At 67.4% G+C, this 41,466-nt stretch carries 47 protein-coding genes; 29 read left to right on the top strand and 18 right to left on the bottom strand.

All coding sequences use genetic code 11. The features are described from left to right. Positions 1-133: 133 nt before the first annotated feature. The 3 genes from AC0IZJ_RS27070 to AC0IZJ_RS27060 form a co-directional block, all read right to left on the bottom strand. Entirely contained in the window at positions 134-2,401 is a 2,268-nt protein-coding gene (locus AC0IZJ_RS27070; protein WP_471855144.1) for a TonB-dependent receptor plug domain-containing protein, read from the bottom strand. A gap of 341 nt (positions 2,402-2,742) precedes the next feature. Beyond that, the gene (locus AC0IZJ_RS27065) at positions 2,743-3,180 is read right to left on the bottom strand and encodes a group I truncated hemoglobin (RefSeq protein WP_471855142.1); all 438 of its coding nucleotides are present in this window, start codon (positions 3,178-3,180) and stop codon (positions 2,743-2,745) included. Between the two features lie 10 nt (positions 3,181-3,190). After that, a complete protein-coding gene (locus AC0IZJ_RS27060; RefSeq protein WP_471855140.1) occupies positions 3,191-4,096 on the bottom strand; it encodes a DUF3034 family protein in 906 nt (301 codons plus the stop codon). A 108-nt stretch (positions 4,097-4,204) separates the two neighbouring features. Here AC0IZJ_RS27060 and apbC point away from each other — a divergent pair, with 108 nt between their 5' ends. The 8 genes from apbC to AC0IZJ_RS27020 all read left to right on the top strand — a co-directional run bounded on the left by apbC (position 4,205) and on the right by AC0IZJ_RS27020 (position 11,067). After that, positions 4,205-5,299 carry an iron-sulfur cluster carrier protein ApbC gene (gene apbC / locus AC0IZJ_RS27055; RefSeq protein WP_471855138.1) on the top strand — a complete coding sequence of 365 codons (1,095 nt, stop codon included), beginning with the start codon at positions 4,205-4,207 and terminating at the stop codon, positions 5,297-5,299. 9 nt (positions 5,300-5,308) lie between these two features. Continuing rightward, a complete protein-coding gene (locus AC0IZJ_RS27050; RefSeq protein WP_471855136.1) occupies positions 5,309-5,890 on the top strand; it encodes a nitroreductase family protein in 582 nt (193 codons plus the stop codon). A 106-nt stretch (positions 5,891-5,996) separates the two neighbouring features. Continuing rightward, positions 5,997-6,299, top strand: coding sequence for an urease subunit gamma (gene ureA / locus AC0IZJ_RS27045; RefSeq protein ID WP_471855133.1), 303 nt, complete (start codon positions 5,997-5,999; stop codon positions 6,297-6,299). 9 nt (positions 6,300-6,308) lie between these two features. Then, positions 6,309-6,470: a hypothetical protein gene (locus tag AC0IZJ_RS27040; RefSeq protein WP_471855131.1), complete on the top strand. Its 162-nt coding sequence runs from the start codon at positions 6,309-6,311 to the stop codon at positions 6,468-6,470. Then, a complete protein-coding gene (locus AC0IZJ_RS27035; protein ID WP_471855129.1) occupies positions 6,470-6,775 on the top strand; it encodes an urease subunit beta in 306 nt (101 codons plus the stop codon). Before AC0IZJ_RS27040 ends, AC0IZJ_RS27035 begins: the two co-directional genes overlap by 1 nt. Continuing rightward, positions 6,772-8,490: an urease subunit alpha gene (ureC, locus tag AC0IZJ_RS27030; RefSeq protein WP_471855128.1), complete on the top strand. Its 1,719-nt coding sequence runs from the start codon at positions 6,772-6,774 to the stop codon at positions 8,488-8,490. The genes AC0IZJ_RS27035 and ureC overlap by 4 nt, the downstream gene beginning before the upstream one ends. A gap of 108 nt (positions 8,491-8,598) precedes the next feature. Further along, the gene (locus AC0IZJ_RS27025; RefSeq protein ID WP_471855126.1) at positions 8,599-10,743 is read left to right on the top strand and encodes a KAP family P-loop NTPase fold protein; all 2,145 of its coding nucleotides are present in this window, start codon (positions 8,599-8,601) and stop codon (positions 10,741-10,743) included. A 171-nt stretch (positions 10,744-10,914) separates the two neighbouring features. Then, entirely contained in the window at positions 10,915-11,067 is a 153-nt protein-coding gene (locus AC0IZJ_RS27020) for a hypothetical protein (RefSeq protein ID WP_471855124.1), read from the top strand. Positions 11,068-11,121: 54 nt separating this feature from the next. On the opposite strand, the gene AC0IZJ_RS27015 is transcribed toward AC0IZJ_RS27020, so the two are convergent. The 5 genes from AC0IZJ_RS27015 to AC0IZJ_RS26995 all read right to left on the bottom strand — a co-directional run bounded on the left by AC0IZJ_RS27015 (position 11,122) and on the right by AC0IZJ_RS26995 (position 14,843). Next, complete coding sequence (locus AC0IZJ_RS27015) at positions 11,122-12,150, bottom strand: hypothetical protein (RefSeq protein ID WP_471855122.1); 1,029 nt, start codon at positions 12,148-12,150, stop codon at positions 11,122-11,124. A gap of 140 nt (positions 12,151-12,290) precedes the next feature. Continuing rightward, a complete protein-coding gene (locus AC0IZJ_RS27010) occupies positions 12,291-12,905 on the bottom strand; it encodes a glutathione S-transferase family protein (protein ID WP_471855120.1) in 615 nt (204 codons plus the stop codon). Between the two features lie 224 nt (positions 12,906-13,129). Beyond that, positions 13,130-13,675: a DUF1439 domain-containing protein gene (locus AC0IZJ_RS27005; protein ID WP_471855118.1), complete on the bottom strand. Its 546-nt coding sequence runs from the start codon at positions 13,673-13,675 to the stop codon at positions 13,130-13,132. Between the two features lie 101 nt (positions 13,676-13,776). Continuing rightward, entirely contained in the window at positions 13,777-14,208 is a 432-nt protein-coding gene (locus AC0IZJ_RS27000) for a DUF3597 domain-containing protein (RefSeq protein ID WP_471855116.1), read from the bottom strand. Between the two features lie 152 nt (positions 14,209-14,360). Next, positions 14,361-14,843: a GFA family protein gene (locus tag AC0IZJ_RS26995; protein WP_471855114.1), complete on the bottom strand. Its 483-nt coding sequence runs from the start codon at positions 14,841-14,843 to the stop codon at positions 14,361-14,363. Between the two features lie 188 nt (positions 14,844-15,031). Here AC0IZJ_RS26995 and AC0IZJ_RS26990 point away from each other — a divergent pair, with 188 nt between their 5' ends. Together AC0IZJ_RS26990 and AC0IZJ_RS26985 are read left to right on the top strand one after the other, a co-directional pair. Further along, complete coding sequence (locus AC0IZJ_RS26990; RefSeq protein WP_471855112.1) at positions 15,032-15,931, top strand: PEP-CTERM sorting domain-containing protein; 900 nt, start codon at positions 15,032-15,034, stop codon at positions 15,929-15,931. A 363-nt stretch (positions 15,932-16,294) separates the two neighbouring features. Next, complete coding sequence (locus AC0IZJ_RS26985) at positions 16,295-17,371, top strand: endo-1,4-beta-xylanase (RefSeq protein ID WP_471855111.1); 1,077 nt, start codon at positions 16,295-16,297, stop codon at positions 17,369-17,371. An 88-nt stretch (positions 17,372-17,459) separates the two neighbouring features. Here AC0IZJ_RS26985 and AC0IZJ_RS26980 read toward each other — a convergent pair whose 3' ends face one another. Both AC0IZJ_RS26980 and AC0IZJ_RS26975 read right to left on the bottom strand, forming a co-directional pair. After that, a complete protein-coding gene (locus tag AC0IZJ_RS26980) occupies positions 17,460-18,293 on the bottom strand; it encodes a spondin domain-containing protein (RefSeq protein WP_471855109.1) in 834 nt (277 codons plus the stop codon). A gap of 182 nt (positions 18,294-18,475) precedes the next feature. Next, positions 18,476-19,027, bottom strand: coding sequence for a histidine phosphatase family protein (locus tag AC0IZJ_RS26975; protein ID WP_471855107.1), 552 nt, complete (start codon positions 19,025-19,027; stop codon positions 18,476-18,478). Between the two features lie 157 nt (positions 19,028-19,184). Here AC0IZJ_RS26975 and AC0IZJ_RS26970 point away from each other — a divergent pair, with 157 nt between their 5' ends. Continuing rightward, positions 19,185-20,414, top strand: coding sequence for a CaiB/BaiF CoA transferase family protein (locus AC0IZJ_RS26970; RefSeq protein WP_471855105.1), 1,230 nt, complete (start codon positions 19,185-19,187; stop codon positions 20,412-20,414). A 12-nt stretch (positions 20,415-20,426) separates the two neighbouring features. On the opposite strand, the gene AC0IZJ_RS26965 is transcribed toward AC0IZJ_RS26970, so the two are convergent. Beyond that, positions 20,427-21,053, bottom strand: coding sequence for a LysE family translocator (locus tag AC0IZJ_RS26965; RefSeq protein WP_471855104.1), 627 nt, complete (start codon positions 21,051-21,053; stop codon positions 20,427-20,429). A 92-nt stretch (positions 21,054-21,145) separates the two neighbouring features. Between AC0IZJ_RS26965 and AC0IZJ_RS26960 the strand changes: the two genes are divergently transcribed. From AC0IZJ_RS26960 to AC0IZJ_RS26950, 3 genes are all read left to right on the top strand, one after another. Continuing rightward, positions 21,146-21,706 carry an alpha/beta hydrolase gene (locus AC0IZJ_RS26960; RefSeq protein WP_471855103.1) on the top strand — a complete coding sequence of 187 codons (561 nt, stop codon included), beginning with the start codon at positions 21,146-21,148 and terminating at the stop codon, positions 21,704-21,706. 112 nt (positions 21,707-21,818) lie between these two features. Continuing rightward, entirely contained in the window at positions 21,819-23,633 is a 1,815-nt protein-coding gene (locus AC0IZJ_RS26955) for a hypothetical protein (RefSeq protein ID WP_471855101.1), read from the top strand. Between the two features lie 78 nt (positions 23,634-23,711). Continuing rightward, complete coding sequence (locus tag AC0IZJ_RS26950) at positions 23,712-24,524, top strand: alpha/beta hydrolase (protein ID WP_471855099.1); 813 nt, start codon at positions 23,712-23,714, stop codon at positions 24,522-24,524. A gap of 14 nt (positions 24,525-24,538) precedes the next feature. Here AC0IZJ_RS26950 and AC0IZJ_RS26945 read toward each other — a convergent pair whose 3' ends face one another. After that, positions 24,539-25,378, bottom strand: a complete 840-nt coding sequence (locus AC0IZJ_RS26945) for a crotonase/enoyl-CoA hydratase family protein (protein ID WP_471855098.1) — start codon at positions 25,376-25,378, stop codon at positions 24,539-24,541. A gap of 60 nt (positions 25,379-25,438) precedes the next feature. Here AC0IZJ_RS26945 and ureE point away from each other — a divergent pair, with 60 nt between their 5' ends. The 5 genes from ureE (at position 25,439) to AC0IZJ_RS26920 (ending at position 28,563) form a co-directional block, all read left to right on the top strand. Next, on the top strand, positions 25,439-26,068 hold the full coding sequence (ureE, locus tag AC0IZJ_RS26940; protein WP_471855096.1) for an urease accessory protein UreE: 630 nt from the start codon (positions 25,439-25,441) through the stop codon (positions 26,066-26,068). Beyond that, a complete protein-coding gene (locus AC0IZJ_RS26935) occupies positions 26,052-26,735 on the top strand; it encodes an urease accessory protein UreF (protein ID WP_471855094.1) in 684 nt (227 codons plus the stop codon). Before ureE ends, AC0IZJ_RS26935 begins: the two co-directional genes overlap by 17 nt. Continuing rightward, positions 26,732-27,382, top strand: a complete 651-nt coding sequence (gene ureG / locus AC0IZJ_RS26930; protein ID WP_471855092.1) for an urease accessory protein UreG — start codon at positions 26,732-26,734, stop codon at positions 27,380-27,382. The genes AC0IZJ_RS26935 and ureG overlap by 4 nt, the downstream gene beginning before the upstream one ends. Beyond that, positions 27,375-28,214 carry an urease accessory protein UreD gene (locus AC0IZJ_RS26925; protein WP_471855090.1) on the top strand — a complete coding sequence of 280 codons (840 nt, stop codon included), beginning with the start codon at positions 27,375-27,377 and terminating at the stop codon, positions 28,212-28,214. Before ureG ends, AC0IZJ_RS26925 begins: the two co-directional genes overlap by 8 nt. Positions 28,215-28,344: 130 nt before the next feature. Beyond that, positions 28,345-28,563 carry a hypothetical protein gene (locus tag AC0IZJ_RS26920; RefSeq protein WP_471855089.1) on the top strand — a complete coding sequence of 73 codons (219 nt, stop codon included), beginning with the start codon at positions 28,345-28,347 and terminating at the stop codon, positions 28,561-28,563. Positions 28,564-28,615: 52 nt separating this feature from the next. Here the strand turns inward: AC0IZJ_RS26920 and AC0IZJ_RS26915 are convergent, their stop codons facing one another. The 3 genes from AC0IZJ_RS26915 to AC0IZJ_RS26905 all read right to left on the bottom strand — a co-directional run bounded on the left by AC0IZJ_RS26915 (position 28,616) and on the right by AC0IZJ_RS26905 (position 31,259). Further along, positions 28,616-29,383, bottom strand: coding sequence for a TerC family protein (locus tag AC0IZJ_RS26915; protein WP_471855088.1), 768 nt, complete (start codon positions 29,381-29,383; stop codon positions 28,616-28,618). 168 nt (positions 29,384-29,551) lie between these two features. After that, positions 29,552-30,565 carry a 2-dehydropantoate 2-reductase gene (locus AC0IZJ_RS26910; protein ID WP_471855086.1) on the bottom strand — a complete coding sequence of 338 codons (1,014 nt, stop codon included), beginning with the start codon at positions 30,563-30,565 and terminating at the stop codon, positions 29,552-29,554. Positions 30,566-30,722: 157 nt separating this feature from the next. Further along, complete coding sequence (locus AC0IZJ_RS26905; protein ID WP_471855085.1) at positions 30,723-31,259, bottom strand: Mpo1 family 2-hydroxy fatty acid dioxygenase; 537 nt, start codon at positions 31,257-31,259, stop codon at positions 30,723-30,725. Between the two features lie 474 nt (positions 31,260-31,733). On the opposite strand from AC0IZJ_RS26905, the gene AC0IZJ_RS26900 reads away from it, so the two are divergent. Beyond that, positions 31,734-31,961 (top strand): hypothetical protein, encoded by a 228-nt coding sequence (locus tag AC0IZJ_RS26900; RefSeq protein ID WP_471855083.1) that lies wholly within the window; start codon positions 31,734-31,736, stop codon positions 31,959-31,961. Here the strand turns inward: AC0IZJ_RS26900 and AC0IZJ_RS26895 are convergent. Genes AC0IZJ_RS26895 through moaA form a run of 3 tightly spaced genes read right to left on the bottom strand, consistent with a single transcriptional unit; the run spans position 31,952 to position 34,129 of the window. Then, entirely contained in the window at positions 31,952-32,476 is a 525-nt protein-coding gene (locus tag AC0IZJ_RS26895; protein WP_471855082.1) for a GNAT family N-acetyltransferase, read from the bottom strand. The genes AC0IZJ_RS26900 and AC0IZJ_RS26895 overlap by 10 nt on opposite strands. After that, entirely contained in the window at positions 32,476-33,033 is a 558-nt protein-coding gene (mobA, locus tag AC0IZJ_RS26890; RefSeq protein WP_471855080.1) for a molybdenum cofactor guanylyltransferase MobA, read from the bottom strand. Before mobA ends, AC0IZJ_RS26895 begins: the two co-directional genes overlap by 1 nt. Continuing rightward, positions 33,026-34,129, bottom strand: a complete 1,104-nt coding sequence (moaA, locus tag AC0IZJ_RS26885) for a GTP 3',8-cyclase MoaA (protein WP_471855078.1) — start codon at positions 34,127-34,129, stop codon at positions 33,026-33,028. Before moaA ends, mobA begins: the two co-directional genes overlap by 8 nt. A gap of 75 nt (positions 34,130-34,204) precedes the next feature. Between moaA and AC0IZJ_RS26880 the strand changes: the two genes are divergently transcribed. The 9 genes from AC0IZJ_RS26880 to paaE all read left to right on the top strand — a co-directional run bounded on the left by AC0IZJ_RS26880 (position 34,205) and on the right by paaE (position 41,364). Next, complete coding sequence (locus AC0IZJ_RS26880) at positions 34,205-35,149, top strand: PfkB family carbohydrate kinase (RefSeq protein WP_471855077.1); 945 nt, start codon at positions 34,205-34,207, stop codon at positions 35,147-35,149. A 98-nt stretch (positions 35,150-35,247) separates the two neighbouring features. Next, the gene (locus AC0IZJ_RS26875) at positions 35,248-36,051 is read left to right on the top strand and encodes an enoyl-CoA hydratase-related protein (protein ID WP_471855075.1); all 804 of its coding nucleotides are present in this window, start codon (positions 35,248-35,250) and stop codon (positions 36,049-36,051) included. Then, positions 36,051-36,476, top strand: coding sequence for a hydroxyphenylacetyl-CoA thioesterase PaaI (gene paaI, locus AC0IZJ_RS26870; RefSeq protein ID WP_471855074.1), 426 nt, complete (start codon positions 36,051-36,053; stop codon positions 36,474-36,476). Before AC0IZJ_RS26875 ends, paaI begins: the two co-directional genes overlap by 1 nt. Further along, the gene (gene paaK / locus AC0IZJ_RS26865) at positions 36,473-37,774 is read left to right on the top strand and encodes a phenylacetate--CoA ligase PaaK (RefSeq protein ID WP_471855073.1); all 1,302 of its coding nucleotides are present in this window, start codon (positions 36,473-36,475) and stop codon (positions 37,772-37,774) included. The genes paaI and paaK overlap by 4 nt, the downstream gene beginning before the upstream one ends. 1 nt (position 37,775) lies before the next feature. Next, positions 37,776-38,780, top strand: a complete 1,005-nt coding sequence (gene paaA, locus AC0IZJ_RS26860; protein ID WP_471855071.1) for a 1,2-phenylacetyl-CoA epoxidase subunit PaaA — start codon at positions 37,776-37,778, stop codon at positions 38,778-38,780. Beyond that, entirely contained in the window at positions 38,780-39,073 is a 294-nt protein-coding gene (paaB, locus tag AC0IZJ_RS26855) for a 1,2-phenylacetyl-CoA epoxidase subunit PaaB (protein ID WP_471855069.1), read from the top strand. Before paaA ends, paaB begins: the two co-directional genes overlap by 1 nt. Further along, positions 39,073-39,837, top strand: a complete 765-nt coding sequence (gene paaC / locus AC0IZJ_RS26850; protein WP_471855067.1) for a 1,2-phenylacetyl-CoA epoxidase subunit PaaC — start codon at positions 39,073-39,075, stop codon at positions 39,835-39,837. Before paaB ends, paaC begins: the two co-directional genes overlap by 1 nt. Then, positions 39,834-40,301: a 1,2-phenylacetyl-CoA epoxidase subunit PaaD gene (paaD, locus tag AC0IZJ_RS26845; RefSeq protein ID WP_471855065.1), complete on the top strand. Its 468-nt coding sequence runs from the start codon at positions 39,834-39,836 to the stop codon at positions 40,299-40,301. The genes paaC and paaD overlap by 4 nt, the downstream gene beginning before the upstream one ends. A 4-nt stretch (positions 40,302-40,305) precedes the next feature. Continuing rightward, positions 40,306-41,364, top strand: coding sequence for a 1,2-phenylacetyl-CoA epoxidase subunit PaaE (gene paaE / locus AC0IZJ_RS26840; RefSeq protein ID WP_471855063.1), 1,059 nt, complete (start codon positions 40,306-40,308; stop codon positions 41,362-41,364). Positions 41,365-41,466: the final 102 nt, after the last annotated feature.

Below are 41,466 nucleotides of genomic sequence, written 5' to 3'. Positions count from 1 at the left end.
TCTTTGGTGACTTTCTTCTGGCCCCGCAGAAGAAAGTTACCCCGCTGCCGGGCGGGACTCCCGGCAATGCACCGAGCAGACACGCCGTTCGCAAAAGCATCCGGACAACGAAAGATGAGGCCGCAGCCCTACCTCAAATCTTCATCTCCCACCTGACCTGCCACTGCGTATAACTCGGCCCGCCGCTACGCGTCGAGACGATCTGCGCATCCGTCGTGCTGACGCTGCCCGTGTAGTAGTCCAGCGGCGTCAGGTTGCTGGCTGACAGGCGCAGCGACTGCTCCGGTGTGACGCTCCACAGCACGAAGGCGTCGCTCACCAGCTTGCGGTTGCTGGTCACCTCGGTGAGTGCGGTCTGCTGGATGGTGGACGAAGGTGTCCAGTTCAGCGAGGCGCCGAGCGACAACGGCACGGAACGCAGCCGGTAGTCGAACCCCAGGTTCGCCGTCGCCTTGGGCTGGCCCTCGATGCGGTTGTTGGGGCCTGGCAGCCCGTCCACCTTGGACGTGAAGAAGCTCAGGTTGCTGCGGAGGTTGATCGGCAGCGCACTTTCGAAATACTCGTCCAGCCGGAACTTGGCCTCCAGCTCCAGGCCCATCGTGCTGGCCTTGCCCAGGTTGCGCGGCCGAGCGACCCAGCGCGGCGTGGCGCTCCAGGACACCGTCTCCAGCGCCGTCACGTTGCGCATCAGGTTGTTGATGCTCCGGGCGAAGAAGTTGGCGCTGAGCAGGCCGCCTTTGGTCAGGTACTTCTCGTAGCCGACCTCCAGGCCGGTCGCCAGTTCGGGCTTCAGATCGGGGTTGCCGGCGCGGTCGGGCGTCGTGATGTCGTGCGGCACGTTGCTGTTGATGCTGGGCCGCGCAATCAGGTCCTGCAGCTGCGGGCTGCGGTAGCTGCGCGTCAGGCTCATGCGGATGGCTTCCTTGCCGCCCGGGTCCAGCTTGTAGCGGGCGTGCGCCAGCGGCGTGAACACGCTGGAGCGGTTGCCAACCGCATAGTTGGCCGCGCTGCTTTCGGTCTTGATGCCTTCCCAACGCAGGCCGGCGTAGAAGTCCCATTGCTTGCCGACCGTCCACTCATCCTGCGCATAGGCCGCGAAGCGCGTGGTGGAGGCGTCCATGTTGTCGCCAAACTCGCCCAGGCCTTGCTGCGGAGCGCCGTTGACCAGCGTGATGCGGCTGGCGTCCCGGGTGTTGCCTTCGCCTTCGGCGCCGACGACGAGGTTGTGGTCGTTCTCCAAACTGCGCGAGTACTTGCCCGTGAGGCTCCAGTTGCGGTCGCGGCTGTCGGTGGTGTCCTGCTGCAGCCGCGTCGGCGCGCCCAGCAGCGTCTCCTGGCGCAGGCTGTGGCTGCCGCCGCTGGCGCCGCCCACGCCGCCGCGCAGCTCGATGCGCGTGTTGGCATCCGGGCGCATCTGCCACTGCATGTTCAAGCGCGCCATCGTGAAGCGGTTGTCGCCGTCGGTCTGCACGCGGTCGAAATCGCCGGGCAGTGGCGGCACCGGCGTCGGCGTGGTCGTGCGCGAGATGTCGGCGTGGCTGTCCGACTTGTTCACGACGATGAAGGGCTGGATGCTCAGGCTGTCCTGGCCGCCCAGCTTGAACTGCACGCGGCCATTCAGGTTCAGGGCCTGGCGCGTGTCCTCGTTGCGGCCGCGCGTGACCTGCAGCTGCTCGGCGCCCGTGGCGCGGTTGACGCGCAGCGTGTCGCTGATGACGTCGTCGGCGCGCTCGCCGCGCATTGCGTTCAGGCCGAAGGTGTAGGTGTGGCCTTCGCCAAAGCTGTCGTTGCGGCTCCAGCTGATGCCGGGGTTGACCTTGTCGCGCTCGATGCCCACACCGGCGCGGAACTCGTTGAGCTTCTTCTTCAGCGCTTCGCGCAGCACGACGTTGATGGTGCCGGCGATGGCGCGCGCGCCGTACTCTGCGGTCGGCGCGCGCAGCACCTCGATGCGCTCGACCTGCTCGGGCGGCAGCTCGCTCAGCGAAAAGCCGGGCGGCATGCGCTCGCCGTTGACGAGGATCTGCGTGAAGCCGCCACCCATGCCGCGCATGCGCACGTCGCCGCCGCGGCCCGGCCGGCCGCCGGTGGTCACGCCGGGCAGGCGCTTGAGCACCTCGCCCACCGTCGAGTCGCCGAACTTCTCGATCTCTTCGCGCGTGATGACGATCTTGCTGGCCGTCGAGGCGCGGCGCATGGAGTCGTCGCTGGCCGTGCCGCTGATCTCGACGCGCTTGAGCTGCTCGGCGGACTTGGCCTCGGCGGGCTGGGCGGCGGGGCGTTGCGGGGCCGAGGCCGCGTTGGTCGGCGGGGTGGGACTGGTCTGGGCAATGGCGGCGGAATAGCTGCCGCCAGCCACCAGCGCGGCAGCGGCGGTGATGCGAAGGCGAAGAAGTTGCATGGCCGTCAGCTTGCCACGCAGATCTGGGCGGCCTGTGGCGCGCCCGTTAACGAAAGAATTCTTTACGGACGCTGCTAGGGTCTGTTGGCGCCGCAGCAACAGGCCGCGTTGTGGCCAGAAAGGCCGCGAGCAAGGCGCAAACCGGAGCCGGGTTGGGTACCCGGCGAGGATTTGCAACGCCGCGCGCGGCCTTTCTGGCCACAACCCGAAGGGAAGGCCGGTAGCCAGGGGCCACTCGGCGTTGCATCACTTGCCCGCACGCGAGTGCGGGCGGCGCGCTGCGCCTTGATTGGCCCCTGGCTACCGGCCTTCGCGGCCTATTGATGCGGTGCCAACAGACCCTAATTGCTCACCGGCGTGACGATTTCGCGGTGCATGGGCGCCAGCCGCGCCAGCATGCCGTTCTGCGCCGCGAACGGGATGCCCTTCGCGTCCATCGCCTGCTGAAGAATCTCCACCAGCGCGTTGAAGTCGCGCCGGCCGATCTCCAGCTCCTCATGGGCCAGCTTCATCGGCACACCCTTGTAGACGCAGGGCCCGCCGGATTCCTGGCAGAGCTGATCGGTCAGCTGCGTCGCCAGGTTCTCGCGGTTGGCCTTCTTGAAGAAAGGCGCCGTGCGTGGGTCGGCAAACAGGCGGGGCACGAAGTCGTCCATGACCGCGCGGATGCCGGCCTTGCCGCCCCAGGCCTGGTAGACGCTGTCGTTGGCAGGCGGTGTCTGCGCCGTAGCAGCGCCACAAAGCAGCAAACAGGCAGTGGCAATAGCGACAAGACGCATGACTCTTCTCCTAGAAAGCGAACTGCGCCGACAGGTAGGCACCCGTCTGGCGCTTGGGCTGCACGGCCGGTGCGATGCGGCCGAGGTCCACCCAGGCCGCCGTGATGGACACCTGCTTGCTGGGCGCCCAGGCGATGAAGATGTCCTTCCAGTCGTCCTCCTTCAGCGCGCCGGAGCCCAGGACCGACTCGTGCAGGTTGTCGGGCTTGGCGCGGAACTCAACGCCGATGGCCAGGTTCTTCGTCAGCAGCTTGGCGATGGAGAACTCCGGCTGGATCTTGGTGCCGCCGCCCTGTGCGCCGCCAAAGCCGAGCAGGCCGTTCTGGTTGGCCTTGGTGGCGCGCAGCGTCAGGTTGACGAGCACGCCCTCGGCCAGAAAGAGCTTGGTGGCGCTGATGTAGAAATCGGTGCCAGATGACTTCGCCCCCAGCGGGCCGAACAGCGTCGGGCCCAGCGCGCCGACGTGGGCCTTCTTGTGCTCCAGGCCGATGGCGATCTGCGGCATCAGCGTGTCGCTGTCCAGCACCGCGTCCCCGGCAATGCGCAGCTTGGCGCCGAAGATGTCCTGCTTCAGGTGCAGGCCGTCCAGGCCCAGCGGGGCGAGGTTGCTCTGCGTGTCGAAATCCTGCCTGGCGAGGCTGACCTCGAAGCGGTCATGCACCGCCAGCGCCGCGCCATAGGCCCACAGCCCGTAGTTGCCCGTCTTGGCGCGGGTGACGAAGGCGGTGGCGCCCACCTCGCCCTCGGTGGCGTAGCTGCCGGTCACGGCCCAGGGCGTGAGGCCACCGCCGGCCGCGCCGTCGATGCTGGACACGCCGCCGGTCAGCAGCAGCTTGCCGCCGCCGCTGGATTCCGCGATAGCCAGGGGAGGGGCGCCGAGCAACGCGGCGGTGAGCATCAGGGTGGTGCGGCGCATGCGCGAATCTCCGGCTTCGGGACTGGATCAGCCCACTCTACGCACAACGCCGAGGGCTGGATGCAAACTAGACTGCTGGCCCCGCCTTCTCGTGAACTCTTGCCTGCCATGACCGCCATTTCCGAAGCCGCGCTTCAACCCCTGCTGCAAGCCGTGGCAGGCCCCGACGGTGGCCGCACGCTGGGCGAGGCCAAGGCCGTCAAGTCGGTCCAGGTCTCGGGCAGCGATGTGGCCATCGCCGTCGAACTGGCCTACCCGGCCGCCAGCCAGCACGCCGCGCTGACGGCTGCCCTGGTGGCCGCCGCCAAGGCGCTGCCCGGCGTCGGCAACGTCAGCGTCGCCATCAGCACCAACGTCGTCGCCCACGCCGTGCAGCGCGGCGTGCAACTGCTGCCGGGCGTCAAGAACATCATTGCCGTCGCCTCCGGCAAGGGCGGCGTCGGCAAGAGCACCACGGCCGCCAACCTGGCCCTGGCCCTGCATGCAGAAGGCGCCCGCGTGGGTGTGCTGGACGCCGACATCTACGGCCCCAGCCAGCCGCTGATGCTGGGCGCCAGCGGCCGGCCCGAGTCGGAGGACGGCAAGACCATGGAGCCGCATGTCGCTCACGGCCTGCAGCTCAATTCCATCGGCTTCCTCGTCGACGACGACCAAGCCATGATCTGGCGCGGCCCCATGGCCACGCAGGCGCTGGAGCAGCTGCTGCGCCAGACGAACTGGCGGGATCTCGACTACCTCGTCATCGACCTGCCGCCTGGCACCGGCGATATCCAGCTGACGCTCTCGCAGCGCGTGCCCGTGACCGGCGCCGTCATCGTCACCACGCCGCAGGACATCGCCCTCATCGACGCCAAGAAGGGCCTGAAGATGTTCGAGAAGGTGGGCATCCCCATCCTCGGCATCGTCGAGAACATGGCCGTGCACATCTGCTCCAACTGCGGCCACGCCGAGCACATCTTTGGGGCCGAGGGTGGCAGCAAGATGGCGGCCCAGTACGGCACCGAGCTGCTGGCCTCGCTGCCCCTGGCCATGAGCATCCGCGCCCAGGCCGACAGCGGCACGCCCACCGTGGCGGCCGAGCCGGATGGCGACGTCGCTGCGCTCTACAAGGCCCTGGCCCGCAAGGTGGCCGCCAAGGTCGCGGCGCAGAGCAAAGACTACTCAGCCAAGTTCCCGACGATTTCGATCTCCAAGAACAGCTGAGGCGGTGCCATGACGGCCGCCGCGCTGGACGCTCTGCTCGGCCGTTACTCGGTCGGCCCCAAGCACCTCGTCGAGCCCGGGCCGGACGACGCCCAGCTCGCCTTCATGGTGCAAGCCGCGCTGCGCGCACCGGACCATGCCGAACTGGTGCCTTTCCGCTTCAAGCTGGTGCGCGGCCCGGCGAAGCAAGCCATGGCCGATTTGTTCGCCGACGCCGCCCGCATGGCAGGCAAAGGCGAGGAGGGCGCTGCGCTGGACGCCGAGCGTGCGCTGCGGCCACCCATCACCATTGCCGTCGTCGCCCGCATCGACCTGGGTCACCCGCTGGTGCCGGCTCACGAGCAATGGGCGGCCATCGGTGGCGCGATCGCGAACTTCCTGTCTGCGGCCCACGCGCTGGGCTTCGGCGGCAAGATGCTCAGCGGCGCCAAGGTCCGCAACCCGGCCATCGCCGCCGCCTTCTGCGAACCCGGCGAGACGCTGGTGGGCTGGATCGCGCTGGGCACGCCAGCCCGCAAGCCAGCCGGCCCGGCGCGCAAGCCCGACCCCGGGCAGGTGCTGATCGACTGGCACCCGGCTTGCAAGCCATAGTCAAACCGAGCTGAACAACGAGCGAAGCAAAGATGGAACTCACTCCCAGGGCTCGACCGGCCTTTGTGGTCGCTCGGGCCAACTGAAAAGAATCGAGCAAAGCGAGATGGAACTAACTCCCCGAGAGAAGGACAAGCTCCTTCTGTTCACCGCAGCCTTGCTTGCCGAGCGCCGCAAAGCGCGTGGCCTGAAGCTCAACTATCCCGAGTCGGTCGCCCTCATCAGCGCCGCCATCCTCGAAGGCGCGCGCGACGGCAAGACCGTGGCCGAGCTGATGAGCGAAGGCCGCACGGTGCTGACCCGCGACGACGTCATGGACGGCATCGCCGAGATGATCCCGGAGATCCAGGTCGAAGCCACCTTCCCGGACGGCACCAAGCTCGTCACCGTCCACCAACCCATTGCCTGAGCCCCGACCATGCGCGCACTCGCACTCCTCCTGATCGCCGCTCCGGCGCTTGCCCACGACGGCCACGGCGCGCCGTCCGCTCACTTGCACGGTTCGGACGGCACCGGCCTGATGGCTCTCGTCGCTGCGGCCGGCGTGGCCATCTGGTGGTTGGCCAAGGGACGCAAGTGATGATCCCCGGCGAACTCATCACCGCCGAAGGCGAGCATGAACTCAACCCCGGCCGCCGCACGCTGACGCTCAAGGTGTCCAACACCGGCGAGCGGCCCATCCAGGTCGGTTCGCACTACCACTTCGCCGAGACCAACGCGGCCCTCGGCTTCGACCGCGAGGCCGCACGCGGCATGCGGCTCAACATCTGCAGCGGCACGGCCGTGCGCTTCGAGCCCGGGCAGTCGCGCACCGTCGAACTCGTTGACCTCGGCGGCGACCGCGCCGTCTGGGGCTTCCGCGGCCTGGTCCAGGGAAAACTATGAAGATCAGTCGACGCGCCTATGCCGAGATGCTCGGCCCCACCGTCGGCGACAAGCTGCGCCTGGCCGACACCGCCCTCATCATCGAGATCGAGCAAGACCTGACGCTGCGTGCCGGCGGCTACGGCGAGGAAGTGAAGTTCGGCGGCGGCAAGACCGTGCGCGACGGCATGGGCCAGTCCCAGCGCCCGAACGGCCCCGGCGCCGGTGACGCGGTCGACACCGTCATCACCAACGTCGTCATCGTCGACCACTGGGGCATCGTCAAGGCCGACATCGGCCTGCGCGGCTGCCGCATCGCGGCCATCGGCAAGGCCGGCAACCCCGACGTGCAACCCGGCGTGGACATCGTCATCGGCCCCGGCACCGAGATCATTGCGGGCGAGGGCTTCATCGTCACGCCCGGCGCCATCGACACCCACATCCACTTCATCTGCCCGCAGCAGATCGAAGAGGCGCTGATGAGCGGCGTGACCACCATGATCGGCGGCGGCACCGGCCCCGCCACCGGCACGCTGGCCACCACCTGCACGCCGGGCCCGCACCACATCGCCACGATGCTGAAGGCGGCCGAGGCCTTTCCGATGAACCTCGGCTTCATGGGCAAGGGCAACGCCAGCCGCCCCGAGGCGCTGATGCAGCAGATCGACGCCGGCGCCATCGGCCTGAAGCTGCACGAGGACTGGGGCACCACGCCCGCGGCCATCGACAACTGCCTGAACGTGGCCGAGCTGACCGACACGCAGGTCGCCATCCACACCGACACGCTCAACGAAAGCGGCTTTGTCGAAGACACGATTGCCGCCTTCAAGGGCCGCACCATCCACAGTTTCCACACCGAAGGCGCAGGCGGCGGCCATGCGCCGGACATCATGCGTGTGGTGGGCGAAGCCAACGTGCTGCCCAGCTCCACCAACCCGACGCGGCCGTTCACCGTCAACACGCTGGACGAGCACCTCGACATGCTGATGGTCTGCCATCACCTGGACGCCGGCATTGCCGAAGACCTGGCCTTTGCCGAAAGCCGCATCCGCCGCGAGACCATCGCCGCCGAAGACATCCTGCACGACCTCGGCGCCATCAGCATGTTCTCGTCCGACTCCCAGGCCATGGGCCGCGTGGGCGAGGTGAGTCTGCGCTGCTGGCAAACCGCTCACAAGATGAAGGTGCAGCGCGGCGCCTTGCCTGGAGACGGCGCCGGCAACGACAACGCCCGCGTGAAGCGCTACCTCGCCAAGCTCGCCATCAACCCCGCGCTGGCCCACGGCATCAGCCACGAAGTCGGTTCGATTGAAGTCGGCAAGTGGGCCGACCTCGTGCTGTGGAAGCCCGCCTTCTTCGGCGTCAAGCCGTCGCTGATCCTGAAAGGCGGCTTCATCGCCGCCGCCGCGATGGGCGACGCGAACGCGTCCATCCCCACGCCGCAGCCGGTGCACTACCGGCCGATGTTCGGTTCGTTCGGCGCGGCGTTGCAGCAGGGCTCTCTGACCTTCGTCAGCCAGGCCGGGCAGGGCAACGTCGAGAAGCTGGGCCTGGCCAAGACGCTCGTGCCGGTGAAGGGCTGCCGCTCGGTCAAGAAGGCCGACATGCTGCTCAACAACTACCTGCCGGTCATGGAGATCGACGCGCAGACGTACGAGGTGAGGGCGGACGGTGTGTTGCTGACCTGCGAGCCGGCGAAGGAGTTGCCGATGGCGCAGAGGTATTTCTTGTTCTGAGTCCATTGCCGGATCGACGAGGCGTCAGACGGCTGAGTGCGGTGGAAGCAGGGAATCGATGTATGGGCCACTGAGAGATAACCTTGCCACCCTCCCTTAGGTGTCGAAATGTCGCAATCTTCACTCAAGCTCAGCATAGATCGCGCCCTGACATCGGACTGCGCCATCGCAAAGGACAAGCTTGGGCGCATTGCATTTGCGCAGTTGGCTGTAAATGCCCTTCGCGTTGGCGAATGCGCGGGATTTGTCATTTCAATTGAAGGGCCCTGGGGAAGCGGTAAGAGTTCAACGTTCGCTCTGATCGAAGCTCTTATCCGCCAGGAAGATCCGAGGTCGGTCATCGTCCACTTCAACCCCTGGCAGATTGGTGAGCGAGACGCGTTGCTGCACGTGTTTCTCGCCAAGATGGCTGCACAGCTGGAACTGGCCGACAACGTTGGTGCCGCCCAGGCTGCGGCTCAACAGCTCAAGGCTTATACGAAGGTCTTCGATGTCCTGAAGCTGATTCCAGGAGCGGGTGAACTGGCCCAGGCTGTAGGTAGTGTTGTCGGAGGTGCCGGTGACGCCATAGAAGCAGCCGCCAAGGTCAAGGCTGCTGATCTTGAAGCGCGCAAGCGCGATGTGGAGATCGCACTTCGGGAGCTCGAACGGCCGATCGTCGTATTCATCGACGACATTGATCGGCTGTTTCCCCAGGAAGTATTCGAGATGGTTCGCATCGTGAAGGCCGTCGGTGACCTTCCAAATGTGCGATATGTACTCGCATGGGATCAGGAATACGTCGCAGAAGCCTTGCGGGCAGCATCCGTCCCGCGCTCCGAAAGCTACTTGGACAAGATCGTTCAGGTGCGTCTGCCTTTACCAGCAATTACGAAGAAGGCCAGAGTGGCGCTAATCGATGAGGCGATCGAGAGCCTGCCATCTGAAGCGCGGGGCCAGCACTTCCCGAAACAACAAGATCGGCTCTCCAGGATCTATTTTGGAGGCCTGCGGGAGATGCTTGAGCATCCCAGAGACTTCGAGCGTGTCTTCAACACGGTGGCTCTCATCGAGCCAGCTTTGCGAGGCGAAGTTGTCTTGGCCGACATCATTGGTCTGGCAACGCTAATGGTAAAAGGCGGTCCTGTTTACGAAATGCTCAAGCGCGAACCAAGCGCATTCATTGGCCGGGTGCCGACGGATGAGCTGCAAATGAAGAAGGCTACCGAAGTTGTCAAGCAGGCTGCTGAGCGACGCAGGCTTGCGACTGCCGCGTGTCCTCTACCAACAGCGATGGCGCGTTTGGTCCACACGCTGTTTCCGATGACAGCGGAAGCCGACGAGGCAGTGAACTACGGTCAAGTTTCCGACGTCGAGGGGCATATTGCTGCGCCGTCCCGGCTGGTGATTGCTTTGCAACTGCAGGTGAGCGGCAGCGACGTCAGCGTTGTGCTTGCGAAGCACTACATGCTGCAGAAAGACAAGCGCGAGGGTGTGGTCGCAGCGCTCAACGGCGAAAACTGCCTTGAGTTCATTGAAACCATAGGCGACATCGCTGCATCAACGGTTGTTCCTGCAGACGAGGTTGAGGAGCTTTGCGTCGACATTGCGAATCTGCTTGAACGTGAGCCGTTCCGTTCACGTGGGCGGGACATGGGTCGATTGTTCAGCGTCGCGCCGTCCACAGTGGCAGTGCGAGCAATTGAAAACATTGTCCAAAGCTCGAGTCCTACTTACACGGGAGATATTGCTCAGCGGCTGGTTGCTGACCCGAACGCGCTCACGGTGGCTGTCGATGTCTGCCTAAGTAGCTTCATGTACGAGCAGTCGAACGGAGACCGCGTGTTGGCGCCACAATCTTCAAAGGACGCAATGACCGGGATGTTGTCCGCCAACATTGTTGCCGCAGCGAAAACTGGCGCCATCTACGCGTTGTGCAATCCGGGACGGGTGTTGTGGAGCTTGTCTTTGTTTAAACCCGAAGCGGCTAGGGCTGCTTTCGAGGCGACAAAGGCAAAAGATCCCACGTTAGATAGTTTTGTGACGACGATCCTCGGACACACCACGGACTCGACGAATGGCCTTCGTTTCGAAATTCCAGAAGAGGCGAGTCGCATTGATGCGTATGTGGCTATGAGCGAATTGGAAGCCCACGCGACGACCAGACTGGCTGACCCCTCAGTGGATTTGCCGGCATCCGCAGCTTGGCGCGCTGTGATCGACAAAGCCGCCTATTACGCTGTGGACGGAAGCAAAGCTGACGCGCGCCGCTGATTGGGGCATGGATTGCCTGTAGGTTAGGCGGTGGCGAGGCAGCGGTGCCCTATCTCTTCCTTCAAGGCGAGCCGATCAGCGCAAGCCGCGCATCAAAGGGAGTGCGAGGGCTTCGGCAGCGGCGCTACTGGGAACAGCCTCATTCGCGACAACGCCGATTTCGAGCGGCTTGTGGACTACATCCATTTCAATCCGGTGAAGCACGGCTGGGCCCAACAGGCTGCCCACTGGCCGCACCTTAGCGTTCATCGTTTCATCCGGGAAGGCGTTGTCGATGCTTTCTGGGCAAGCGTCGGTCACACGGAGATCGACGCGGGCGAATGAAGCGTTGGGGTTCGCTTTGCTCACTCCAACCTACCGCGCTGCCGCCGCTTCGCTTCATCGCCGCCTTTGCCGCCGCCCCGTCAGGCAGGCCGCGGAGGCGGCCAGCAGCAATGCGGCGAGCCCGCTGGGCTCGCGCACGGTGGCGGCGGTGTCGCTGATTTCCCCGCGGACGACGAAGGCCATGACGTCGCCCGGGGTCAGCGAAAACGACACGGTGCTCAGAAGCGCGGTGCAGCCGCCACTGTCGGCGCAGGAAAAGCTGGTGGAGACGGTCTCTTCGTCGATGAGATCGATGACCGTGCTCATGTCGGCGATGGGATCGCCGCCAATTTCATGGCGTTGGACAAATGCCGCGGCGTCGTTGACGCCGTCCATCTCTACTCGCAGCGCCGAGCGCTGCGTCAGGCAAACCGGCTTCACCGAGCAGTCGAAGAGCTGGCTGTCGCTGGCCAGCACGCCGGCCAGCGGGCCGGGGCCGACGTCACTGGCATTCACGTCGTACAAGTCCAGCGTGCCGCCGCTGCGCACGTAACCGAACCTCGACAGCGTCTCGCCCGCCGGCGGGCCGAGCGCCACCCCATCAATGCCGCCGTCGGCGCCGGTGCCGGCCACCGCTCCCTGAGACAGGACGCGCCCGGTGTTGGGCAGGGGCGTGTCGTTGGTGACGAAATACGAAACCGGGCCGCTCAAAAAGTTTTTGACGGTGAAGCCCGACACCTGAACCGCACCCGCATCGCCCGGTGCGCCGGCAAGCGTCGTCAAAGCGCCCGCGCCCCCCATGGCCGCCGGCCCGTTGCCGGTGACGAGGCTGAACTCCGCCAGATGGCCGGACACTGCCAACGGGGCCACCGCGGCGCCGTCGCGAGCGCCGTCGGCCAAGCTGCCCGCCATGCTCAGTTTGAAGTCGTAATTGCCCGTTCCGACGAAGGCCTGGGAAAAGAGGAACGTGAAGGTGATGGGGGTACTGAAGTTGTTCTGAACCCAGACCGCTTGCGTCGTGACGACGGGCGCCGCCGTCAGCGCTCCGGCCGATGCGCACAGTGCAGAAACGACCAGCCAGCGAACGAATCGGTTGCAGCGCATGGGGAGCCTCCTGGGCCTGAGTGGCAAGGATGCTCCGGCCAAGCGATATCGGTGGCAACCCCCCAGATCCCGCCGGCGGGTTCTCGGATTGGCAGCTCGTCGGCGGGGCTGGGGTGCGGTGCCCGGCCTGAGCCGCGACTTCACAAGCCCGCGAACGGGTCCCGCCAGGCCGGAAGTTCGTTGAGCTGCGCGGCCAGGCGGGCAATCTGCGGGTGGCCGGACAGGTCCAGGTCGATGGCCTCGGCATAGGGCAGCAAAGCGCCGACGCGGAAGTCGGCATACGTGAGTGCCTCGCCCAGCATCCAGCGGCGCCCCGACAGGTGGGCATCAAGGATGGCGGCCAGCCGCTTGAACTCCGACAGGTGGTGGGCCATCTCACGCTCGCCGAGCGGCGGCAGGCCGTATCGCGCTACCAGCAGGCGCTGGTAGTACAGCCCCGAGCCGGCAAGGCCCCAGTGCATGGCCGTCCAGCTCAGCCAGCGCAGCATCTCGGGCAACTGCGCGCCGTCCGGAAAGAACTCGGGCTGGCCGGACAAGCGGGCCAGTTCGCAGGCAATGGCGTCCGTCTCCCACAACGTGGTGCCATCGTCACGGGCCAGCACCGGTACGCGCAGGTTGGGATTGAGATGGGCGAACTCCGCCGCCTTGGGGCCGAGCGGCTCGGCGGCCTGGTAGCGCACCGGGGCGTTCAGGTGGCGCGCCGTGGCCAGGCACAGGCGGGGGTTGAGGTTGGGGGAGTAGTAGAGGATGGGCATGGGCACACCGGTAGTGGTAACTGACGACGAACCAGCCCCCGCGGTTTCGACAAGTCAGTCAACGCTCTGGCAACTGAAGCTTTCGCAGAAATGCCCGGCGGGGTCGTCGTGATGGGTCACGTGCCCCGTTACCGGCGACAGCCGCAGGTTCGGGTGAGCCTGCGAACCCCCACGTTTGACCGCCATAGTTCGTTGGGTTGGCTGCGCTCACCCCACGTACCACTCTAGGTAAAGCTCACCCGCAGCTTGCCGCCAACCACCTTCACATCCCGCACCGCCAGCCTGGCCAGCGCGCCCTTGGCGGTGCTCGTGTCCACCGTGTAGACGGGACGGCGTTGCAGCGCGTCCTTGGCGAGTTGCGGGGCGTAGAGCTTCACCACCTCGGCGTACTCGGCGGGCAGGCCGCTGAGCTCCAGCGTCGTGACCTGCAGGTCTTCCAGGAAGAGCTGGCCCTCCGCCGGCACGTAGCGAGGCCGGGCCGACAGGCCGACCCGACCGCTGCGTTCACGCGTGCCCAGCGTCACCTTGGCATCGGCCGTGATGCCGATGCGGTCGTCGCCGTCGGTCAGCACCACGACCGGGTTGGACAGGTCCACGCAGGCGATGAGCAGCTTGCAATGGTGGGTCGGAAAGCGCGGCGCGATGCGCGCCTGCAACTCGGCTTGTTCGATGTCGAGATGGCCGGTGGCCAAACTGCTGACGACGGCGCAGGTGGCGAGGGCCACGCTGGCCATGAGCGCTGCGGTGACCAGGGCGAGGCGGCGGTGCATGCGAGGAGGCTACACGAGTGCCACCGCACATCACCTTGGTCACGCCCGCACGCGCCGCATTGGCGAACTCGGCTCGCTCAAGCCTGCAAGGCGGGGCAGGGTCAGTCGAGCAGCGACTGGGGCACCTTGCCGCCGTTCACCGCGATCTTGGCAAGCACCATCTTGTGCAGCCAGACGTTCATCTTGGCCGAGTCCTGCATCAGTTCGGGAGGACAACGCAGTTCGACCGCCAGTTCCTTGCGAGCGTCCAAGCTGGAGTCGATGTCGAGTAGCTTCAGCAGGTCAACGATCGAAGTTCGCCAGTTGAGCTTCTGGGCGTTGTTGGCGGCGCGTTGTTCGAGCTGCGCTTCGACGTCCACGATGCCGATCGGCGCTGGCGTGCCGTCGGGCATCAGGCCCGGTTGCTGAGGCGCGACGGCGCTCGCGCTGGGAGCCGGAGATGCAGCGGTGGACGCGCTGGTCGGCGCCGGGGCGGCGGCTTCCTCGCGTTTTTCAATGCCCAGTTTCTCGAGGATTTTGGAGAAGAAGCTCATGTTGGGTTCCTTGACGTCGATGGAACGCAAACGGTAGTGGATTGCTTGGTGGCACAGGTCAGCGTTTGGCGCGCTCTGGGGTAGGCGGGGGCGCACAACGTTGAAGGCGAGGCCGATGGAGAGGCAAGCGCCGTGTTGACGGTTGCGCCGCGTCAGTCGCCCGGCAGAAACGGATTCTCTGCCTCGTATTCCGCTCGCGTCTTGCGGCGGTGGTCGCCCAACAGACGGATGGCTTTGAAGGCGCGATCAACATAGATTTCCGACCGAAGCGGCCAATCACGGGCGGCGTCAAAAAGCCCCGGCATCAGTTCGTAGCTCTTCGGTTGGCCGTCGGCGTCGACGTCGTTGAACCACAGGTGCGAACCACAGCCCGGGCAGAAGGCCCGCTCCGCGAAGCTGGAGGAGCGGTAGCGGGTCACCTCGCCCGTGATGGTGACGGCGGATGCGTCGGCCGTGAAGCACAGGAACAACCCGCCCGACCACCGCTGGCACATTCGGCAGTGGCAGGCACCGATCCGCGGATCGCGTTGCGCCACGGTGATCGTGACGGCGCCGCACAGGCAGCGGCCGGTGATGGGTGAGGTGGCTGATGCGCTGTGGGTGGGGTCATCGGCTTGCGTGGATGTTTCTTTCATGTGACGGCTCTTTGGTGGAAGAGCCGATGAGGGCAAACGACGGGCCGGCAGGCGGCTCTGCGGCCCCCCGGAACGCGACACCTGCGGCGTACAGACGTATTCCAGGCGCGCCAGGGATCAGCCGTCGTTAGGGGCTGACTGCGTCTGAATGGAAGCCTAGCCTTCGGTCACCAAACAAGGAGACCGACATGCGCAACTGCTTCAAAGTGCTGCCCTTCGCCCTGGCCAGCCTGCCCACTTTTGCGGCCGAAATGAGCCAGCAGGACCTCGGCGCCACGGGCGCTCTGGTGTCGAGCTGTGCGGGCATGGCCAGCGGCTCCTTCCCCATCGAAGGCGGCCTGTTCGACTGGCAGCCGGGCCTGTCCAACTGCAATGCCCAGTCCACCACCACGCCGGGGCAGTTGTTGACGGCCGCCGGCGCCTACAACCAGGCGACGCCGTCGGTTCAGGCCGACTCGTACGGCAGCGCGAAGTACGGCTCGGTCGGGATGTACGCCCACTTCCGCGCCAATGCCAGCGCCGGTTTTGCAGCCGCCGAAAGCACGGCGGGCTGGACGGACACGTGGACGCTGATGCCGGCCAACCCGGCGCAGATCGGCCAGAACGCGGTGGTGAGCTTCAGCGTCCATCTCGACGGCGTGCTCGATGGCCTGCCCACGGGCAACAGCTACACCCGCATCGGGAGCCAGGTCTGGCTCAACAACGCGCCGGTGGGCGCGCAGAACTTTCGCGCGCAGGGGCAGGGGCAGGGCGGCTTTCCGTTTCATCAGGTGATCAACCAGGACGTGAACTTCGCCGTCACCGTCGTGCTGGGTACCCCGTTCGAACTGGGCATCTTCTCGCGGGCGTCCGCTGGCACGGCGGGCGCCGGGCCGAACTGGTTCAGCGAGGCCAGTAGCGACTTTGCAAGCACGCTGACCTGGCAGGGCATCAGCGGCGTGACCGTCGGCGGCAATGCGATCGGCTACTCGCTGAGCAGCCAGAGCGGCGTCGACTGGACCGTGGCCGCCGCGCCGGTGCCCGAGCCCTCGGTGGCTTTGCTGCTGAGCGGCGGCCTGCTGGCGCTGGTGCTGCGTCGGCGTGGCTGAATTGGTGTGCCCAGGTGCGGCTTCTGCAGTTGGGCACCTGCCGAAAGACGGCAAGGTCGAGCTCACTGCCGCGGGCCGCGTCTAGATTTACCTGACTGACGCAGGCGCGGAGGGCTGCGGAAAATCCTGCAAACGCCGGGATTGCACCCTGGCCGCCTAACGCGCCAACCGCTACAACGGCGCTCTCACGACAACGGCTGCCCGCACAGGCAGCCTTTTATATGTCGGCATTGACAGCGTTGTCGCGCCGGTGCGAAGGAGAACGGAATGGACAGACGTAGCTTGGTGCAAGGCACCCTGGCGTTGGCTTTGACGGGCTGTGGAGGCGGTGGCAGAGTGCTTGCGCCTGCTCCCGCGCCGCCGGTGCAAACGCAGCCGCCGCCGCCGCCTGTACCCGCGCCGGTGCCGACGCCCATTCCCCCGCCGGCCGTGGTGCCCGCGCTGAAGGACCTGGCCGAGTTCCCCATCGGCGTGGAAGTCAGCGCCGCGAAGGAGGCGCGCAGCATCTTCACGCTGCCCGAGCAACTGCCCACCATCAACAAGCACTTCAACAGCCTCGTGGCGGGCGTGATCATGAAGATGCGCTACCTGCACCCCGGCGAGAAGGAGTTCTTCTTTGCCGATGCCGACCAGCTTGCCAGTTATGCCGAAGCCCACGGTATGCGCCTGCACGGCCACACGCTGATCTGGCACTGGGACTCTGAAATCCCCGACTGGATGAAGGCCTACAGCGGCGATTGGGCGGCCATGCTGGACGATCACGTCACGCAGATCTGCCGCCACTTCGGCACGCGCACCCAGAGCTGGGACGTCGTCAACGAAGCCCTGGACGAGAGTGCCGCCTCGGGCTTTCGCAACAGCATCTTCTTGCAGAAGGTAGGCAAGAAGTACATCGAGAACGCCTTCATCGCCGCCCGGGCCGCAGCGCCCGGCGTTGACCTGTACTACAACGACTTCGCCATCGAGGGCGGCGGCAAGAAGCTCGACACCATGCTCGCCATGCTGGACGATTTCGAGGCGCGCGGCATCCCTGTCGACGGCGTCGGGTTCCAGATGCACACCGGCCTCGGCACTGCCGTCTCTGCGACCCAGGGCGATCCGAGCAACGAGCGCATCCAGCAGTCCTTCAAGGCCGTGGCGGACCGGGGCTACAAGGTGCGCATCTCAGAGATGGACGTCTTCGACAACATCTATGGCGTACCGGCCCTGACCGACGAGATCGCTCAGGCGCAGAAGGCCCGCTGCAAGGCCATCGTGAAGGCCTACCTGGACGCTGTGCCCAAGGCTCAGCGTGCCGGCATCACCTTCTGGGGCCTGGTGGATGGCGAAACCTGGATGAACTATGTCTATCCGTTCAAGGTGTGGCCGCTGCTCTTCAATGACGACTACACGCCCAAGCCTGCTTTCTGGGGCGTGGTCGAGGCGCTCCAGGGCACCTGAGGCGCCCCTCCCGTAGTGCACGTCAGTGGGTGAACGGGCAGCTGAGGAGACAGGGCCTTGCAGCCCTGCTCAGGCGTTCTCAGGCCTCTCAGACCTTGTGCGTGGACCCGGCGCCTGCACGCCTGCGCAGCAGGTGCAGCAACGGCAGCCCGCCCGCCAGCATCAGGGCCCAGCTGCCCGGCTCGGGCACAGCGGTGATGGTCAGGCTGGCGGCGGGGCCGGGCAGCCAGTTCCATGCCGCTGGCGCGTTCGCGTCGCCGCGGATGCCCAGGTGGCTGGTGATCAAGCCGCCTTCGGCATCGCGCGCGTTGCCCAGCCCGAGTGCGCCGAGAAAGCCGTTGGCCTCGCTGTTCTTCTCCGAGCCCGCGTCGTAGCCGTACAGGTTGATCGTGACGGTGCCGGTGATGGCGGAAAGGTCCAGGCCGCTGACGCCGACGAAGCCGTCGTTCGTCCAACCGAGCATGCTGGTGAACGAGAGCAGGTGGTGGGACGCATCGGCATTCACCATCACCGTCACCGAGTCTTGCTGAGGCAGGGGCGCGGACAACGGCGCCGCGACGCTGCGCACGCTCGTGCCGACCAGGGCGTTCACTTCGTTGAGCAGGAAGCTGCGGTCGCCGCCTTCTGCAATGCGCCAGATCGTCTCCGGTGCAGCCTGGCCGACGGTGAAGGCCGTGTAGGCGTCGCTGTGTGTGATGAACACCGGCGGCGACAGCCGCTGGCCGGTCTGTGCTGTCGCCGCCCCCGTGGCGGCGGCATTGCTGGTGAGGTTCTTGAACGTGATCTGGTAGGCCGGCGCTTGCGCGGTGGCCGGTTGAGGAAGCGAGAGGGCAGCAGCAAGCACCACCCCGAGAGCGGCCAGCTGATGGCGCTTGATGGCTGTGCGGTGAGGGGCAGAGGCGGCGTGATGGTCGGTGTTCATTCGGGAGATCTCCTGTTGATTGGCTCGCAGGGCAATACCCCGCGTGCTGCTGTCGCCGCCGGGCCGCAGGCATTACTCCCTAGGTTCGTATGAGCCATTCGGATGGGGGGAGGCCTGTAAGGAGCAGGGCTGAAGGTCGACCAAGGCGCCGTCCCTGGCTTGGCCGACCGGGAGCCGAGTCGCTATGGCTTGGGCGGGTCAAGCCGCCCAAGCACCTCGCTCCTGCCGGATCGCCAGCGCATGGCGACACCCTCGCCGGACGAGGGATAGACGCTGCTGAGCCCGGTCACCGTCACCTGGTGCGTGACCACCACCAGCACGCCGGGGCCGCGCCAGCCGGCGAGCAGGGCGCGAGCCTGCTGGAGCATCTCCGTTTCGCGGCCGGGCTCGGCGAAGAAGGAGCCGAAGGCTGGCTGCGCCTTGAGCGGCACGCCGCGGAAGGCGAGCTGCGCGGTCTCCATCGTTCGGCACCAGGGGGAGGCCCAGACAGCGGTGACCGGCAGGGCGCCGAGGCGCTTGCGCAGCGACTCGCCCATGCGCCGGGCCTGCGCGCGGCCCTCGTCGCTGAGGTTGCGCTGGGTGCTGCAATCGCCCAGCGTCATGCCCGGCGGGTCGCCGCCGCCCGGCGCGAGGGCATGGCGGTAGAGCACCACGTCGCCATCGCGAAGCTCCAACGCCGAGGCCGAGGCCGGCAGCGAAGCAAGGGCCAGCAGTGCAAGGGTGACGGCTTTCATGCGTTGATTCTGCGGTGCCACGCGGGGGAGCGGCAGCCCAGTTCCACGCAGACCCTACTGCACACCGGGTCCCGGCCGCCGGTCTTCGCCACCCGCCAAGCCCGCGCGGGCCAGATGCGGATGCTCCCCGGTTCTCAGGCCCCGGACACTCCCCTGCATGACTGCCGCCGCCTTGACTCTCCCAACCACCCCCACCGCGCTGGCCGGCCTCAAGGTCGTCGAACTGGGCCAGTTGATCGCCGGGCCGTTCGCCGCCAGGACGCTGGCGGATTTCGGCGCCGAGGTCATCAAGATCGAGCCGCCCGCCGCCGGCGATCCGCTGCGCAAGTGGCGGCTGCTGCTGGACGGCACGTCGGTGTGGTGGCAGGTGCAGTCGCGCAACAAGCGCTCGCTGGCGCTGGACCTGCGTACGCCGGAGGGGCAGGACATCGTGCGCCGGCTTGCCGCCGAGGCCGATGTGCTGATCGAGAACTTCCGCCCCGGTGCGATGGAAGGCTGGGGCCTGGGCCCCGACGAGCTGCTCGCCGCAAACCCGCGGCTCATCGTGCTGCGCGTCAGCGGTTATGGGCAGACCGGCCCCTACCGAAACCGGCCGGGCTTCGCCGCCGTGGCCGAGGCCATGGGCGGCTTGCGACACCTGACCGCCGAGCCCGGCCGCGTGCCGGTGCGTGTGGGCGTGAGCATCGGCGACACGCTGGCCGCGCTGCACGGTGTCATCGGCATCCTGCTGGCGTTGCAGCACCGCCATGCCACTGGCCAGGGCCAGGTCATCGACGTGGCGCTGTACGAGGCCGTCTTCAACTGCATGGAGAGCCTGCTGCCGGAGTACAGCGCCTTTGGTGTGGTGCGCGAGCCGGCCGGCAGCGCCATGCCGGGCATTGCGCCTTCCAATGCCTACCGCTGCGCCGATGGCAGCTATGCGCTGATTGCCGGCAACGGTGACAGCATCTTTCGCCGGCTGATGACGCTGATCGGTCGCGACGATTTGGGCCGCGACCCGGCGCTGGCCGACAATGCCGGCCGGGTGGCCCGCGTGGCCGAGATCGACGCGGCCATCGGCGACTGGGCCGCGCAGCGGCCGGTGGACGAGGTGCTGCAGGCGCTTGAGGGCGCCGAGGTGCCGGCCGGGCGCATTTACACGGTGGCCGACATCGCCGCCGACCCGCACTACCGCGCACGCGGCATGCTTCAGCAGGTCCAGTTGCCTGGAATGCCTGATGGCAAAGCGCTGGACGTGCCCGGCGTCTGCCCCAAGCTGTCGGCCACGCCCGGTGGACACCGCCGCAATGCACCGGCTCTGGGCCAGGACTCGGACGCGGTGTTGACGGAACTGGGGCTGACGGCCGAACAGATCGCGCTGCTGCGGGAGCGCGGCATCGTCAAGTGAGGCGCCAGGCGCTCAGCGCGCCGCGATCATCCGCACACCCAGGCCGATGAACACCGTGCCCGCCAGCCGATCCAGCCACCGGCCCGCGTTCGGCCGGCGGTTCAGCCAGGCGCCGATGCCGCCGGAGAAGTAGCCCAGCAGACCGAACAGCACGGCCGCCTGCGCGGTGAACAGCAGGCCCAGCAGCCCGAGCTGCCACTCCACCTGACCCTGCGACGCGACGACGAACTGCGGCAGGAAGGACAGGAAGAACAGCACGACCTTGGGGTTAATGGCATTGGCGACCAGGCCCTTCACGAACAGCTCGCGCAGCGGTGTCTCGCTCATCGCCTCGCCGCCCAAGCGCACGGCGCCTGCGTGCCGCCAGGCTTGCACGCCCATCCACAACAGATAGGCGCCACCGGCCAGCTTCAGCGCTTTGAACGCGACCGGTGAGGCGGCCACCAGCGCGCTGATGCCGACGACGGCGAGCAGCGTGTGGCTCAGGCAGCCCAGGGCGCAGCCGAGTCCGAAGGCGATGCCCGCGCGGCGGCCTCGCGAGATGCCCATGCTGAGCACCATCAGGTTGTCCGGGCCGGGCGTCGCGGTCAGGACGAGGGCGGTCGCCAAAAAGGCGAGGACTTGGGAGGCGACGAGCATGGACGGATGCTAAGACACGCGCAGGCACGGCCGTTGCCAGGCACCGCTTGCGGTGTGCCAGTCGGCGTTGCAAAGCCGCAGGAGCAGGCGCCATGACGCACAAGAAACAGGTTCTCTTCATCCAGGGCGGCGGCGAGGGCGCACACGCGGCCGATGCGCCCCTGGCGGCTTCGCTCGGGCGGGAACTGGGCGCGGCGTACGAGGTGCACTACCCGCGCATGCGCGGCGAAGACGAGCCGAGCCTGGAGCGGTGGAAGCGGCAGATCGGCGCCGAGCTGTCCAAGCTCAAAGGCACGGTGACGCTGCTGGGACATTCCCTGGGCGGCGCCATGTTGCTGAACTACCTGGCGGAGCAGGCGCCGCCGATTGATGTCAACGCACTGGTTCTGCTGGCCGCACCGGCGTGGGACGGCGAGCGCTGGGCCTTCGACGAACTCGTGTTGCCGGCCGACCTCGCAGAAAAGCTGGCCGCCATTCCGCAGCTGCTGATCTATCACTGCCGCGATGACGAGACGGTGCCGTTCGCTCATCTGGCCCTGCATGCCGCGAGGCTGCCGCAGGCAATCGCGGTGACGCTGGCGCAAGGCGGGCACCAGTTTGGCAACGACCTGAAGGCTGTTGCCGCGGACATTCGCGCGCTGCGTGCCGGCTAGCGAGGGCGCGCACAAGCTGGGTGCAGGCGGGTGCGGGCGCTGCGCCGTGCACTTACGATCAAGGCCCGGACGCGCGGCGTGCCGACCATCCGCACATCGAAAAGGAAGTTTCATGCGCAACCGACCCTGGGCGAGCGCCTTCGCCGCTGCCCTCTGTCTGCTGTCGGCCTGCCCTGCCAGCGCCCAGCAATCCGGCCCGGTGAATGTCGAACCACGCGTGACGGTGGCCGGCAAGAAGGCGGAGGTCTCGCAGTGGTTCCGCGCCGAGAGCCAGCACTTCGTCGTGTACTCCGATGCCGGCGAAGACGATGTCAGCCTGCTGCTGGGCAACCTGGAAAAGCTCGACCACCTGCTGCGCATCTACACCCTGCCTGACCGACCTGTGCAGCGGCAGGAGCCTAAGCTGACCCTGTACTTTCACAACAGCCCCTCGGACCTGCGTGAGATCGACGGCAGCACGCCGGCGGATGCGGTCGGCCTGTACAGCAGCTGCGCGTCCGGCGTCCAGGGTTTCGGGGTGCATCTGGACCGCATCGCCAGCCTCGGCGATGAGCAGCTCGACAAGGCGCCGTTGAACGAAACGCTGTCCTATGTTTTCGAAGCATATGCGCGCCACTTCCTGTACCGCCACACGGACATCCGCATGCCCGCGTCGTTCATCGACGGGTTCGCGCAGTACTTCTCCAGCGTGCGTTTTTCAGACACGCAGATGGTGGTGGGCCGGGTGCCCAAGGGCCTCGGCGCGTACCTGAAATTCCTCGGTGAGGGTCGGCAGTACAGCCTGGAGTACGACGACGTCCTGCAGGACAACCTCACCCATGCGCGCAATTTCGCCGGTGCCGCCGGCGTGCGCCTTGAGTTCGAGGCCAAGTCCTGGCTGTTGACGCACTACATGCTGTCGTCTGACGAGAACCGAAAGCGGCTGAACCGGTATCTGCTGCTCGTCGAGCGCGGCGTGGCGCCGACGATGGCATTCGAGCGCGCCTTTGGCCTGAAGAAGGCCAACATCAGCGAGGCGATGTGGCGGTATGGGCTCAAGGGCATGACGGCGCTGCGGGTGGCGCCGCCGTCCTTTCCCGCCACGCGGATGAGCTTTCGCAGCCTGCCGCGGCCAGCGGGTGAGTTCGTGCTGGCGAACGCCGCTTTGAAGGCCTGCCCGAGCCGGGAGGTCGGTGAGTCGCTGCTGAAGAAGCTTGTGGTTCTGGCGCCCAGGTTCCCTAACGACGACCTTGCGCGCATCACCTTGAGCAGGGCGCAGATCGACTGGGGCAATCCGCAAGATGCCCTGCCTCAGCTGGGTGCCGTGCTGCAGACGGATGAAGCCAATTTCGAGGCCCGCTATCTGCTCGGCATGGCGAACCTGCGTCTTGCCGAGCGCAGCGAGGGCGACGCCCGACGCGCCCATGTGCTGTCGGCGCAGCGCCATCTTCAACGTGCCCGCGAGCTGAGCCCGCTGTCGCCGGAAGCTGCTTTCGCGGTCTTCAAGGCTGAAGTGGCGGCGACGGACGAACCGGCCAAGGCCGCGCTGGAGGGCGTCGTCTCGGCATGGCAGGGCGCGCGCGAGGTTGACGCGCTGGGCCGGTCTGCGGCGCTGGCCTATGCCTTCGCGGGCAAGGCGGACGAGGCCCACCGGACGCTGGTTTCGCTGGCGCAGAACGTGCGCGACGTGCCCGCGGCTGATTGGGCGAGGCAGTGGCGCAGCCGGCTCGAGGCGGGCGTGAGCCGCGGCGACATCCTGGCCGAGATGCGCCGCGATGCCGCTCACGAGGCGCCGTTCAAGGAATGGACCATCGACAAGGAGCGCGTGATGCAGAACGTGGAGCGCGCCTCCGGTCTTGCGGCCGCAGAGTCGGTCATCAAGGAAGCGATGCGCCAGAACGATGCCGCGACAGGCGACAACGGCGCAGCCAGCGCGCAGCGGCGATAGCCGGGCTGTTGCGCATGACCTGTGCCGTATGCCTGGGCCAGTGAGTTGGACAGCGGCCTCGAGAACCCAAGGGATCCCATGTTCAAACACTTGCCGCTGCTGCTGAGCCTTGGCTCCCTGCTTGGCGCCTGCGGTGGCGGCGGCAGCAGCTCGACCGAGACGACCCCGCCGCTCGTTCAGACTGCCGCGTCGGCACCTGCTTATGTCTACGCCGGCACGGTCGAGCGCGGCAAGTCCATCCCGTCGAAGATCACGGGCATCACCTACCCGTATCACGTCTACCTGCCGGAGAACTACGCGACCTCGGGCAAGAGCTACCCGGTGATGTATGCGACGGACGGCCAGTGGACCTTCCCGGCGTTCTCGCGAATGCTGGACCAGCGCCGCAAGGCCATGATCCTGGTGAACATCGAGCAGGGGCCGCCCGACCGCCGGGCCATCGACTACACGGTGAACGGCGCGCCGGCCTATGGCCGCTTCCTGAAGGAGGAACTGGCGCCGCTGATCGAGGCCGGCTACCGCACGACGGGCGTGCGCAGCTACGCCGGGACTTCCTATGGCGGGCTGCTGGGCTCCATCCTGCTGAGCAACGAAGACGTGGCCGCGCCCTTCTTCAGGAACTACCTGCTGTTCGACGGCTCCTTCTGGGCGCTGACGGCCAGCAACATCCTGGACGAACAGGCCCGCTTCGCGGCGAGCCCCCGCCTGCCCGTGCGCCTGATCCTGACGAGTGCCAATGCGCCCGGCAATGTCAACGACGTGCTCGCCTACGAGGCGCGCTACAGGAGCCGGGCCTATCTGGAGCTGCTGGTCCAGCGCAAGGACTTCAACATCGCACACAACGACGTGGGCGATCCGTCGTTCGACTGGGCCATCGATCTGATCGACTAGGCCATCGGAGCCGTTCAGCCCCGGAAGCTCGGCGTGCCCTTGCCGGCCATCATGGCCTTCGTGAGGTCCTCGCTCATCAGCATGGCGGCGTTCCAGGTGGCGATGTAGTTGAGGCCGTCGGCCACCGAATGGTCGCGCGCGTAGTTCAGCTGTTCCTTGGTGCCGCGGATGGACAGCGGCGACTTGGCGGCAATGCTCGCGGCGATCTCCCGCACACCGGCACCAAGCGCCTCGCGGCTGTCAAACACCCGGTTGACCAAGCCGATCTCGCGCGCCTCGGCCGCCTCCACGCGCCGCCCCGTGTAGGCCAGTTCGCGCACCAGGCCTTGCGAGCCGATGAGCTTGGGCAGGCGCTGCAGCGTGCCCACGTCGGCCACCATGCCGATGTCGATCTCCTTGATGGAGAAGTAGGCGTCGGCCGAGCAGTAGCGCATGTCGGCCGCGCAGATCAGGTCGATGCCACCGCCCACGCAGGCGCCGTGGATGGCCGCCAGCACGGGCTTGCGGCAACGCTCCAGGCTGGTGAGCGTGTCCTGCATGTCGAGGATGACGCGGCGCAGGCTCTCGCGGGTGCGGCCGTCGCAGGGGTCGGCGATCTGCGGGGCGATGCCCATCATCATGGCGAGGTCGATGCCCGCGGTGAAGTGCTTGCCTTCGCCCTCCAGCACGGCAACCCGCGCCTCGGCCTGGCCGTCGATCCAGTCAAAGGCGCGCCGGATGTCCTGCCACATCGTCGCGTTCATCGCGTTGGCCTTGTCGGGCCGGTTCAGGCGGACCGTGGCGATGTGGTCCTGGATGGAGAGGGTGAGGGTGTCGAGTTGCATGACGAGGCCGCTGCGGATTGAAGCTGTCATGATGCCCGGCAAACACCTCGGCGCGTTGTCGCCATCGAGCCAGCGCCGATACTTGAGCCCATGATCCACGCCTCCAAACGCATTGCCGGCGGTGCCGGCCTCGCCGCCGTGCTCGTCAAGCGCGCGGCTACCCTCGACCTCGACTGGGACGCCCGCAGCAAGAGCCGCTTCTCGGCCACCGATTCCACCGGCCGCGAGATCGGCGTCGTGCTGCCGCGCGGCACGACGCTGCGTGGCGGCGACGTGCTGGTGGCCGAAGACGGCTCGCTGCTGCGCGTCATCGCCTCGCCCCAACCCGTGCTGCAGGTGCGGCACTGCGCCGACCACGGCTCGCCCTTCGACCTGCTGCGCGCCGCCTATCACCTCGGCAACCGCCATGTGCCGCTGGAGCTGCAGCCTGACCTGCTGCAGTTCGAGCCCGACCCCGTGCTGGCCGACATGCTGCGCCGCCAGCATCTCATCGTGACCGAGGCGCACGCGGCCTTCGAGCCCGAAGGCGGGGCCTATGGCGAGGGCGCCGGCCACGGGCATCACCACCATGGGCATGACCACGGCCACGAGCATCACGAGCACGCCGCCGCGCCGGCGCCCGTGCGCAAGCCGCTGGCCATCCCCGTCAAGGCGCACGACGAAGGCCATGTGCACGGCCCGGGCTGCGGTCACGACCACGGCCATGACCACAAGCACTGAGGCCTCGCTGCTGCACCTGCTCTGGCTGGCCTCGCCGGCGCTGCCGGTGGGCGGCTTCAGCTATTCGGAAGGCCTGGAGGCGGCCGTCGATGCCTGCATCGTGCACGACGAGACCAGCGCCGGTGATTGGCTGCTGAACCAGCTCGAACTCGTGCAGGCGCGCGCCGAGCTGCCCGTGGCCGCCGCCGCGCATGCCGCCACGCTGGCGCTCGACGGCGAGCGCCTCGCCGAACTCAACGCCTGGACTTTGCAGACGCGCGAGACCAGCGAGAGCCTGCAGCAAGCCCAGCAGATGGGCCGCAGCCTGGTCGTGTGGATGCAAGGCCTGATCCCGGACGCCGCGGTGCTGCCGCTGCTGCAGGCGCTCAGGCCCGCGCCGACCTGGCCGGTCGTCATGGGCGCCGTGGCCGCGTCGCGTGGCGCGGCTCTGCAGCCGGCGCTCCAGGCCATCGCCTTCGGCTGGGCCGAGAACCTGATGCAGGCCGCCGTGCGCAGCGTGCCGCTCGGGCAGACGGCCGGGCAGCGCCTGCTGGCACGCCTCGTGCACGCCATCCCGACAGCCGTTGAGACCGCGCTGGCCGCGCCCGAGCCCACGGCTTTTGCACCACTGCTCGGCATCCACGGCGCCCGCCACGAAACCCAATATTCGAGACTGTTCCGCTCATGACTTCAGCACCTTTGCATGCCATCCCGAACCGCACCAAGAAGCTGCCACCGCTGCGAGTGGGCGTGGGCGGCCCCGTGGGCTCGGGCAAGACCACGCTGGTGGAAATGCTCTGCAAGACCATGCGTGACCGCTGGGATCTGGTCGTCGTCACCAACGACATCTACACCAAGGAAGACCAGCGCCTGCTGACCGTGGCCGGCGCACTGGCGCCCGAACGCATCATGGGCGTGGAGACCGGCGGCTGCCCGCACACCGCCATCCGCGAGGACTGCTCCATCAACCTCGAAGCGGTGGACCGCATGCTGGACAAGTTCCCGGACGCGGACATCGTCTTCGTCGAGAGCGGCGGCGACAACCTGGCGGCCACCTTCAGCCCCGAGCTGAGCGACCTGACCATCTACGTCATCGACGTGGCGGCCGGCGAGAAGATCCCGCGCAAGGGCGGCCCCGGCATTACCAAGAGCGACCTCTTTGTCATCAACAAGACCGACCTCGCGCCGCATGTGGGCGCCGACCTGGACGTGATGCGCAGCGACACCGCGCGCATGCGGCCGATGAAGCCCTGGGTCATGACCAATCTCAAGACCCGTGACGGCCTGGCTGAGGTGGTTGCCTTCATCGAGAAGAAGGGCCTTCTCGTTGGTTGATCCCATCCGTTGGCCCGCGCGGCTGACGCTGAATGCCGCGCGTGATGGCTCGGGCGCGACCCGCGTGCATGCCCGCCACGACGGCCCGCTGCGCCTGCTGAAGACGCTCTACCCGGAATCCACGCGCATCGCCCACGCGGTGCTGGTGCACCCGCCCGGCGGCCTGGTGGGTGGCGACCGGCTCGACATCCAGATCGAGGTGCAGGCCGGCGCGCACCTGCTCGTCACCACGCCGGCCGCCACGCGTTTCTACCGCTCCAACGCGGGCGAGGCGGCGCAGGTCGTGCACGCCACCGTGGGCGAAGGCGCGCGCTTGGAATGGTTGCCGCAGGAGACGCTGGCCTATCCGAACTGCATTGCGCGCAACGAGGTCCGGCTCGGGCTGGCGCCCGGCGCGAGCCTGTTCGCGACCGAGGTGCTGGGGCTGGGCCTGCCGGCCGCAGGCCAGCCCTTTGACGCCGGCAAGCTGCTGCAGCACCTGGAGATCACCGGCCAGTGGCTGGACCGCGGCTGGCTGGATGCGGCCGACAAGGCCCTGCTGGACGGCCCCTGCGGCCTGGCCGGCCACCGCGTGCTGGGCACGCTGGTGTATGCGCAGACGAGTGCGCTGGACGGCGCAGAAGCACTGCTGGCCGACAGCCGCGCGCTGCTGGCCGGCGTGCCGCTCAGTGGCATCACCCATCTCGCCGGCCCGCGTGGCGCGGTGCTGCTGATGCGCGTCATCGGCGACGAGGTCGAGGACGTCACGCTGGCACTGCGGCGCGTGCGGGCGCTGTGGCGCGAGCGGCTGTGGGGCTTGGCCGGCGGCGACCCGCGCATCTGGGCGACCTGACACCGCCGCTCGCAAGCGCCGGCAACCGACGTGCCTGCCTCTCGCTGTCCTACAGGGCGCGTAGGGCGGCGGCGGTGTACTCCAGCCACGGCGGCACGACCGCCGGGTCCAACAATCTCTGGAGGTTTGTATGAACGGTTTGCGTGCAATCGCTATCGCCCTGATCGTCGGCGGCGTACTGGCCCTGGCTTACGGCGGCTTCTCTTACACGGATGAGAAGACTGCAGCCAAGATCGGCCCTCTGGAGCTCAACGTCAAGGAGACGAAATCCGTCAACATCCCCATCTGGCTGGGCATTGCCGGCATTGTTGGCGGCGTGCTGGTACTGGTGGGGGCGGGCAAGCGCTGAAGCAGCTCGCCACCGCTTCGCCGCCAGCGCTCATGCGCGGCGGCGGGCCGGGTCACTCGTCGTCGCCACCCGGCATCTGCTGGCGCAGCTTGACCTTGGTGGCCGCCTTCTTGCGCATCTTGATGTTGATCATCTCAACGCCCAGCGAGAACGCCATGGCGAAGTAGATGTAGCCCTTGGGCACGTGGTGGCCGAAGCCTTCGGCGACGAGGACGACACCGACCACGACCAGGAAGCTCAGCGCCAGCATCTTGATGGTGGGATGGTCGGACACGAAGCGGCCGATGGGGCCAGCAAAGAGCATCATCAGCGCAACCGAGCAGACGACGGCGGCGATCATGATGCGCACATCGTCCACCATGCCGACGGCGGTGATGATGGAATCGAGAGAGAAGACCAGGTCGATGACCATGATCTGCAAAATGATGGATGCGAAGGCCGCCTTGGCCTTGGCACCGGTGCTGTGATCCTCGTCTTCGCCCTCGAGCGAGCCATGGATCTCGCCGGTGCTCTTCCAGATCAGGAACAGGCCACCGCCGATGAGGATAAGGTCCCGGCCGGAGATGGGCTGATCGAACACGGGCAGCGTGAATAGCGGCTCCACCATGCCGACGATCCAGGCCAGCATCATCAGCAGGCCGATGCGCATGAACATGGCGCCGAACAGACCCATGCGCCGCGCCAGCTCCTGCTTGGCCTTGGGCAGCTTGTCCACCAGGATGCTGATGAAGATGATGTTGTCGATGCCGAGCACCAGCTCCAGCGCGGTCAGCGTGGCCAGGGCGATCCAGGTCTGCGGGTTGGACAGGAGTTCGAGCATGGCGAAGTGGCGACCGTGGAAAGTCGAGCATTCTCGCAACTCACTCGACAGGTTGGGGCTGAATGTTGCTTCGCTTTTCCTGGGGGTATCGCTGCGGCGCGAGCCGCGCCCCTGAGGCCCCGGTGCAAGCAACGCCCGCCACGAGCTAGCGGACCGAGACCGATCAAATCAGGACAGGCCCAGAGCCCCCAGCAACTCGCTTGGCGAATAAGCACGGCGGCGCTTGGGGCTGGCTTCGACGAGAGTCTGCATGCGCGCATTCAGCGGCGCGCTGCGATGCAGGCTCTGGGCCAGGCGAACGACCTCGCCGCACAGCGCGTCGATCTCGGTCACGCGCCCGGCGCTGAGGTCGTCGGCCATGCTCGAGCGTGCCTGGGCGTCGATGCGCAGCATGCGCGCGGCGGCAATGCGGAACAGCGGCGTGGGCAGGCGCAACAGCATGAGCAGCCGGCGCGGTGGCAAAGGCGTGAGCTGGGCGACCGGGCGCTGCGCGGCGTCCAGCAGGTCCAGCGCCTCCTGCTGCAGCGCGGCCAGCACGCGCCGGTAGCCGCGTTCCAGCAGCTCGTCACGCAGCGGCCGGCCGGAGAGGGCGTTGACCGGGTTGTTCAGGTTCAGCAGCAACTTGCCCCATTGCACGGGCGCCAGGTCGGCGTGCAGCTTCAGCGCCATGCCGACGCGGGCCAGCGCGGTCTGCCAGGCGGCCAGGGCGACATCGGCTGCGCCTCCCTCGGCCGCCAGCGCGCCGGCGGTGCCGCGGTGGTAGTGGCCGGCGCTGAGTTCAGCGATGTTGAAGGGCACCATGCCCGCGTGCCAGCGCAACTGCGGCGCGACGGCACGGGCCTGGGCCGCGTTGGCAATGCCGTTCTGCAGGCTGACGACCCTGCTGCGTTCGGGCAAGGTCAGGGCAAGGGCGGTCGCGGCTTCGGCGGTGGCGCCGGACTTCACGCACAGCAGCGCCAGGTCCGGCTTGAGACCGGCGGGCGGCTCCTCATACAGGCGGAGTTGCAGCGGCGGGATGCGTCGGTCCAGGCCGTCCTGGTCCGTCAGGCGCAGGCCGTGCTTGCGAAGGCCGGCCAGCACGCGCGGGCGGCCGACAAAGTGGACGGGCACGCCGGCCAGTTGCGTCAGGCCGCCGATGAAGCAGCCTACGGAGCCGGCGCCCATGACGAGAACGCCGGTCATGGCGGCGGTGCCTCCGTCGCGGGCGTCGTGCGTGTTGCGGGCTGAGCGCCGGGCCGCTCCCAAGCCGGCGCGCGCTGGCGATGTGCGAGCGGCTCGAAGCCGTGAGCATCGCCGTCCCCTCGGGGGACCGGCCAAGGTACCCCTTGGACGAGGGGCTTCAAGGATGAGCCAGGTCGCGCAGGTGCGTGGGCCCGACGCGGCGTTCGATCTCGGCCAGCAGCGGGCGGCCCCAGCCAAGCATGAACATGGCCTCGCCGACGACGAACATCGGGCCGACGAGGAGGCCGACGAGGTCGTCCACGAAGGCGGGCTTCTTGCCTTCGTAGTAATGGCCGACGAACTGGAACACCCAGCCGACGACGAAGCTGCCCACGCCGATGGCCAGCCAGCTCGTCAACGAGCCCTGCGCCGCGATCATGGCCAGGGCGGTCAGCACACCGTTGACGGCAGCCGTGGCGGCGCCCAGCACAAGGTTGCCGCGCGTCAGGTACCAGAGCGCCGACAGTGCCCACAGCACGATGGCGGCGTTCATCGGCGTGTTGCCGATGTCGAACTCGGCGCGGGCGAGCAGGGCGCTGATCGCGAACACGATGAGCGGGATGCCGATGAAGTGGGTCGTGATGTTGCGACGGTCGCGGTGGTAGGCCGCGTACTGCGTCATCAGTTCAAGGGCGGGGCGAAACAGACTGGCCATGTTGGGGCTCCGACGAGGAGATGGTGGCTATGCTAGTCCAGCCCGGTGCGAGAACGTCGCGCTTTGGTGCCCAAAACCTCCGCAGATTCCCCAGTTGAGCCCACAAATGACAGGCCGCCGACCGCTGTTGATCGCCCTGGCAACGCTGGCCGGTTGTGCCGGCGTCGCCCCGGTGACACCGCCGCCGGCCGACGGCGACAACGAGCTGCGGGTGCTGGTCTACCGCGGCGGCACGGCTGCGCGGCTGGGCCACAACCATGTGCTGCGCGCCGCCGATCTGCGTGTAGACTGGCCGGCCGCCGGGCCGGTCTTGCGCTTCCGCCTGGACTCGTTGGCCATTGACCCGCCAGACTTGCGTGCCCGCCTGGGCGAGGCCTTTGCCAGCGCGGTGGACGACGAGGCCCGCGCCGGCACGCGGGTCAACCTGCTGAAGGCGCTGGATGCTGCGGCCCACCCGGAGGTGGTCGTGCGCACGTGTTGCAGCAGTGGGGCGAGGGTGGTCGGCGCGCGGTGGAGGCCGACATCAGCCTGCACGGCATCACGCGGCGCCAGTGGTTCGTGGCCGAGGTGGAGGGACGGCGCGCGCGCGGCGAACTCGTCATCCGGCAGAGCGATTTCGGCATCCAGCCGTTCACGGTGCTGGGCGGGCTGCTGGCGGTGCAGGATGCGCTGATCGTGCAGTTCCAGTTGCTTCAGCCGTGAAGGCGTAACAGCATCAGGTCCTTGTCCAGCCTGCGGCCATCCGGCAGGCGTATCGCGTCCGGCAAGCGCCCGTAGCGCGTGAAGCCGACGCTCTCGTACAGGCCCACGGCGGCGCGGTTGCTGCTCGTCACGCTGAGCGTGACCTGGGCCAGCCCTGCGGTGGCCTGAAGGCGGGCGATGGTGGCGCCCAGCAGCGCCCGGCCAGTGCCCCGGCCGCGGTGGGTGTCGGCCACCATCATGCCGACGAGGTGGGCGATGTGATTCACCTTGCGGCGCGGTTCACGTTCGCAGGTCAGCCCGCCGATGACGCGCGTGCCGTCCAGGGCCAGCATCGTGAACAGCGTAGCGCCGCCCATGCCACCGGCCAGGCGGCTGCGGTAGCTGGCCAGGTCGCGATAGCACTCGGTCTCGGCGTCGGACGTGAAGGCCTCGGGATGGCCGGTCAGCATGGCGTCTCGCAGCGCCTTGTAGGCGAGCAGGTCGGGCTCCAGCATGGGGCGGATGGCGATGTCCATCAGGCCAGGTCCGACAGGCGGTTGAGGTTGGCGAAGGCCGCCTCGTCGTCGAAGTGCGCGACGCCGTGAGGTTGGGCCAGCATCCAGCGCAGCACGGCGCGGCCGCCGCCTTGCAGGTGCGCGGCGAGCGGTACACGCAGGCGGGCGTGCAGCAGCGCATGCGTCGGGTGTTCGCGGTCCGCCTGGGCGAAGGCCAGGCCATGGGCCTCGGCCTGTGCCAGCAGTCGTGCGGCCAGGTCCGGCGGTGGGTGAGGGGAGTCGCAGGGTGCGGTCAGCAGCCAGGCGTCGTCGGGAATGGCGTTCAGGCCGGCCAGCATGCCGGCAAGCGGGCCGGCGAATTCGAGGCCCGGCGGGTCGGGCAGCACTTCATGCCCGAGGGCCGCATAGGCATCGAGATTGCGGTTGGCGCTGATGATCAGCTTGCTGGCCTGCGGGGCCAGGCGCTCGATGACATGCGACACCAGCGACCGGTCGTCCAGCAGTTGCAAGCCCTTGTCCACGCCGCCCATGCGTGTGCCGCGACCGCCGGCAAGGACGAGCGCGTAAAGCTCAGCCACCGATGTAGTGCATCTCGACGCGCGGTTCGGCGATGGCGGCCGCCGTGCCGCGCAACTGCGAATAGCGGTCGTCGCGGCCGGTCCACACGCCGGCGATGGCGCTGGCCAGTTGCCCGTCGCTGACCGGCTCCGCTCCGCGCAGCAGCCCGCGCAAGTCATGCCCGCGTGTGGCGAACAGGCAGGTGTAGAGCCGCCCCTCGGTCGACAGCCGGGCGCGGTTGCAATCGCCGCAGAAGGCCTGGGTCACGCTGGAGATGAAGCCCACCTCACCGCTGCCGTCCGCATAGGCCCAGCGCTCCGCCGTCTCGCCCGGCGCGCTGTGCGACAGCGGCGTCAGCGGGAATTCGGCCGCGATGCGACGCTGCACTTCGGCCGAAGGCAAGACCTGGTCCATGCGCCAGCCGTTGGTGGCGCCCACGTCCATGTATTCGATGAAGCGCAGCACGACGCCGCTGCCCTTGAAGTGGCGCGCCATCGGCAGGATCTGATCGTCGTTGACGCCGCGCTGCACGACCATGTTGACCTTGATCGGCCCCAGGCCTGCGTTCTGCGCGGCGCTGATGCCCGCCAGCACGTCGGCGACAGGGAAGCCGACATCGTTCATGCGCTGGAAGACGGCGTCGTCCAGCCCGTCCAGACTGACCGTCAGGCGGTTCAGGCCGGCCGCCTTCAACGTGGCGGCTTTCTTGACCAGTGTGGAGCCGTTGGTCGTCAGCGTCAGGTCCAGCGCCTTGCCTGTGGACGTGCGCAGTTCGGCCAGCATGGCGATCAGCGATTCCAGGCCGCGCCGCAGCGTCGGCTCGCCGCCGGTGATGCGCAGTTTTTCGACGCCCAGGCCCGTGAACGTGCGCGCCAGCCGCGTGATCTCCTCAAAACTGAGGAGGTCGGCATGGGGCAGAAACTCGTGATGCTTGTCGAACACCTGCTTGGGCATGCAGTAGCTGCAGCGGAAATTGCAGCGGTCCGTGACCGAGATGCGCAGGTCACGCAGCGGCCGGCCGAGTGAATCAGCCAGCGACTGGCCCGGCGGGGCGACATGCGTCGGCAGCGTGCGCAAAGAGCGGGCATCGTGCAGGGGAATCACGCGGGCGGGCATAGCGGCCAATTGTGTCAGCCGGCAGAACCCCGAGGGGCTTGCGGTGGCATCGCGGGCGGGTTTGAATGGACGGCAATGACTCAGATCCTGCATCCCGACCTCCCGCATTTCATTTCCTTCGGCGAGGCATTGACGGATCTTGTCCGCACGGGGCCGGACCGATGGCGCAGCGCCAGTGGCGGTTCGCCGTGGAACGTGGCGGTGGCGATGTCGACGCTGGGCCAGTTGAGCGCCTTTGCCGGCGCCATCAGCCGCGACCCCTTCGGCGCCGAGATCTGGCAGGCCAGCCAGGAAGCCCACCTCGACATGCGCTTCATCCAGCAGTTGCCACGGCCACCGTTGCTGTCGGTGCAGCATGAGCTGGACCCGCCGCGCCACTTCCTCATCGGCCAGGACAGCGCCGACCTGCATTTCCGCCCTGAGGGCCTGCCCGCCGGCTGGTCGCGCCTGCTGCGCTGGGCGCACTTCGGCAGCCTGGGCCTCGTGCGCGAGCCGCTGGCCGGGCGGCTGCGGGCACTGGCCGAGGCCTTGAAGGGCGAGGGCCGGCTCATCAGCTATGCCCCCAACTTTTGCTCGCCGCCGATGGACGCAAGCTACGACGACACGCTGGAGCAGATGTGCCGCCTTGCCGACGTCATCCAGGTATCGGACGAAGACTTGCGCTGCCTCTTCCGCCTGCCCGACTACCGCTCCGGCCTGGCCCAGATCGCAGCGTGGAACCCGAGCGCCTGGCTGCTGCTGACGCGTGTTGAACGGGGCCTGCCCGTCGGCGCGACGCTGTACCACGGCGTCGAGGAATGCAGTGGCCTGCCGCCGCGCGTGGACGTGGTGGACTGCGCGGGTGCCCGCGACGCGGTCGTGGCCGGCCTGCTGGACAGCCTGATGCGCGATGCCGGCGCGCCGGTGGAACAGCACCTGCGCTGGGCGCTGGCGGCGGGCGCTGCGGCCTGCACGGCGCCCGGCTTTGCGCCGCCTCGAGCGGGGCTGGTGGCGGCGCTGGCCGACGCTGTCGAAATCTAGGCGGCTGTCGGACGGTTTCCTAGGGTCTTCCCTTGGTTGCCTTGAACCGGATCGGATCGGCCTCTACGATTAACCGACCGGTCGGTAGGGAAACGTCAATGTCCGAAATCTTGATCCAGCACGAGCAGCACGGCGGCGTGCGCCTGCTGCGCTTGAACCGCCCCGAAGCACTGAATGCCTTCACGGCCACCATGCTGGTGCAGTTGCGCCAGGCGCTGGAGGCTGCCGCCGAGGATGCGGCGACGCGCTGCGTGCTGATCACCGGCGCGGGCCGCGCCTTCAGCGCCGGGCAGGATCTGGCCGACCCGCATGTGGCCCCCAGCCGCGAGCCGGATGCCGCGCCCAAGGACATCGGCCACATGCTGGAGCACTACTACATCCCGCTGGCGCTGCGGCTGCGCAGCCTGCCGGTGCCGGTGGTCGCTGCGGTCAACGGCGTGGCGGCGGGCGCGGGCGCTAACCTGGCGCTGAGTTGCGATGTCGTGCTGGCAGGTGAGAGCGCGAGCTTCATCCAGGCTTTTTCCAAGATCGGTCTCATTCCCGACTGTGGCGGCACCTGGCTGCTGCCCCGGCTGGCGGGTCGTGCCAAGGCGCTGGAGCTGGCGCTGCTGGGCGACAAGCTGAAGGCCGCAGAAGCGCAAGCTCTGGGCCTGATCTCTCGCGTGTTGCCCGATGCCGAGCTGCAGGACGCCGCCATGGTGCTGGCGCAGAGACTGGCCGGCATGCCGACCCGCGCGCTCGTCGAGACGCGCCGCGCGCTGGACGACGCGATGAAGCTGGACTTTGAGCCGGCTTTGAAACGCGAGGCGGTGCTGCAAAGCCGGCTGGGCTTCGCGCACGACTACCTGGAAGGCGTGGCGGCCTTCATGGACAAGCGCAAGCCCGAGTTCAAGGATCGGTGATGGATGCACAGGCCGTTGCCGAAAAGGTCCGCGACGTGATGTTCGCGGACGATGCCGCAACCAGGATGCTGGGCATGCACGTCGCCGACGTCGGCCCCGGCCACGCCGTGGTCACGATGACCGTGCGTGCCGACATGCTGAACGGCTTCGCCATCTGCCATGGCGGCCTGATCGCGACGTTGGCGGATTCGGCCTTCGCCTTCGCCTGCAACGCCCGCAACGCGCTGACGGTGGCGTCCGGGTTTGGCATCGACATCCTCAAGAGCGCCAAGCTCGGCGACCTGCTGACGGCGACGGCGGAGGAAACCTCGCTGGCCGGCCGCACGGGGCTGTATGACATTGCGGTACGGAACCAGCACGGCGATCTGATTGCGATGTTCCGCGGCCGCTCCTACCGCCTCGGCGAACGAAAGGTCTTTGAATGAGAACCCCGCGCCCCGGTGAGCTGGACCCCATCGAGACCGCCAGCCGCGACGAGCTGCAGGCGCTGCAGCTCGAACGCCTGCGCTGGAGCCTGCAGCACGCCTACGACAAGGTGCCGCACTACAAGGCGAAGTTCGACGAAGCCGGCGTGCACCCGTCCGACCTGAAGACGCTGGCTGATCTCGCGAAGTTCCCGTTCACGACCAAGCAGGACCTGCGCGCCAACTATCCCTTCGGCATGTTTGCCCTGCCGCGCCAGCAGCTGGCGCGCATCCACGCGTCCTCAGGCACGACGGGCAAGCCCACGGTCGTCGGCTACACGCTGCAAGACATCGACCACTGGGCCAACCTTGTCGCGCGCTCCATCCGCGCTGCCGGTGGCCGCGCGGGCGACCTGGTGCACGTCGCCTATGGGTATGGCCTCTTCACCGGCGGCCTGGGTGCGCACTACGGCGCCGAGCGCCTGGGCTGCACCGTCATCCCCATGAGCGGCGGCCAGACCGAGAAGCAGGTGCAGCTCATCACCGACTTCAAGCCCGACATCATCATGGTGACGCCCAGCTATATGCAGGTGCTGGTGGAGGAGTTCACCCGCCAGGGGCTGGATGCGCGCGAGTCGTCGCTGAAGGTCGGCATCTTCGGCGCCGAGCCCTGGACCGAAGCGATGCGCAAGGACATCGAGGCCAGCGCCGGCATCGATGCGGTGGACATCTACGGCCTGTCCGAAGTGATGGGCCCTGGGGTGGCCAGCGAATGCGTGGAGAGCAAGGACGGCCCGGTCGTCTGGGAAGATCATTTCTACCCGGAGATCATCGACCCCGACACGGGCGAGGTGCTGCCCGACGGGTCCGAGGGCGAGCTGGTCTTCACGTCGCTGACCAAGGAGGCGATGCCCGTCATCCGCTACCGCACGCGCGACCTGACGCGCCTGCTGCCACCCACGTCGCGCAGCATGCGCCGCATGGGCAAGATCGTGGGCCGCAGCGACGACATGCTCATCATCCGCGGCGTCAACCTGTTCCCCACGCAGGTGGAAGAACTGGTGCTGCAGGAAAAGGGGCTGGGCGGGCAGTACCAGCTCGTGGTCAGCCGCAACGGCGCGCTTGACGAGCTGGTGATCCGCTGCGAGCTGGCGCTGGGTGCTGCCGACGACGGCATCGCCAGGCGCCTGTCCGAGCGCATCAAGAACCTGATCGGCGTGACGGCGACAGTTCAAGTCGAGCCAAACAACGCCATCGAACGCACGCTGGTCGGCAAGGCCCGGCGCGTGGTGGATCAACGCAAGAAGCTAGGAGCTTGAGATGTACACGCAAGCGATGGACCTGATGGCCCGCGAGGCCAAGCCAAAGGTCGTGAAGTCGGCTGAAGAATTGCAGCGCGAGGAAGCGTTTGAAGCACGCATCGACGCTGGTGAGTTCATCGAGGCCAAGGACTGGATGCCCGAGCACTACCGCAAGACGCTCGTGCGCCAGATCAGCCAGCACGCGCACAGCGAGATCGTCGGAATGCTGCCCGAGGGCAACTGGATCACGCGCGCGCCGACGCTCAAGCGCAAGGCGATTCTTCTCGCCAAGGTGCAGGACGAGGGCGGCCACGGTCTCTACCTTTACGCCGCCGCCGAGACCCTGGGCACCAGCCGCGACGAGATGACCGAGGCGCTGCTGTCGGGCAAGGCCAAGTACAGCTCCATCTTCAATTACCCCACGCTGACCTGGGCCGACATCGGCGTCATCGGCTGGCTGGTGGACGGCGCGGCCATCATGAACCAGGTGCCGCTGTGCAGGTGTTCGTATGCGCCTTATGCGCGGGCCATGATCCGCGTCTGCCGCGAAGAGAGCTTCCACCAGCGCCAGGGCTACGAGAGCCTGCTGACGATGATGAGCAAGGGGACGGCCGCGCAGAAGGCCATGGTGCAGGACGCCGTGAACCGTTGGTGGTGGCCGTCGCTGATGATGTTCGGCCCGGCGGACAAGGACTCGCCCAATTCCGAGCAGAGCATGCGCTGGGGCATCAAGCGCGTCACCAACGACCAGCTGCGCCAGAAATTCGTCGACGCGACCATCCCGCAGGCCGACATCCTCGGCGTAACGGTGCCGGACCCGGCGCTGAAATGGAACGCCGAGCGTGACAGCTACGACTTCGGCGACATCGACTGGCCCGAGTTCTGGCGCGTGGTGGGCGGCGAAGGCCCGTGCAACCGCGAACGCCTGGCCGCTCGCAACAAGGCCTGGGACGACGGCGCCTGGGTGCGCGACGCGGCGCTGGCGCATGCGCGCAAGCAGACCGTGAAGATGGAGGCCGCGTGATGAGCAACCCAAGGAATGAATGGCCGCTGTGGGAAGTGTTCGTCCGCAGCAAGGCGGGCCTGGACCACAAGCACTGCGGCAGCCTGCACGCGGCTGATGCGCCCATGGCCATCCAGATGGCGCGGGATGTCTATACAAGGCGTCAGGAAGGCACCAGCATCTGGGTCGTGCGCTCCGAGCAGATCGTCGCCAGCGACCCGGCCGAGAAGGGCAGCCTGTTCGACCCGGCCGACGACAAGGTCTACCGCCATCCGACGTTCTATGAACTGCCGGATGAACTGAACCACATGTGATGGACGCCAAGTTCAACTACGTGCTCCGCCTGGCGGACACCTGCCTCATCCACAGCCAGCGGCTGTCCGAATGGGCCGGCCATGCGCCGGTGCTGGAGGAAGACCTGGCGCTTTCCAACATCGCGCTGGACCTGTTGGGCCAGGCGCGTGCGCTGCTGACCTACGCCGGCCAGCTTGAAGGCGCAGGCCGCGATGAAGACCAACTCGCCTTTCTGCGCGAGGAGCGTGAGTACCGCAACGTCGTGCTGGCCGAACTGCCCAATGCAGCGGGCAGCCCCAGCGATGGGGGCGGTGGCCGCGACTTTGCGTTCACCACTGTGCGCAATGCAGCCATGGCGCTCTGGCTGGAACTGCTGTTTGATCGTCTGCAAACCAGTCTCGATGCCGAACTGGCCGGCATTGCCGCCAAGTCGTTGAAGGAAGTGCGCTATCACCGCCAGCACAGCAGCGATTGGGTCGTGCGCCTGGGCGACGCCACGGACGATTCCAAGGCGCGCATGCAGTCAGCGATGAATGTTTTGTGGCCTTACTTCAATGAGCTGTTTGCCGCCGAGGGCGTCGACGGCGTCGGCCCGGGCTGGAACGAGCTGGAGCCGGAATGGCGTGCCCGCTGGGCCACGCTGATGGCCGAAGCCACGCTGACGCTGCCACGCGAAAGTGCCATGCAGCCGCGCGGCATCGACGGCATCCACAGTGAGCACATGGGCCACATGCTGGCGACGATGCAGCATTTGCAGCGCAGCTACCCGGGAGGCGTGTGGTGAATCTGGACAGTGCCCGCGCCAAGCTCAACGCCGTGCCCGACCCCGAGATCCCGGCCGTCAGCCTGGTGGAGCTGGGCATCGTGCGCGACCTGCGCGAGACGGCATCGGGCGTCGAGGTGGTGTTGACGCCGACCTACAGCGGCTGCCCTGCCACCGAACTGATTGCCGACGACGTGCGCGCGGCGCTGAGCGAGTTCGGCGACGTGACCGTGACGATGCAGCGCGCGCCGGCCTGGAGCACCGACTGGATCACGCCCGAGGGCCGCGAGAAGCTGCAGCAATACGGCATCGTGCCCCCGCAGTGCAGCGGCGAGCAGGCCATCCGCATCGTGCCGCGGCTGCGCTGCCCGCGTTGCGACAGCGGCCGCACCGAGCAGCTGTCGCGTTTTGGCTCGACGGCTTGCAAATCGACCTGGCGCTGCATCGAGTGCCTCGAACCTTTTGAATACTTCAAACCCATTTAGGCCGATGGCATTGCACTTCCACCCCCTGCGCGTGACCGCCGTCGAGCGCGACACCGACGACGCGATGGTTGTCGGCTTCGAGGCGCCCGCCGAAGGCTTCGGCTTCGAGCCCGGCCAGTACCTGACGCTGCGCGCCAGCGTGGGCGGTCTGGAACTGCGCCGCAGCTATTCCATCTGCTCGGACCGCCGCCTGCAAGTCGGCATCCGCCGCGTCGATGGCGGCGCGTTCTCGACCTGGGTACACGAGCAGCTCAAGGCCGGCGACGTCATCGAGTCGTACCCACCGCAGGGTCGCTTCGTGCTGCCCGCAGCCAGCGAAGGCCGCCATGTGCTGTTCATCGCCGGCGGCTCGGGCATCACGCCCATCATTGCCTTGCTGACCGCGCTGCTGGTGCGTGAACCCACCGCACGCGCGACGCTGATCTATGCCAACCGCCGCACCGCGTCGACGATGTTCAAGGAGGAACTCGAAGACCTGAAGAACCGCTTCATGACGCGCCTGTCCCTGCACCTCGTCTTCAGCCGCGAGGTGGTGGACGCGCCGCTGTACGGTGGGCGGCTGGATGCAGGCAAGCTGAGCGCGTTTCTTGCCGGGCCGGTGCCAGCGGCGACGCTGGACGAGGTGTTTGTCTGCGGGCCGTTCGAGATGAACGACCAGGCGGAGGTGGCGCTGCTGGGGCATGGCGTGCCGGCCGAGCGTATCCACATCGAGCGTTTCGGCACGCCGGAGACGCTGAGTGGCCGGCCGGCGCCGCATGAGGTCAAGCCCGGCGACGCGCCCCAGGCCCGTGTGACCGTCATCCGCGACGGGCTGTCGCGCGAGATCGAGTTCTTCTCGACCGACCCCAGCTTGCTTGATGCTGCGGCGCGCGAGGGCATGGATGTGCCGTTCTCCTGCAAGAGCGGCGTGTGCTCGACCTGCCGCTGCAAGCTGGTGGAGGGCGAGGTGAGGATGGACAAGAACTTTGCACTCGACAAGGCGGAGGTGGCGGCCGGTTTCATCCTGAGTTGCCAGGCGCATCCGTTGACGGAACGAGTTGTGATTTCTTTTGATGAGCGTTGACGTGGCAGCGGTAGCTTTGTGCGAGAGGCCCAGCCGGGATTTCGTCCCGGCGGCCGACCTACTTTTTGCGCCGCCAAAAAGTAGGCAAAAAGCTCTCCCCTG

The organism is Roseateles sp. AC306, assembly GCF_979253795.1.
This window is presented reverse-complemented; position numbering and strand designations above follow the sequence as displayed.

What these genes read in the sequence shown, in the direction of transcription:
- AC0IZJ_RS27035 (WP_471855129.1), top strand. Translation starts at nt 6,470, where the DNA reads ATGATCCCCGGCGAACTCATCACCGCCGAAGGCGAGCATGAACTCAAC.
- AC0IZJ_RS27015 (WP_471855122.1), bottom strand. Translation starts at nt 12,150, where the DNA reads ATGCGCTGCAACCGATTCGTTCGCTGGCTGGTCGTTTCTGCACTGTGC.
- AC0IZJ_RS27005 (WP_471855118.1), bottom strand. Translation starts at nt 13,675, where the DNA reads ATGCACCGCCGCCTCGCCCTGGTCACCGCAGCGCTCATGGCCAGCGTG.
- AC0IZJ_RS27010 (WP_471855120.1), bottom strand. Translation starts at nt 12,905, where the DNA reads ATGCCCATCCTCTACTACTCCCCCAACCTCAACCCCCGCCTGTGCCTG.
- AC0IZJ_RS27000 (WP_471855116.1), bottom strand. Translation starts at nt 14,208, where the DNA reads ATGAGCTTCTTCTCCAAAATCCTCGAGAAACTGGGCATTGAAAAACGC.
- AC0IZJ_RS26880 (WP_471855077.1), top strand. Translation starts at nt 34,205, where the DNA reads ATGACTCAGATCCTGCATCCCGACCTCCCGCATTTCATTTCCTTCGGC.
- paaK (WP_471855073.1), top strand. Translation starts at nt 36,473, where the DNA reads ATGAGAACCCCGCGCCCCGGTGAGCTGGACCCCATCGAGACCGCCAGC.
- AC0IZJ_RS27065 (WP_471855142.1), bottom strand. Translation starts at nt 3,180, where the DNA reads ATGCGTCTTGTCGCTATTGCCACTGCCTGTTTGCTGCTTTGTGGCGCT.
- AC0IZJ_RS26905 (WP_471855085.1), bottom strand. Translation starts at nt 31,259, where the DNA reads ATGGCCAGTCTGTTTCGCCCCGCCCTTGAACTGATGACGCAGTACGCG.
- AC0IZJ_RS27050 (WP_471855136.1), top strand. Translation starts at nt 5,309, where the DNA reads ATGACGGCCGCCGCGCTGGACGCTCTGCTCGGCCGTTACTCGGTCGGC.
- AC0IZJ_RS27070 (WP_471855144.1), bottom strand. Translation starts at nt 2,401, where the DNA reads ATGCAACTTCTTCGCCTTCGCATCACCGCCGCTGCCGCGCTGGTGGCT.
- AC0IZJ_RS26965 (WP_471855104.1), bottom strand. Translation starts at nt 21,053, where the DNA reads ATGCTCGTCGCCTCCCAAGTCCTCGCCTTTTTGGCGACCGCCCTCGTC.
- AC0IZJ_RS26995 (WP_471855114.1), bottom strand. Translation starts at nt 14,843, where the DNA reads ATGAAAGAAACATCCACGCAAGCCGATGACCCCACCCACAGCGCATCA.
- AC0IZJ_RS26895 (WP_471855082.1), bottom strand. Translation starts at nt 32,476, where the DNA reads ATGGACATCGCCATCCGCCCCATGCTGGAGCCCGACCTGCTCGCCTAC.
- paaC (WP_471855067.1), top strand. Translation starts at nt 39,073, where the DNA reads ATGGACGCCAAGTTCAACTACGTGCTCCGCCTGGCGGACACCTGCCTC.
- paaI (WP_471855074.1), top strand. Translation starts at nt 36,051, where the DNA reads ATGGATGCACAGGCCGTTGCCGAAAAGGTCCGCGACGTGATGTTCGCG.
- AC0IZJ_RS26950 (WP_471855099.1), top strand. Translation starts at nt 23,712, where the DNA reads ATGTTCAAACACTTGCCGCTGCTGCTGAGCCTTGGCTCCCTGCTTGGC.
- AC0IZJ_RS26990 (WP_471855112.1), top strand. Translation starts at nt 15,032, where the DNA reads ATGCGCAACTGCTTCAAAGTGCTGCCCTTCGCCCTGGCCAGCCTGCCC.
- AC0IZJ_RS26910 (WP_471855086.1), bottom strand. Translation starts at nt 30,565, where the DNA reads ATGACCGGCGTTCTCGTCATGGGCGCCGGCTCCGTAGGCTGCTTCATC.
- AC0IZJ_RS26875 (WP_471855075.1), top strand. Translation starts at nt 35,248, where the DNA reads ATGTCCGAAATCTTGATCCAGCACGAGCAGCACGGCGGCGTGCGCCTG.
- AC0IZJ_RS26915 (WP_471855088.1), bottom strand. Translation starts at nt 29,383, where the DNA reads ATGCTCGAACTCCTGTCCAACCCGCAGACCTGGATCGCCCTGGCCACG.
- AC0IZJ_RS27025 (WP_471855126.1), top strand. Translation starts at nt 8,599, where the DNA reads ATGTCGCAATCTTCACTCAAGCTCAGCATAGATCGCGCCCTGACATCG.
- ureG (WP_471855092.1), top strand. Translation starts at nt 26,732, where the DNA reads ATGACTTCAGCACCTTTGCATGCCATCCCGAACCGCACCAAGAAGCTG.
- AC0IZJ_RS26955 (WP_471855101.1), top strand. Translation starts at nt 21,819, where the DNA reads ATGCGCAACCGACCCTGGGCGAGCGCCTTCGCCGCTGCCCTCTGTCTG.
- AC0IZJ_RS26975 (WP_471855107.1), bottom strand. Translation starts at nt 19,027, where the DNA reads ATGAAAGCCGTCACCCTTGCACTGCTGGCCCTTGCTTCGCTGCCGGCC.
- moaA (WP_471855078.1), bottom strand. Translation starts at nt 34,129, where the DNA reads ATGCCCGCCCGCGTGATTCCCCTGCACGATGCCCGCTCTTTGCGCACG.
- ureC (WP_471855128.1), top strand. Translation starts at nt 6,772, where the DNA reads ATGAAGATCAGTCGACGCGCCTATGCCGAGATGCTCGGCCCCACCGTC.
- apbC (WP_471855138.1), top strand. Translation starts at nt 4,205, where the DNA reads ATGACCGCCATTTCCGAAGCCGCGCTTCAACCCCTGCTGCAAGCCGTG.
- paaA (WP_471855071.1), top strand. Translation starts at nt 37,776, where the DNA reads ATGTACACGCAAGCGATGGACCTGATGGCCCGCGAGGCCAAGCCAAAG.
- AC0IZJ_RS27040 (WP_471855131.1), top strand. Translation starts at nt 6,309, where the DNA reads ATGCGCGCACTCGCACTCCTCCTGATCGCCGCTCCGGCGCTTGCCCAC.
- paaB (WP_471855069.1), top strand. Translation starts at nt 38,780, where the DNA reads ATGAGCAACCCAAGGAATGAATGGCCGCTGTGGGAAGTGTTCGTCCGC.
- ureE (WP_471855096.1), top strand. Translation starts at nt 25,439, where the DNA reads ATGATCCACGCCTCCAAACGCATTGCCGGCGGTGCCGGCCTCGCCGCC.
- AC0IZJ_RS26970 (WP_471855105.1), top strand. Translation starts at nt 19,185, where the DNA reads ATGACTGCCGCCGCCTTGACTCTCCCAACCACCCCCACCGCGCTGGCC.
- AC0IZJ_RS26920 (WP_471855089.1), top strand. Translation starts at nt 28,345, where the DNA reads ATGAACGGTTTGCGTGCAATCGCTATCGCCCTGATCGTCGGCGGCGTA.
- AC0IZJ_RS26980 (WP_471855109.1), bottom strand. Translation starts at nt 18,293, where the DNA reads ATGAACACCGACCATCACGCCGCCTCTGCCCCTCACCGCACAGCCATC.
- ureA (WP_471855133.1), top strand. Translation starts at nt 5,997, where the DNA reads ATGGAACTAACTCCCCGAGAGAAGGACAAGCTCCTTCTGTTCACCGCA.
- AC0IZJ_RS26935 (WP_471855094.1), top strand. Translation starts at nt 26,052, where the DNA reads ATGACCACAAGCACTGAGGCCTCGCTGCTGCACCTGCTCTGGCTGGCC.
- AC0IZJ_RS26960 (WP_471855103.1), top strand. Translation starts at nt 21,146, where the DNA reads ATGACGCACAAGAAACAGGTTCTCTTCATCCAGGGCGGCGGCGAGGGC.
- AC0IZJ_RS26945 (WP_471855098.1), bottom strand. Translation starts at nt 25,378, where the DNA reads ATGACAGCTTCAATCCGCAGCGGCCTCGTCATGCAACTCGACACCCTC.
- AC0IZJ_RS27060 (WP_471855140.1), bottom strand. Translation starts at nt 4,096, where the DNA reads ATGCGCCGCACCACCCTGATGCTCACCGCCGCGTTGCTCGGCGCCCCT.
- paaE (WP_471855063.1), top strand. Translation starts at nt 40,306, where the DNA reads ATGGCATTGCACTTCCACCCCCTGCGCGTGACCGCCGTCGAGCGCGAC.